This window comes from Microbulbifer mixtoriginis (SeqCode) (assembly GCF_052466865.1).
The window spans coordinates 1,990,682-2,048,100 of the sequence record NZ_CP174293.1; the positions used below are offsets into that span (position 1 = coordinate 1,990,682).

At 49.8% G+C, this 57,419-nt stretch carries 52 protein-coding genes and 1 tRNA gene (2 of these 53 running past the window's edge); 39 read left to right on the plus strand and 14 right to left on the minus strand.

The features are described 5' to 3' along the window. Positions 1-768 carry the 3' portion of a LytR/AlgR family response regulator transcription factor gene (locus tag ACJJJA_RS09260; RefSeq protein WP_444904385.1) on the plus strand. 84 nt of this gene lie to the left of the window's left edge, so the window shows 768 of its 852 coding nt (coding positions 85-852); its start codon lies beyond the left edge, outside the window; the stop codon is at positions 766-768. On the opposite strand, the gene tcdA is transcribed toward ACJJJA_RS09260, so the two are convergent. The 4 genes from tcdA to ACJJJA_RS09280 all read right to left on the minus strand — a co-directional run bounded on the left by tcdA (position 765) and on the right by ACJJJA_RS09280 (position 3,003). Then, the gene (tcdA, locus tag ACJJJA_RS09265; RefSeq protein ID WP_444904386.1) at positions 765-1,571 is read right to left on the minus strand and encodes a tRNA cyclic N6-threonylcarbamoyladenosine(37) synthase TcdA; all 807 of its coding nucleotides are present in this window, start codon (positions 1,569-1,571) and stop codon (positions 765-767) included. The two genes, ACJJJA_RS09260 and tcdA, sit on opposite strands and share 4 nt — an antisense overlap. After that, on the minus strand, positions 1,558-2,013 hold the full coding sequence (locus tag ACJJJA_RS09270) for a thiol-disulfide oxidoreductase DCC family protein (protein ID WP_444904387.1): 456 nt from the start codon (positions 2,011-2,013) through the stop codon (positions 1,558-1,560). Before ACJJJA_RS09270 ends, tcdA begins: the two co-directional genes overlap by 14 nt. A gap of 34 nt (positions 2,014-2,047) precedes the next feature. Next, on the minus strand, positions 2,048-2,512 hold the full coding sequence (locus tag ACJJJA_RS09275; protein WP_252085360.1) for an FKBP-type peptidyl-prolyl cis-trans isomerase: 465 nt from the start codon (positions 2,510-2,512) through the stop codon (positions 2,048-2,050). Positions 2,513-2,643: 131 nt separating this feature from the next. After that, entirely contained in the window at positions 2,644-3,003 is a 360-nt protein-coding gene (locus ACJJJA_RS09280; protein ID WP_252085361.1) for a globin family protein, read from the minus strand. Between the two features lie 334 nt (positions 3,004-3,337). Here ACJJJA_RS09280 and ACJJJA_RS09285 point away from each other — a divergent pair, with 334 nt between their 5' ends. From ACJJJA_RS09285 to ACJJJA_RS09300, 4 genes are all read left to right on the plus strand, one after another. Then, positions 3,338-3,766 carry an HIT family protein gene (locus ACJJJA_RS09285; RefSeq protein WP_444904388.1) on the plus strand — a complete coding sequence of 143 codons (429 nt, stop codon included), beginning with the start codon at positions 3,338-3,340 and terminating at the stop codon, positions 3,764-3,766. A gap of 133 nt (positions 3,767-3,899) precedes the next feature. Next, complete coding sequence (locus ACJJJA_RS09290; RefSeq protein ID WP_252085363.1) at positions 3,900-4,709, plus strand: GIN domain-containing protein; 810 nt, start codon at positions 3,900-3,902, stop codon at positions 4,707-4,709. 104 nt (positions 4,710-4,813) lie between these two features. Further along, a complete protein-coding gene (locus ACJJJA_RS09295) occupies positions 4,814-6,283 on the plus strand; it encodes a YcjX family protein (protein WP_444904389.1) in 1,470 nt (489 codons plus the stop codon). Next, on the plus strand, positions 6,283-7,419 hold the full coding sequence (locus tag ACJJJA_RS09300; RefSeq protein WP_252085365.1) for a TIGR01620 family protein: 1,137 nt from the start codon (positions 6,283-6,285) through the stop codon (positions 7,417-7,419). Before ACJJJA_RS09295 ends, ACJJJA_RS09300 begins: the two co-directional genes overlap by 1 nt. Positions 7,420-7,485: 66 nt before the next feature. Here the strand turns inward: ACJJJA_RS09300 and ACJJJA_RS09305 are convergent, their stop codons facing one another. Then, positions 7,486-7,998, minus strand: coding sequence for a hypothetical protein (locus ACJJJA_RS09305; RefSeq protein ID WP_444904390.1), 513 nt, complete (start codon positions 7,996-7,998; stop codon positions 7,486-7,488). 229 nt (positions 7,999-8,227) lie between these two features. On the opposite strand from ACJJJA_RS09305, the gene gorA reads away from it, so the two are divergent. Continuing rightward, a complete protein-coding gene (gene gorA / locus ACJJJA_RS09310) occupies positions 8,228-9,583 on the plus strand; it encodes a glutathione-disulfide reductase (protein ID WP_444904391.1) in 1,356 nt (451 codons plus the stop codon). Positions 9,584-9,749: 166 nt separating this feature from the next. Here gorA and ACJJJA_RS09315 read toward each other — a convergent pair whose 3' ends face one another. After that, positions 9,750-10,103, minus strand: a complete 354-nt coding sequence (locus ACJJJA_RS09315; RefSeq protein ID WP_252085368.1) for an HPF/RaiA family ribosome-associated protein — start codon at positions 10,101-10,103, stop codon at positions 9,750-9,752. Between the two features lie 541 nt (positions 10,104-10,644). On the opposite strand from ACJJJA_RS09315, the gene ACJJJA_RS09320 reads away from it, so the two are divergent. After that, positions 10,645-11,586 (plus strand): hypothetical protein, encoded by a 942-nt coding sequence (locus ACJJJA_RS09320; protein WP_444925258.1) that lies wholly within the window; start codon positions 10,645-10,647, stop codon positions 11,584-11,586. Positions 11,587-11,651: 65 nt separating this feature from the next. Here the strand turns inward: ACJJJA_RS09320 and thpR are convergent, their stop codons facing one another. Beyond that, entirely contained in the window at positions 11,652-12,242 is a 591-nt protein-coding gene (gene thpR, locus ACJJJA_RS09325; RefSeq protein ID WP_444904393.1) for an RNA 2',3'-cyclic phosphodiesterase, read from the minus strand. A gap of 147 nt (positions 12,243-12,389) precedes the next feature. Here thpR and ACJJJA_RS09330 point away from each other — a divergent pair, with 147 nt between their 5' ends. Both ACJJJA_RS09330 and ACJJJA_RS09335 read left to right on the plus strand, forming a co-directional pair. Beyond that, entirely contained in the window at positions 12,390-12,881 is a 492-nt protein-coding gene (locus ACJJJA_RS09330) for an Hsp20 family protein (RefSeq protein WP_444885425.1), read from the plus strand. Position 12,882: 1 nt separating this feature from the next. Beyond that, entirely contained in the window at positions 12,883-13,536 is a 654-nt protein-coding gene (locus tag ACJJJA_RS09335; RefSeq protein ID WP_444904394.1) for a class I SAM-dependent methyltransferase, read from the plus strand. Here ACJJJA_RS09335 and ACJJJA_RS09340 read toward each other — a convergent pair. Next, positions 13,516-14,502, minus strand: a complete 987-nt coding sequence (locus ACJJJA_RS09340) for a GlxA family transcriptional regulator (protein ID WP_444890731.1) — start codon at positions 14,500-14,502, stop codon at positions 13,516-13,518. The genes ACJJJA_RS09335 and ACJJJA_RS09340 overlap by 21 nt on opposite strands. 137 nt (positions 14,503-14,639) lie before the next feature. Here ACJJJA_RS09340 and ACJJJA_RS09345 point away from each other — a divergent pair, with 137 nt between their 5' ends. The 11 genes from ACJJJA_RS09345 (at position 14,640) to ACJJJA_RS09395 (ending at position 30,085) form a co-directional block, all read left to right on the plus strand. Then, positions 14,640-16,496 carry a beta-ketoacyl synthase gene (locus ACJJJA_RS09345; RefSeq protein WP_444904395.1) on the plus strand — a complete coding sequence of 619 codons (1,857 nt, stop codon included), beginning with the start codon at positions 14,640-14,642 and terminating at the stop codon, positions 16,494-16,496. Positions 16,497-16,589: 93 nt separating this feature from the next. Next, entirely contained in the window at positions 16,590-17,219 is a 630-nt protein-coding gene (locus ACJJJA_RS09350) for a helix-turn-helix domain-containing protein (protein ID WP_444904396.1), read from the plus strand. Positions 17,220-17,498: 279 nt separating this feature from the next. Then, a complete protein-coding gene (gene fadB / locus ACJJJA_RS09355) occupies positions 17,499-19,655 on the plus strand; it encodes a fatty acid oxidation complex subunit alpha FadB (RefSeq protein ID WP_444885420.1) in 2,157 nt (718 codons plus the stop codon). Between the two features lie 11 nt (positions 19,656-19,666). Then, complete coding sequence (fadA, locus tag ACJJJA_RS09360) at positions 19,667-20,842, plus strand: acetyl-CoA C-acyltransferase FadA (RefSeq protein ID WP_444890727.1); 1,176 nt, start codon at positions 19,667-19,669, stop codon at positions 20,840-20,842. A gap of 169 nt (positions 20,843-21,011) precedes the next feature. Further along, positions 21,012-21,096, plus strand: a tRNA-Leu gene (locus tag ACJJJA_RS09365). 183 nt (positions 21,097-21,279) lie between these two features. Further along, positions 21,280-22,593 carry a trigger factor gene (gene tig / locus ACJJJA_RS09370; RefSeq protein WP_444904397.1) on the plus strand — a complete coding sequence of 438 codons (1,314 nt, stop codon included), beginning with the start codon at positions 21,280-21,282 and terminating at the stop codon, positions 22,591-22,593. A 186-nt stretch (positions 22,594-22,779) separates the two neighbouring features. Next, on the plus strand, positions 22,780-23,421 hold the full coding sequence (clpP, locus tag ACJJJA_RS09375) for an ATP-dependent Clp endopeptidase proteolytic subunit ClpP (RefSeq protein WP_252085379.1): 642 nt from the start codon (positions 22,780-22,782) through the stop codon (positions 23,419-23,421). A gap of 164 nt (positions 23,422-23,585) precedes the next feature. Next, the gene (gene clpX / locus ACJJJA_RS09380; protein ID WP_252085380.1) at positions 23,586-24,872 is read left to right on the plus strand and encodes an ATP-dependent Clp protease ATP-binding subunit ClpX; all 1,287 of its coding nucleotides are present in this window, start codon (positions 23,586-23,588) and stop codon (positions 24,870-24,872) included. Between the two features lie 274 nt (positions 24,873-25,146). After that, a complete protein-coding gene (lon, locus tag ACJJJA_RS09385) occupies positions 25,147-27,552 on the plus strand; it encodes an endopeptidase La (RefSeq protein ID WP_444904398.1) in 2,406 nt (801 codons plus the stop codon). 257 nt (positions 27,553-27,809) lie between these two features. Further along, positions 27,810-28,082, plus strand: coding sequence for a non-specific DNA-binding protein Hbs (gene hbs / locus ACJJJA_RS09390; RefSeq protein ID WP_067086576.1), 273 nt, complete (start codon positions 27,810-27,812; stop codon positions 28,080-28,082). Positions 28,083-28,201: 119 nt separating this feature from the next. After that, the gene (locus ACJJJA_RS09395; protein ID WP_444904399.1) at positions 28,202-30,085 is read left to right on the plus strand and encodes a SurA N-terminal domain-containing protein; all 1,884 of its coding nucleotides are present in this window, start codon (positions 28,202-28,204) and stop codon (positions 30,083-30,085) included. A 93-nt stretch (positions 30,086-30,178) separates the two neighbouring features. Here the strand turns inward: ACJJJA_RS09395 and ACJJJA_RS09400 are convergent, their stop codons facing one another. Both ACJJJA_RS09400 and gloB read right to left on the minus strand, forming a co-directional pair. Then, entirely contained in the window at positions 30,179-31,735 is a 1,557-nt protein-coding gene (locus tag ACJJJA_RS09400) for a LysM peptidoglycan-binding domain-containing protein (protein WP_444904400.1), read from the minus strand. Between the two features lie 203 nt (positions 31,736-31,938). Beyond that, positions 31,939-32,721: a hydroxyacylglutathione hydrolase gene (gloB, locus tag ACJJJA_RS09405; RefSeq protein ID WP_444898562.1), complete on the minus strand. Its 783-nt coding sequence runs from the start codon at positions 32,719-32,721 to the stop codon at positions 31,939-31,941. Between the two features lie 223 nt (positions 32,722-32,944). Here gloB and ACJJJA_RS09410 point away from each other — a divergent pair, with 223 nt between their 5' ends. Genes ACJJJA_RS09410 through dnaQ form a run of 3 tightly spaced genes read left to right on the plus strand, consistent with a single transcriptional unit; the run spans position 32,945 to position 34,963 of the window. Beyond that, on the plus strand, positions 32,945-33,733 hold the full coding sequence (locus tag ACJJJA_RS09410; RefSeq protein WP_444885412.1) for a class I SAM-dependent methyltransferase: 789 nt from the start codon (positions 32,945-32,947) through the stop codon (positions 33,731-33,733). A 50-nt stretch (positions 33,734-33,783) separates the two neighbouring features. Further along, the gene (gene rnhA, locus ACJJJA_RS09415) at positions 33,784-34,215 is read left to right on the plus strand and encodes a ribonuclease HI (protein WP_252085386.1); all 432 of its coding nucleotides are present in this window, start codon (positions 33,784-33,786) and stop codon (positions 34,213-34,215) included. A gap of 19 nt (positions 34,216-34,234) precedes the next feature. After that, positions 34,235-34,963 carry a DNA polymerase III subunit epsilon gene (gene dnaQ / locus ACJJJA_RS09420; protein WP_252085387.1) on the plus strand — a complete coding sequence of 243 codons (729 nt, stop codon included), beginning with the start codon at positions 34,235-34,237 and terminating at the stop codon, positions 34,961-34,963. A 113-nt stretch (positions 34,964-35,076) separates the two neighbouring features. On the opposite strand, the gene nhaB is transcribed toward dnaQ, so the two are convergent. Next, complete coding sequence (nhaB, locus tag ACJJJA_RS09425; RefSeq protein ID WP_444888921.1) at positions 35,077-36,612, minus strand: sodium/proton antiporter NhaB; 1,536 nt, start codon at positions 36,610-36,612, stop codon at positions 35,077-35,079. A 372-nt stretch (positions 36,613-36,984) separates the two neighbouring features. Between nhaB and ACJJJA_RS09430 the strand changes: the two genes are divergently transcribed. From ACJJJA_RS09430 to ACJJJA_RS09455, 6 genes are all read left to right on the plus strand, one after another. After that, complete coding sequence (locus tag ACJJJA_RS09430) at positions 36,985-38,694, plus strand: FimL-related protein (RefSeq protein WP_444904401.1); 1,710 nt, start codon at positions 36,985-36,987, stop codon at positions 38,692-38,694. 20 nt (positions 38,695-38,714) lie between these two features. After that, the gene (gene nudC / locus ACJJJA_RS09435) at positions 38,715-39,530 is read left to right on the plus strand and encodes an NAD(+) diphosphatase (RefSeq protein WP_444885409.1); all 816 of its coding nucleotides are present in this window, start codon (positions 38,715-38,717) and stop codon (positions 39,528-39,530) included. Positions 39,531-39,575: 45 nt separating this feature from the next. Next, a complete protein-coding gene (locus tag ACJJJA_RS09440) occupies positions 39,576-40,226 on the plus strand; it encodes a cation/multidrug efflux pump (protein WP_444885408.1) in 651 nt (216 codons plus the stop codon). A gap of 47 nt (positions 40,227-40,273) precedes the next feature. Further along, positions 40,274-41,419 (plus strand): protease SohB, encoded by a 1,146-nt coding sequence (sohB, locus tag ACJJJA_RS09445; protein ID WP_444885407.1) that lies wholly within the window; start codon positions 40,274-40,276, stop codon positions 41,417-41,419. 54 nt (positions 41,420-41,473) lie between these two features. Then, positions 41,474-42,487 carry a YhdH/YhfP family quinone oxidoreductase gene (locus ACJJJA_RS09450; protein WP_444904402.1) on the plus strand — a complete coding sequence of 338 codons (1,014 nt, stop codon included), beginning with the start codon at positions 41,474-41,476 and terminating at the stop codon, positions 42,485-42,487. A 168-nt stretch (positions 42,488-42,655) separates the two neighbouring features. Then, the gene (locus tag ACJJJA_RS09455) at positions 42,656-43,921 is read left to right on the plus strand and encodes a patatin-like phospholipase family protein (RefSeq protein ID WP_444888615.1); all 1,266 of its coding nucleotides are present in this window, start codon (positions 42,656-42,658) and stop codon (positions 43,919-43,921) included. Positions 43,922-44,022: 101 nt separating this feature from the next. On the opposite strand, the gene ACJJJA_RS09460 is transcribed toward ACJJJA_RS09455, so the two are convergent. Continuing rightward, positions 44,023-44,763: a pseudouridine synthase gene (locus ACJJJA_RS09460; RefSeq protein ID WP_444904403.1), complete on the minus strand. Its 741-nt coding sequence runs from the start codon at positions 44,761-44,763 to the stop codon at positions 44,023-44,025. A 455-nt stretch (positions 44,764-45,218) separates the two neighbouring features. Between ACJJJA_RS09460 and ACJJJA_RS09465 the strand changes: the two genes are divergently transcribed. Together ACJJJA_RS09465 and ACJJJA_RS09470 are read left to right on the plus strand one after the other, a co-directional pair. After that, on the plus strand, positions 45,219-46,427 hold the full coding sequence (locus tag ACJJJA_RS09465; protein WP_444904404.1) for an RtcB family protein: 1,209 nt from the start codon (positions 45,219-45,221) through the stop codon (positions 46,425-46,427). Positions 46,428-46,560: 133 nt separating this feature from the next. After that, positions 46,561-46,785 (plus strand): hypothetical protein, encoded by a 225-nt coding sequence (locus tag ACJJJA_RS09470; RefSeq protein ID WP_444904405.1) that lies wholly within the window; start codon positions 46,561-46,563, stop codon positions 46,783-46,785. A gap of 17 nt (positions 46,786-46,802) precedes the next feature. Here the strand turns inward: ACJJJA_RS09470 and ACJJJA_RS09475 are convergent, their stop codons facing one another. Beyond that, a complete protein-coding gene (locus ACJJJA_RS09475; RefSeq protein WP_444904406.1) occupies positions 46,803-47,177 on the minus strand; it encodes a YchJ family protein in 375 nt (124 codons plus the stop codon). A gap of 172 nt (positions 47,178-47,349) precedes the next feature. On the opposite strand from ACJJJA_RS09475, the gene ACJJJA_RS09480 reads away from it, so the two are divergent. The 6 genes from ACJJJA_RS09480 to ACJJJA_RS09505 all read left to right on the plus strand — a co-directional run bounded on the left by ACJJJA_RS09480 (position 47,350) and on the right by ACJJJA_RS09505 (position 56,137). Further along, a complete protein-coding gene (locus ACJJJA_RS09480; protein ID WP_252085399.1) occupies positions 47,350-47,877 on the plus strand; it encodes a TetR/AcrR family transcriptional regulator in 528 nt (175 codons plus the stop codon). Positions 47,878-47,911: 34 nt separating this feature from the next. Then, positions 47,912-48,976: an efflux RND transporter periplasmic adaptor subunit gene (locus ACJJJA_RS09485; RefSeq protein ID WP_444904407.1), complete on the plus strand. Its 1,065-nt coding sequence runs from the start codon at positions 47,912-47,914 to the stop codon at positions 48,974-48,976. A 45-nt stretch (positions 48,977-49,021) separates the two neighbouring features. After that, positions 49,022-52,129, plus strand: coding sequence for an efflux RND transporter permease subunit (locus ACJJJA_RS09490; protein ID WP_444904408.1), 3,108 nt, complete (start codon positions 49,022-49,024; stop codon positions 52,127-52,129). Positions 52,130-52,387: 258 nt separating this feature from the next. After that, the gene (locus ACJJJA_RS09495; protein WP_444885399.1) at positions 52,388-52,939 is read left to right on the plus strand and encodes an HNH endonuclease family protein; all 552 of its coding nucleotides are present in this window, start codon (positions 52,388-52,390) and stop codon (positions 52,937-52,939) included. Positions 52,940-53,030: 91 nt separating this feature from the next. Further along, positions 53,031-55,730, plus strand: coding sequence for a DEAD/DEAH box helicase (locus ACJJJA_RS09500; RefSeq protein WP_444904409.1), 2,700 nt, complete (start codon positions 53,031-53,033; stop codon positions 55,728-55,730). A 104-nt stretch (positions 55,731-55,834) separates the two neighbouring features. Next, positions 55,835-56,137: a hypothetical protein gene (locus tag ACJJJA_RS09505; RefSeq protein ID WP_252085404.1), complete on the plus strand. Its 303-nt coding sequence runs from the start codon at positions 55,835-55,837 to the stop codon at positions 56,135-56,137. Positions 56,138-56,238: 101 nt separating this feature from the next. Here ACJJJA_RS09505 and ACJJJA_RS09510 read toward each other — a convergent pair whose 3' ends face one another. Continuing rightward, complete coding sequence (locus ACJJJA_RS09510; RefSeq protein WP_444904410.1) at positions 56,239-56,544, minus strand: DUF6471 domain-containing protein; 306 nt, start codon at positions 56,542-56,544, stop codon at positions 56,239-56,241. A 148-nt stretch (positions 56,545-56,692) separates the two neighbouring features. Here ACJJJA_RS09510 and ACJJJA_RS09515 point away from each other — a divergent pair, with 148 nt between their 5' ends. Together ACJJJA_RS09515 and ACJJJA_RS09520 are read left to right on the plus strand one after the other, a co-directional pair. Continuing rightward, positions 56,693-57,097, plus strand: coding sequence for a DUF2170 family protein (locus ACJJJA_RS09515; RefSeq protein ID WP_444885397.1), 405 nt, complete (start codon positions 56,693-56,695; stop codon positions 57,095-57,097). Then, positions 57,094-57,419: the 5' portion of a PspA/IM30 family protein gene (locus tag ACJJJA_RS09520; protein WP_252085407.1), read on the plus strand. Its footprint extends 370 nt past the window's final position; only the first 326 of its 696 coding nucleotides appear in the window; it begins with the start codon at positions 57,094-57,096; its stop codon lies beyond the right edge, outside the window. The genes ACJJJA_RS09515 and ACJJJA_RS09520 overlap by 4 nt, the downstream gene beginning before the upstream one ends.

Below are 57,419 nucleotides of genomic sequence, written 5' to 3' on the forward strand. Positions count from 1 at the left end.
CAATTTACAGTAGTGTACCTGGAGCATCTCGGAGCGGATTCCAGGTTTAAGCCTTGGGAATTTTTGGTTTGGGAGGGCACCAGTATTCTGGTTGTGGGGCTATTGTTCCCATTGATTCTGATCTGGGATCGTCGCTTTCCCCTAAGTAAGGAAACACTTGCTCGACATTTATTTATACATCTACTGCTGACCCTGCCTTGGTCGCTTTTACATGTTGTTGCTATGGTGGCACTGCGTACGGCGATCTACTACTTCGAAGGCGGCTCCTACAATTTTGGACACTGGGGAATCGAATTTTTCTATGAGTACCTGAAAGATTTTCGTACTTATGGCTTTCTACTAGGGGCTGTTTATTTATATCGTTTTCTCCTACGCCGCATACAAGGTGAGTCACTAGAACTCCCGGGTGAAGGGCGACCTAAAGACTCTATTGAGCGCCAGGAGCGCCTTTTAATAAAGAAGCTGGGCAAAGAATTTCTGGTGAATGTAAGAGATATCGAGTGGGTGGAAGCCGCAGGGAATTATGTAAACTTACACTTGGGAGACAGAATTTATCCCCTTCGCGATACCATGGCAAAGTTACTGGAACGTTTAGACCCAGATGACTTTGTGCGGGTGCATCGCTCTTATATTGTGCGTTTGGATTCCATTGCCGAGATAGTTCCCCTTGAAAGTGGGGATGCGCGTATTTGCTTAAAAGGCGGCCAACAAATCCCTTTAAGTCGTCGCTACAGGGATCTGCTCAGGACTCAGTTGAGGTCGGCTTAGCTTGTGCTTTTTGCCTGTAGAAGCCTTTCTATAGCTCGGGAAGCTGCCACAAAGCCAAAAGTGCCGGTAACCATGGTGGCTGCACCAAAGCCACCACTGCAATCTAATTTAACCCCATTCTGCATGGCGCTTTTCTGCTGGCAAACGTCACCACCGGGTTTCGGGTAAACCATCGACTCGCGGGAGAAAATGGCGTCCACACCGAACTGCCGTTTGCTGCTCTTTTGGAAATTGTGAAAACGATAGAGATGCTGACGCACCTTGGCCAGCATGGGGTCGTTGATGGTGCGACCGAGATCCGCACACTCAATGGCCTGTGGGGAGCGCTTACCACCGGCGGAGCCAACGGTGATCAGGCGCAATTTTCGCGCTTTGCAGTAGGCAACCAGGGAAGCTTTAACTCGCGCATTATCGATGGCGTCAATAACAATATCCAGACAATCTCTATCGGGGTCGATCAGCTCGGCCAGATTGTCTGTGGCGATAAAGTCATCGATAGCGGTGACCTGAATCTCCGGGTTGATCTGCCTGAGTCGGTCGGCCATGACCTCGATCTTCATGTGTCCAACCGTTGAGGAGAGGGCGTGGCACTGGCGATTGGTGTTGGTGATACATATATCGTCGAGATCAATTAGTGTCAGGGCGCCTACACCACTTCGGGCAAGTGCCTCAGCGATCCAGGTACCCACACCGCCGATGCCGATAACTAATATATGGGCCCGATTCAATATCTCCAGGGCATGGTTACCATACAGGCGGCCGATACCGCCAAAGCGTTGTAGGTATTGTTCAGACAGACTCATTGGGGCTCTTTTCCGATACTTCTTCCAGAAAGCGGTGCTTGTTTACCGCAGAGGGCAGTAAACAACTACTGCGCCGGCCAAACCAGCGGTAGCGATTGCGCGCTACCAAATCGTAGAGCCAATCCCGCACTGAGCGCGGAATGTAGCGCAAAACCACAAGATAACGCCAGTAGCCATCAAGGTTGGCTGAGATACGAAGGGCCGCCTCACTCTTATGGTATTGCTGGAAGCAATCTCCCTGTCGCTCTAATAGAATCACGCTCTCATAGGTTTTCAGGGGTAGCCCAAGCTTCCTCAAGTAGTGCTGGCCAGCCTGGGACTGTACTCGGCAGAGCGTGAAGCGACAATGAGGGTCGTACTTTATGAGCAGATGGCTCCAGCCGTTACAAAGGTTACACTGGCTGTCGAAGAGGACGATTTTTTCAGGAGGAGAGGGGGGCATGGGGAAAATAGCGGCCCGGAGGCCGCCAATATCTTTAGTGAACGTGACCGTGATCGATTTCTTCCGCGGTTGCGTCGCGCACTGAGATAACTTCGATCTCAAAGTGCAGCTCCACTCCGGCCAGAGGGTGGTTGCCGTTAATAGTAACTTCATCGCCATCAATATCGATAATTTCGACTTCAATGGGGTGGCCATCGGTGCTCTGGGCGTGGAAAGCCATGCCGACTTCGAGCTCTTCTACACCGGAAAAGGCGCTGCGGGGCATAGTTTGGATCAGCTCTGGGTTTTGCACGCCGTAACCTTCCTCAGGAGAGATCACCGCAGTGAACTTGTCCCCTGGTGCTTTTTCCAGCATTTCCCGCTCAAGGCCAGGAATAATATTGCCCACGCCCTGTAAGTACTTAAGCGGCTCCCCATTTGCGGAGGAGTCGATGACCGTTCCGTCAGCATCTTTCAGGGTGTAGTTGATTTCCACAACTGTGTGGTTGGCAATCTTCATGGATAGTCTCTGATTGAAGAGTGAGTGAATTAGCGCTTACCGCTGCGCTGGAAAACGGGAGGTAAAGGCTGTGAGGATGCAATTGTATTGAGAGGTTACATACGCCGCAACTTGTGCGGCGCAAGTGGGGGTTAACAAGCGATGGAAAGGTCTTGCTCGCAGCCACCGTAAAGACTACTCGCTGTTTGTATAAGACTTGTACTAAGCTGCCATGGAAACCCCAGCTCTTCCAAGCGCGCTTCCAGATATTCGAGCAGGGCGTCAAACAGAGCTGGATTCAGGCCGCGAGCCAGGAAACTGGCGCGACTACTGCGATCAGGCTCGGGCTGTTCAGAAAAGGCGTGGTTTAGGAATTGTGCTTGGCGGCTTTGTTGTTTGCGATGATCACAGGTTTCGTAACTGGAAAGGTGGCGGCCTATGGTTTCGTAAAATTCATTGACTGTATGACAGACAAATTTAGCACCACCGACCTGTTCTAACAGGCTGTTCATATCTCTCCCCCCGGTGAGCAGTTGGTACTGAAATATAAAATTCCGCAGAGCCCAAAATATTGTGATAGAAAAAATGCACAGGATGCACTGGCTCATTAACGGTACAACATTAATTGCTCAGCAGCGTAAGTCATATTCTCTCGGACTGCCAACGTGCTTTAAGAAAATTGTCATTTTGTTCGACAGGTAGTAGTCCAGTTTGCCTTTATCTACGCCAAATAAAAAATTGCTTTTAAGATAGTGTTTTTTATCCCTTTATTCTGAGTTTTTTAGCGTAGATGTTAGACTGCACGCTTGAACTAAATAAAAAATTTGCAACTGATTGGATTAAATTATGGCAAGCATTTTTACTCAAATTTTGAATGGGGACTTACCGGGCCACTTTATCTGGAAGGATGAAAAAGCGATTGCAATCATGACCATTTCCCCCATCAAGCCGGGGCATTGCCTGGTAATCCCAGTTGAAGAAATTAATCACTGGGATGATGTGCCAGCCGAGCTTGCGGCACACTTAATGTTGGTTGCACAAAAAGTCGCCAAGGGACTAAAGGCAGTGTATTTACCCAAGCGTGTAGGTGTGATGATTGCGGGGCTGGAGGTACCGCACACCCATATACACCTGATTCCTGTCGATGAATTGACAGATTTTGATTTTTCCCTGCAAAAGAGTGCAACATCTGAGCAGTTGGCTATTGAGGCTGAGAAAATTCGTAGCGCACTCGTTCAGCAGGGCTGTTCGGAGGCAGAGTGTGTCAGAGGTTAATTTCTGAACGCAATTTGTAGACTATTTGGTCACTCACTTTGTGCCTTTATAAATTTTCTGGAGGCACTGCATCCAATTCGTATACTCGGGTAGTCAAGTAATACGTAACAGTGATAATTACGAGAATTTTGCAATGGCAACCATGAAAAAAGCTTTTTTAGCCCCGCTGTTTGCTCTTTTGGCCTTTTTTGTCCTCAGCAGCGCCCAGGCTGAGGGAGATAAAAAAGAAACTAAAAGCTTCGATGTCAATGGCTTTACCCGGGTATCTCTACGAGGCAGTTCTCACGTTGAAGTGATTCAGGGGGATCATTTTGCCGTGAATGCTAGTGGTCCGGCTGAAGTTATGCCCCATGTCAAAGCGGAGGTGAAGGGCAACACTCTGGAGCTGTATGTGGATGACAACACTCAACACTGGTTCGGTGTGATTACCATTACCCGTGATAGGGACCAGAAGGTGCACTTCACGGTCACCATGCCAAAGGTTGAGGCATTAGAGGTAGCTGGTTCCGGGCAGGCCGTGGCAGAAACCTTAGAAAGTGAAACCATTGACCTTGGAGTCACGGGTTCTGGTACTGTGCGTGTTGCCAAGGCTGCGGCAGAAAATCTCAGTGCTTACGTGACAGGCTCTGGGGACTTGATTCTGGATAAGGCACTATCAGTCAACAGCGAGATTGCCATCAGCGGTTCGGGCGATATTTTCCTCGGAGGCATCACAGGAGAGAAGCTCTCAGCGGAAATCAGGGGCTCCGGTGATATGCGAGTCGGTGGCCGTGTAGCAGATGTCAATATTCGTATCATGGGGTCTGGTGACTTTGTCGGCCGCAGCCTGCGCGCAGATAATGCCAGTGGCGCGGTCATGGGATCAGGGGATATCGTTCTAAAACGCCCGCAAAGTGATTCTTTTTCCGTTATGGGGTCTGGTGATGTTGCACTGGTAGACTAACTGCTCTATTGATCTGCATAGTAGGCACTGCCACAGCGCAGTGCCCTCCTCATTAGGGCCAAACCTTCTTCGGCCCAGTTTTCTATTTTGGAAGTGAACTCCCCATGGAATCGCAGGCGACAGGGTCCGGGCAAGTGAGCCTGGAGTACCCTTCAGATCAAGTAGACAAACGCAGTAAGCGTCTCAAGGAAAAGTTGCGTCACTGGGGACGGGGTGCGCAGGAAAAATCTCATTGGTTGGCAGAGCGCCTTATGGACCGCCGTGTCTGTGTTGGAGTGACAGGTTTGAGTGGGGCTGGTAAATCGACTCTGCTTACCAGCCTTATCTACCAGTTGAGTCACCCGCAGAAAGCACAACTACCGGGCTTTGCCCCAGCGCTAAATGGAGACCTTTTGGGGGCGGAGTTAAAGCCTGCTCTCGATTCTGGCCTGCCAGTCTTTGACTATGAAGGCTGCTTGAGTGCTTTGATGTCGCATCCACCGAGATGGCCACAAAGTACCCGAGATGTATCGGCAATGGAATTGCACATTCACTTGCGACGGCATCGTCGTTTTGGGGGGGGCGATCATAAAACCTTGATCCTGGAGCTGCGGGACTACCCAGGTGAGTGGTTGATGGACTTGCCGATGCTGAGAATGGATTTTCGCGACTGGTGTCGCCATCAAGCCCATATTATTGCGAGCGATACGCGCGCGGGGTTGGCCCCGGGGCTGCTGACACGCTTGGCAGCGCTCTCCCCCGAGGCTGAGGCAAAGGAACCAGAGCTGCAGGCATTGTGGCGGGAATATCGTCAATTCCTATTGGACTGCCGCGAAAAGCGAAAACTCAGCTATCTGCAGCCGGGACGAGCATTGTTGGATGACGAGGATTATCAGCTATTACCTCTGCTGGATCTCAGAGGCTTTAGTGCCGATCAATTGAAACAGTTGCCTGATGGTAGTAATTATCAGGTTCTGCGTCGCCTTTATGAAGCTTATGTGGAGGGGAAGGTGGCCCCTTTTCTCGAGAGCCATTTTAAACACCTCGATCGGCAGCTGGTCCTGGTGGATATGATCGGCACCTTGTTTGCGGGTGAGCAGGCCTTGGAGGATATGCGTCTGGCTTTTACCCATATTGCCGATACTTTCCGCTATGGAGAGTCTGGGTTCCTGAGTAAGTTATGGCGTCCTAAGGTGAATCGCTTGCTCTTTGCCGCGACTAAGGTTGATCAGGTGCTTGCGGCTGATCACGATGCCTTGCGTCAGCTGTTGGGCCAGCAACTGCAGCAAACTTTTAGCGGAGCGCGCCACCGTGGCTTGCCGATCTTTAGTGAAGCCATTGCTGCTGTGCGTTGTTCCCGCGAGGATCAGCGTAATGGGCGGCGTATGCTGGTTGGATATGACCTGGATGGCCGCTATCTGGGTTTTGAGAATGCCGAGATTTTCTCGCGCCTGCCCAGTGAAGAGAGTGGCTGGGGTCATTATACCGGGGCTGCTCCACCCCAGTTGCGCCCCCCGCAAGGTATGGACTCAGGTTCCATTCCTCATATCCGCGTCGATGCGCTTTTGAATTTGTTGCTTGGAGATAAAGTTTGATGGGTGATGAGAATAAACAGGCTCCTCGCCGGGTAACGCGGATAGAGTCCCTGCAGGAACCAGAAAGTGAAGCCCCTCACCGGGATACTACGCGTGTAGAAACCCTGCAAGAGGAAGGGGAAGACATTCCGAGATCTATTACCACGGGAGAATCACTACCCGATAGGATTGCCTTTTCTGAGTTGCGCCTGCCTGTTTTTCGCCTGAAATGGTTAAAGCCGGCACTGCTTTCAAGCGTAGCATTAATAGTGGCTGTACTCGCTTGGGAATTACGCCAGATGTATACCTGGGCGGCAGATAAGCACTGGAGCCTTGGTATTCTCGCAGGAGTGGTGATAGCGAGCCTTGCAGCGGCAATAGTCAGTTCCCTGTGGGAATTTTTCCGTGCTGGTCGGCCGCTGCGCAAGCTGCAAAAAACACAGGCAATGGCGGCCGACATGCGAGAGTGTCGCAGCCATGAAGAAGCGGAATCTCTCCGTCGACAGTTGCAGCTGCATTTTTCTGGAAAGCCTCAGGGTGTACTGCTCAACCGGGTACTGGATGAGGCGCCGGATTATTATGACAGTAGTGAGTTACTGCAGCACTTGGAAGTGACTTTTCTCGATGCACTTGACCAGGAGGCACAACGCCGCGTAGTTCGTCACGCGACAGCAACTGGGGCATTGGTAGGTCTCAGTCCTTTTGCCAGTATTGACATCCTTGTTGCCCTGCGCCAATCGTTACGAATGATTGATGATGTTGCACAAATTTATGGCATTCAACCTTCGCTTGTAGTGCGCTGGCGCCTTTTCAAGAAAGTACTTGCGCTGGTGGCTTATAGTGGTGCCAGTGAATATGCGATCAGCGAGATATGGCCAGATTTGGTCGGCGACAGTGTTGTTAGTACAGTTTCTACCCGTTTGGGGCAAGGTGTGGGCGCAAGTTTTTTTGTGGCGCGTATCGGACTTTCTGCGATGCAGAGCTGTAGACCCATCCCTTTTACTGAAAAACAGCGCCCGCGCCTGGGCGCATTGGTTAAACGCATTGGAATCGGGTTGAAAGAGCGAATGCCGGATGTTTTTTCTATGGTCGGGCTTGGCAGTCGGGCTGGCAGCTCCCCCGCTAAGCCCGCGACGAAGTTCACTAGAAAAAGCTGATTTCGTCGCTGCGACAAGGCCCGCAAGATACTGCGGGCCGAATGTTTTCAGGATGTAGTGACGGCCCTACTGGAACTGCTTTTTCATAAGCAGGCGTGTGTGGTGGCGATCCACCAATTCAGCTAGGGTGGCAAAGCGTCGTTTGATAAAGGGGGCGGGGTTGTTATTTCCAGTATCGTCCCGATATTCAACGCCTGAGCGGACATGTTGCAGTTCTCGAGTTAACTCGTTTATCGCCGAAAAAATATTTTGAGTATCGTCCTGGCTATGGAAAACGTAAGCGTTATTGGTATCCACCAAGTAGGCGTTACATTCATTTAGCCACTCAAGCCGCTGCTCTAGAAATCGAATTGTATTGCGGATACCGCCTTTATATTCTGGGTTGAAGTGCTCGTTTACATATTTGTCTAGGCTGCGCATGCCTGCCCCGACAAACTGCTCTACCACACTGCTGCAGTATTCTTTTGTGAGATAACTAGGATGGGTATTGGCATTGCTAAGGGAGCTTGAAATCAGCAAAGACAAAAGCCCCAAGGTTCGAAGGATGGCTAAAGAAGGAGAGTTCATTGTCTTGCCCATGGGTTACTCTTTCTAGTGGCTGTTATTCTATCCGCCAAACCTGCTCAGTTGTTCTAACACTTTGTTTAGCGAAGTATTTTTTGTGATAGTTGTCACATGAATATAGAAGCGACAAATAGGTGTCAACGGTTATTAAGTGCGGAGTGACAGCTCTGGCGTGAAAGGTGTGTTGTGGGGAAGTATCCCCTGCGTTGTAAGTTAGGTAATAAATTAAAGACAGAGGTTTGCTTTGGCTGAATATGAATTTGATCTATTTGTGATTGGGGCGGGCTCTGGTGGTGTACGAGCTTCGCGTATGGCTGCCGCCCAGGGAATGAAGGTGGCGGTGGCTGAAGATCGCTACATGGGGGGGACCTGCGTAAACGTCGGGTGCGTTCCCAAAAAATTATTCGTCTATGCCAGTGGATTTAATGAGGACTTCACCGATGCTAGAGCCTATGGTTGGAACAGTTCGCCGGCTGAATTTCACTGGCCAACATTGCGTGAAAATAATGCACGTGAAGTGTCCCGCCTCAACGATATTTATCGAAACCTATTAGCAAACTCAGATGTGACGGTCATTGACGGCCGTGCCAAAGTTACTGGCGCCAATAAGGTGATGGTGAATGGTCGCGAATACACGGCACAGAGAATTCTGGTAGCAACAGGAGGTTGGCCTTTTGTCCCAGATATTCCTGGGAAAGAATTCATCCTGACCTCCAACGAGGTGTTTTCCATGGAAGCCTTCCCCAATAGAGTACTGGTTGTTGGTGGGGGGTATATTGCCGTTGAGTTTGCTGGGATATTTGCTGGTTTAGGTGCTGAGACACACCTCTCTTACCGGCGTGATTTATTCCTACGTGGCTTTGATCGCGATATTCGCCATTTTGTCCGTGATGAGATGGTAAAAAAGAATATTGATTTGAAGTTTAACCATCAAGTGAGTGGCATTGAAAAGTTGCAAGATGGTAGTTTTTTAGTACATGTCGAGGACGGCTCCAGTTTAAATGTGGACATGGTCCTCTATGCAACAGGCAGAGTTGCCAATACTGAAGGACTCGGTTTGCAGGAGCAAGGGGTCGTGTTGCATCGCGATGGCACAATCTCAGTGGATGACAATTTCCGCACGAATGTCCATTCTATCTATGCCCTTGGGGATGTTACCGGTGAGCCACAGTTGACGCCTGTGGCCCTTGCGGAGGCGATGGCTCTAGTAAAGCACTGGCGTACTGGAACAACTGCGGAGATTGATTATAACAACATTCCCACCGCAGTATTTTGTCAGCCCAATATTGGAACTGTAGGGTTGTCAGAAGAAGAGGCCAGGGACTCCGGAGTTAGAGTTACCATTTACAAGTCAGAATTCAGACCAATGCGTCATACAGTAAGTGGGAATACCGAGCGCACCCTAATGAAGTTAGTGGTCGATGCCGATACCAATAAGGTGATTGGTGTTCATATGGTTGGTGATGATGCTGGTGAGATTATCCAGGGCTTGGCTGTTGCTTTGAAAGCGGGGGCGACCAAAAAAGTCTTTGATGAAACCATCGGAATTCACCCAACGGCAGCAGAAGAGTTCGTCACTATGCGTACACCAGTACAGTAAGGTGTTTATCTGGTAGTGGATACAATTTGTGGTGACTATCCTCGAGGCGCCTCTTGAGTATTTAGCTCTAAAATTGAGGGCTGCTAAAGAAAAATCTTAAAATCCCCCCGCTTTTAAAGCGGGGTTTAATGCAAAAACGGCGCTGGTGCGCCGTTTTTGCTCTCTTCTAGGATTCTTCTTCGACTTCATAAAGCGCCTGATGACGCTGCGCTTTTTTGCGCTCGCTACGCTCTTTTAGGCAGCGTTCTGCGGAGGCAAATGTGTCATTCACCGCTCGGTGGATAGACTCATTTTCATTACTGATGGTCACGGGATTGCCACTAATGGCAAGTTCAAGGGAGGCTTTGTATTGCTTGCCTTTGCTTTTGTGTTGGTGGGGAGCTTCCAGAACTACACGACTATGTATGATGTCGCCACAATAACGTTCCAGTTTGTGTAACTTTTTAGATACCGTATTTGACAGGGCAGCAGATTTGTCGATATCGCGGAACACAATGTTATCGTTAGGCGCTGATTTCATGGATAAATACCTCCGGTTATAGGAAACCATGCAGGCCGCTTGTGCGGTTTGCTATTCAAAGAAGGTAGGGCGCCCTAATGGGAGGGGTCGAGTCCGCAGTTGAATCGCCGAGTCGCCGGTAGCGCAACGAATAATTGCTGTCTGAGCAGCTCTGGGTGTTTTACGTCCGGGTCGGGTTTCCGCTGTGTTCAGCGATCGTCTCCCTGTTACCCATAATGCTTCCGCTAAAAAAAAAATCAAGCGCTATCGCTTGAAAATGTCACATAAAATTCGGCGAAGCGTCATTAAGACGACTTTAGCACTTAGGTTTAAGGGGATTATTCATCAAATGGGGGCAAAGGGTGGACGAGAGGTCATTGCTCGCGAGCTCAGGCCTGCGTAAAATTGACAGTGCTGCGACAGAGTACATAAAGTTTTGAACAAAATTTAACCTCTGCGCTTTTATCTTACGAGTGTCGAAAAATCGAGAAACAGGTTCTGGACAATGGCGGTAAAGCGGTATTGCTCGCTCTTCTTGGCGGGCTTAGTAGTTTTTAGCGGAATGGCAGCGCAGGCGCAGTCAAACCTCACTGTGGAAAAAAACCGACTGGCGCGCCTGGAGCAGTCCCTGGAAAACAGGCAGGTTGAGCTGGAAGATATTGAGAATGAACTGCTTTCTTATGAGTATAAGCTCGAGCGTGCGCAGGAATCTCTCAACGAGCTTCGCAAAGAGTATGAGGCGAGCCGTGTCGAGCTCGAGGAGGCGCGTAGGCTCCATGAATCCAATGGCACCTCAGATTCTGAGCGTCGCCTGACCAAAGCCAAGCACGGCTTTGCAATGGCCGAGCGAGGGGTGGATAGCCGCAGCCGACGTTTAGAGTTTATCAAGGTGAACCACCAAGAGCTTTTGGCTAGGCTCGACGAAGAGAAAAAAGGCATTGCCGAGACCAAGGCCAAGGTTTCTGCCCAGCAGGATAAGATTAGCCAAGTGGTGGAATCTATGCTGGCCAAGGCAGAGGCTTCTGAGAGGCGTGCCGCTTTGGCAAGAAGTGCTAAAGCTGAAGCAGCAAAGCCAAAGCCTCCTAAGCTGAAGACAGCGGCAATTGAGAAGCCCCAGAAACGACAGGTGCAACCTGAGCCGGTTCCGACTGTTAAGAGAGATATTGATCCCGAGTTGCTTGCCTATGTCGAGCGGGAACAGAAGCGTCTGAGTGAATTACTATCCGACAAAGATGGGGAAAACAAACAGACTTTCCGAAGTTTGCTTCTGAAGCCGTCAAGTGGAGATCGCCAACCTTTTGAGTTCCTGGGGAAAAACCAATATCGTTTGGTGGCAACAGTTGAGGCGGGTAGGCAGACGTACAAAATCAATACTTGGAAGTTCCGTCGCACTATACCCGCAGAAGATGATGGCGAACGCTATGTTTTTATTTTTGATGCTCGGCGCCTTTCACGTCCCCGTTTGGTGATGTATCCAGAATATGCCTTAGACGCTCTCAAATAGGAAGCTCCAGCCTCTCAGGAGGATGCAAAAAGCCCGCTCAGTGCGGGCTTTTTTTATTCTGTGCTTTAGTCATTTAGTAGGGGTACTTTGAGTAAGGAGTGGTAGTGACTTTTCCCTGTCTGGGGAACGCTCTCATAAAGAATGACATTTTCGACTAACACGGATGAGTTTAGGTTGCGCGGTGCAATGTGCCGAAACCCCTCTTTATTGCGACTGCGCGCTAAGGTGATATGGGGTCGATATTCCTGGCTTTCTGGTTCCATTCCAAGCTCGCCAATAAATTGCCGGCATTCCTCATGGAGTTCAGTTAAATTAGTATTTAGGGCTAATTCTACCGCAAGAATTTTGGAGTGCTGTTTTGGGAAAGGAGTTAAAGAACAAATCCTACTTTGAAAACTTCTTTTGCAGTGTGCAAGCTCAATAAGCCCCTGCTTAAGCTGGGGGATTTTTTCTTTCGGAATGCTTCCAAGAAAAGCCAAAGTCAGGTGCCAGTTATTGGGGGTTGTCCAGCGTATATGGCTAGTAGATGTGCCTTTTAGCTGCTTTTGGCACTGAGTGGTTATCTCGTCTAGGAACGCTTGTGATGCCACATCAGGTTTAATACCAATAAATAACCTGCTAGTGGATTGATCTGACAAATTTTCTTCTCTTTGCATTTTTTCCCTTTGGGACCTTGAAATAAAACTTGTGGCCCATATCTATTGAGTACGGTTGGTAGCTTTGAGTGTGAAAGTGCCCCGTTAGCAATGCTCGTGCTTATTGGCGAGCAAAATTGGATATTGCTCTGAATTGAGGATATAACTATGCGTAATTTTGATTTTTCCCCTTTGTATCGATCTGCAATTGGTTTTGATCGTATGGCCAGTCTGCTGGATGCAATGAGCTCCAGTGAGCAAAAACAACCCTCATACCCTCCCTATGATATAGAACTTACTGGTGAAGATAGCTATAGAATTACTATGGCTGTGGCTGGGTTTGAGCAATCTGAACTTGATATTCAGGTTGAGCAAAATCGCTTAAGTGTGAGCGGTAAAAAACCAGAAGATATTGCACAAAGAAACTTTCTCCATCGAGGAATTGCTGCGAGAAATTTTGAGCGACGCTTCCAGCTAGCAGATCACGTAAAAGTGACTGATGCGAAGCTCGCCAACGGCCTGCTTCATATAGAGCTGGTTAGAGAAATACCTGAAGCGATGAAGCCTCGAAAAATCCAGATCAGTGAAGGCGCTTTACTGAATCATGAGCAGGCTGAAAACGTCACGGCGAAAAAAAAGCCTGACACGGTAGCTGCATAAGTTGACACTTTCTTGCCCCCTGTGCCGCCATCGCGCGGCACAACTCTATTATCGAGATAAATTTCGCAGTTATTACCAATGTAATAACTGCGAATTGGTGTTTGTACCCGCAGAATATCATTTGACTCCAGTTGAAGAGCATGCCTATTACAATCTGCATGAAAATTCTATGGAGGATGAAGGGTATCGCCGTTTCCTAAGCCGTTGCGCCAAGCCCTTATTGAAAGAGCTTTCTGCTGCTAGTGTGGGGCTGGATTTTGGTTGTGGGCCAGCGCCACTGTTGGCGCGAATTTTAGAGGAGCAGGGCCATAAAGTTGAGTTGTTCGACCGTTATTACTTCCCTGAGCGTCGGATGCAGGAAAAAAGCTACGACTTCATAGTGGCGACAGAAGTGGTGGAGCACTTGAGCGCGCCTGGCGATGAGTTGTCGGCTTTGTGGGCACGATTACGTTTTGGCGGTGTGCTGGCAGTGATGACCAAGCTGGTTATTTCTCGAGAACGCTTTGCCAGCTGGCATTATATTCGCGACCCAACACATATTTCCTTCTTTTGTGTTGAAACCTTTCAATGGCTGTCGCGAAAATTAGGCGCGGAACTACACTTTGCAGATAGTGATGTTATCTTCCTGAAGAAATCAGGTATTGACCCGGAATAGCTTGGCTCTGACGGTGGCCCGATATTCGCTTGGTGTAGTGGCAAGGAATTTTTTGAACAGTGCAGTGAAGTGTCCCATATCCTGGTAGCCAACTTTTTCGGCAATTTCATTCACGGATAGATTACTGGATTGCAGCAGTTCCCGAGCCATATCTACGCGAACATTTTGCAAATATTGCAGCGGTGTCTGTCCTGTAGCTAATTTAAAGCGGCGGTTGAAGGAGCGCACACTCATGTCGAACATTTGTGCTACCTCACTGAGGCGTACCTCGGTATTACAGTGCTCTTTTAGCCATGCCTGGGCCTGTACAATATCCTCGTCTGGATGTAGATGCACCGAACCTTCTGAGTAAGCAATTTCCTCAAATGGTCGGCGAATTTCATGGGAGAAGTTACGCTCCACATGACTGGCTACAGCGGCTCCATAGAGCTGGCGAATCATATGAACCGTGACATCTGCCAAGGCATTTACGCTGGCGGCACAAAAAAGTTTGTCAGCCTGAGTGATAAAATACTGGCGCTTCAATTTAACATTTGGGTAGTCCGCGCTGAACTGGTCGAAATAGTGCCAGTGTGTAGTGGCGGGTTTGCCATCAAGGAGGCCTGCCTCGGCTAGAAAGCAAACTCCAGTACCCACGGCGTTGATCGCAGCTCCACCTTCGGCCTGGCTCCGTAGCCATCTTAAAAGCTTTCCACTGCGCTTCAGGGCTGGGCGGGGATTGCGCCAAAGCGCAGGAATGTAGATCAAGTCGCTGTCTGGTGCCTCTTCCAAAGACACGTCAGGTTGAAAGGTAAAGCCGCAGCGGGTTTTTACCGCTTGTCCATCTATGCTGGCTGTTACTAGGCGCAAGGGCTCTGCCAGCCTTTCCACTCGGGCGCGGCTTTCGGCACCGCGCAGCATTTCTAAGGGCAGAACTGTGCCGGTGGCCAGCATTTGATCAATCAGAAGAAAGGTAACCGTTCGCATTACATACTCAGGCGGGGTTGCGCCATTGGCCAAAACACTCAATTTTGCTGGCCAGTATGCCCATAACTGGACGGAATCGCCAGCCCCTACACTCCCAAATATCAAATTTGTAGTGTTTAGCTTGGCTGGAGGTCAGGATGCAGCGCCTTCCCGTAATTACCGCGTTCGGTGGTTTTAACCCTGCAGGACGCAGCTCCTTTCACCGGGGCTATGCCCGCATGGTGCTCGACAAACTCGGACAGAGGGAGCGGACTGATACGCTTTCTGATCTCGCCGCATTGATGGGGTTGCGTACAGGCGTCGAGGCCAAAGGCCCCCTCGAGTCAGCGCTGGAGGAAAAGGTTCTCAAGGGCACCTTGGTGCGAGAATTGGAAGCGCGAATCTACGATTACCACAGGTGTCATTTTCACCAGGCGGCGAATCTTTCAAATCCCGCTGGTATTTCTTTTGAGATTTCTACGCGCCAATTACCCCATCCACTGCCAGAGGGATGGCAAGTGGAAACTATTGGTAGTGGTAGGGTTCGTGTGGCTACATCAAGTTTGTCAGTCATGCTGGATAGCTTTCGCGAGATCCCAGTGGGGGCGGCAGGACAGCTGCCCACAGGCTTTGAGCCTGGTGAGCTTTACAATTCCCGATTCCACCCGAGGGGATTGCAGTTGGCAGTGTTGGGTGCATCTGATGCTGTTCTCTCTATGGGGGTGGATTGGCAGGATGTTGTTGCTGCAGCTGGTCCCGGTAATATTTCTGTTTACGCCTCCTCAGCGATGAGTCAACTCGACCCCTATGGAAACGGAGGCTTGATGCAGTCCCGCTTGCGCGGTTCCAGGGTTAGCTCCAAGCAGTTGGCGCTTGGGCTGAATAGTATGCCGGCAGACTTTGTGAACGCCTATGTGCTGGGTAATGTTGGATCTACTGGGGCGGTTACCGGAGCTTGTGCGAGCTATTTGTACAATTTGCGCGCAGGGGTAGAGGATATTCGCAGTGGTCGGGCCAGAGTGGCCGTTGTTGGCGCTACTGAAGCGCCATTGGTTCCCGAGATTGTTGATGGTTACTCTACCATGGGAGCGCTCGCTACCACTGAAAATCTGCGAAAGATTTCTTCGGGAGAAGTGGACTTCCGCCGCACTAGTCGCCCGTTTGGGGAGAATTGCGGTTTTACTTTGGGGGAGGGTACCCAGTGGGCCATCTTAATGGATGACGCTTTGGCTGTTGAACTGGGGGCGAGTGTCCACGGTGCAGTTACAGGGGTGTATATCAATGCTGATGGCTTCAAAAAGTCGATTTCCGCACCGGGGCCAGGTAATTATCTAACGATGGCCAGGGCGATGGCGGAGTCGAAAGCTATTGTCGGGGATGAAAGTCTGAAGAAGCGCAGTTTTGTTCAGGCCCATGGATCTAGCACACCGCAAAATCGCGTAACAGAGTCTGCGATCCTCGATCGTTTGGCTTCCGTTTTTGGTGTGCAGGAATGGCCGGTTTGTGCTGTTAAAGCTTATCTTGGGCACACGATAGCGGTGGCGAGTGGTGACCAGTTAATTTCGACCCTGGGAGTTTTTGATAGGGGAATTTTACCGGGTATCGTCACGATTGACAGAGTGGCAGATGATGTTCACCAGAATAACCTGCAGATCTCTTGTGAGCATGTGGAGAGAGATCCCGCTTCACTGGATCTCGCTTTCCTGAATTCTAAAGGTTTTGGGGGGAATAATGCGACTGCGGCTGTACTCTCTCCTCACTTGACCCGCTCAATGCTGGAAAAACGCTACGGGTCAAAAAAGATGCTTGCTCATCATAGAAAAAATGAGTCTGTCGTGGAGCATGCTGTAGCGTACGATGAAAAAGCAAGCAGAGGAGATTTACAAACTATCTACCGTTTTGGAGAGGGGCTGGTAGATGATGCTCAAATAGGTCTTTCTGTCGATAAGGTCTCATTTCCAGGGTTCCCTCCTGTAGAGCTCGATGTTGATAACCCCTTTACCGATATGGTTTAAAAGACCCGTGCATCGGTAATGTATGATGCTTAAAATTTTTCCTGCCAATTAAGGGGGAAACCTCCTTTGGCAATTGGCGGAGTGAGAGATTCAATGTCAGACATGGATGTTTGTAGTGAAGTTAGTGATGCCGGGGATCTTGGTGCCCGGCTGAAGCTGGTGCGAAAAATTTATGGGATTTCCCAGCGACAACTTGCGCGGCAAGCGGGCGTTACCAATGCCACTGTGTCTTTTATTGAGCAGGGTCGGGTCAGCCCATCTGTGGGATCGCTTGAGAAGATATTGAATAGTGTGCCCATGTCTCTGGCTGAGTTTTTCTCCCTGGAACTTGCCGAGCCAGAACAAATTTTTTTTCGCGCCAATGAAATGCCCGATATTGGTAATGGTCGGGTTTTCTGTCATTTGCTCGGCGGCTCCCGCCAGGTTCGCGCCATGACAATCCTCCGTAAAGTGTTTCCCGCTGGGCAGGATACCGGTTCAGGCCAATTGCTACTCAATGGGGAGGTGGGGGGGATTGTTATTGCTGGAGAGCTGGAGGTTACAGCAGGATCAGAGTTTGCCCTGCTGGAGGAGGGGGATGGTTATTACTTAAATGCACGGCGCCCACATCGCTTCCGCAACCCCGGAAGTATTGACTGTGTGGTTTTCAGTGCCGTGGCTGCCACTCCCTCATCGAATATTCCCTGCGCTTCCCGTCTAAACGAGTCTTTCTATAAAGGGTGATTTACGCCACCGTGCTGAAAAGGTGGATTGATCCGCGATAGACTGGCTCCGCCTGTGTGACCAGCCTGTGAGATATGGCTGGTTGTTTTCTGTACTTTGGCGCTCTTGGTGCCAGTTCTTTTGTAAGAAATAGTATTCAAACAATCGTTTGAATCTGGCTATACTACGGCTGACCATATTGGGCCAAAGTGTCACCGCACACTGCGGGGCGGCCCTTGGTTGCAAAAAAATTCCGACCCCGGGTCCAGGATTGCGGCCCAGAATAAAAGAGGTCAATCAATGTTATTTAGTGGCAAAGCGCTCACGGTTCAGATGCTGGATAACGGCATCGCCGAGCTTAAATTCGACCTGCAAGGCGAATCCGTCAACAAGTTCAACCGCCAAACGGTTTCCGAATTCTCTCAGGCTCTGGATGCAATTGAAGCAGCAGATGGCATCAAAGGTGTGCTGCTGACCAGTGGCAAGAGCGTCTTTATTGTCGGTGCTGATATCACTGAGTTTGGCGGTGCTTTTTCTGCAGGCGCAGAGGGCGTTGCTGATCTGATGAATCAGAACAACGAAAATATCAACCGTCTGGAAGATCTGCCGGTACCGACTGCGGTGGCAATTAATGGCTACGCGCTCGGTGGTGGTTTTGAAGTGTGTCTTGGCTGTGACTTCCGCCTGATGGGCGAAGAGGCCAAAGTTGGCCTTCCGGAAGTTAAACTGGGCTTGATCCCGGGCTGGGGCGGCACCGTTCGCCTGCCGCGTGTAGTGGGTGTTGATGTCGCTGCTGAGTGGATTGCAGCAGGTAAAGAACAGAAGCCGGCTGCCGCTCTGGAGGCTCACGCTGTTGATGCGGTGATCCCCACTGACAAACTCAAAGATGCAGCGGTCAAGCTGCTTGAGCGCGCTATCAATGGCGAGCTGGACTACAAAGCCATTCGCGAACTCAAGAAATCTCCGATTCCCTTGAATGACACCGAAGCGCTGATGGCCTTCTTTACCACCAAGGCATTTGTGGGTCAGCAGGCGGGCAAAAACTACCCTTCTCCTGTAGCTGCGGTTGAGTCAATCGAGCAGGGCTACAAGCTGACTCGCGATGAAGCGCTGAAAATCGAGCAAGAGAAGTTTATTTTCTGCGCGCAGACTGGCACTGCGAAATCTTTGGTAGGGCTGTTCCTGGCTGACCAGGCAATCAGCAAGGTTGCCAAAGGTTGGGAGAAGAAAGCCGATAAGCCGATTGAGCGTGCGGCAGTATTGGGTGCTGGCATTATGGGTGGCGGTATCGCTTACCAGTCTGCCTACAAGGGCACTCCGATCAAGATGAAGGATATCGACCAGAAGGGTATCGATCTTGGTCTGAATGAGGCGAACAAGCTGCTGTCCAAGCTGGTTGATCGCAAGCGCCTGACCCCCGTTAAAATGGGTGAAGTGCTCAACCGTATCGAGCCTACCTTGAGCTACGACGGCTTCAACGATATCGATGTTGTTGTGGAAGCCGTGGTTGAAAATCCCAAGGTGAAGCACGCAGTATTGAAAGAAGTGGAAACCAAAGTAAGCGAAGACACTGTAATCGCTTCTAACACCTCCACTATTTCTATTAACCAGCTGGCTGAGCCGCTCTCCCGCCCGGAAAACTTCCTCGGCATGCACTTTTTCAACCCAGTGCACAAAATGCCGCTGGTTGAGGTGATTCGCGGAGAGAAAACTTCCGACACAGCTGTAGCTCGCGTTGTTGCCTACGCAAACAAGATGGGCAAGAAAGCTATTGTTGTACGCGACTGTCCGGGATTCCTGGTTAACCGCGTTCTCTTCCCTTACTTTGCCGGTTTCTCCATGCTGGTGCGCGATGGCGCTGACTTCCAGGCCGTTGACAAGGTGATGGAGCGCTGGGGTTGGCCGATGGGGCCCGCTTACCTGATGGACGTTGTCGGAATCGATACCGGTGTTCATGCGGAAAGCGTAATGGCTGAAGGCTTCCCCGATCGCATGGGTAAAACCTTTACTGCTGCTTCCGACGTTATGTATGAAGCCGGTCGTTACGGCCAGAAGAACAACAAAGGCTTCTACAACTACGAGCAGGACAAAAAAGGTCGCCCGAAGAAAGTGGCTACCGAAGAGTCCTACGCGCTGCTTAAGCCGCACGTGGCTGAGCGTCGCGAGTTTGAAAAAGACGAAATTATCGAGCGCATGATGGTGCCTATGGCCACCGAGCTGGCTCGCTGCCTGGAAGAGGGTATCGTTGATTCCCCGGCTGAAGCCGATATGGCGCTGATCTACGGCATTGGCTTCCCTCCATTCCGCGGTGGAATCTTCGCGTGGCTGGACAGTATTGGTCTGGATGAGTTCGTGAAGATTGCCGATAAGTACGCCGATCTGGGTGAGCTGTACAAGCCGACCGATCGCATGCGTGAAATGGCCGCAAGTGGCAAAACCTACTACGGCGACAAGTAAGGAGAATAGCGATGAGTTTAAATCCTAGAGATGCCGTAATCGTCGACTACGCGCGTACGGCCATGGGTCGCTCGAAGAATGGTGTATATCGCCATGTTCGCGCCGATGATATGTCCGCTGAACTGCTGAAAAAGTTCATGCAGCGCAATGACAAGCTCGATCCTGCCGAGATCGATGACCTGATCTGGGGCTGTGTTATGCAGCGCGATGAGCAGGGCTTTAACGTAGCTCGCTTTATCCTGCTGCGCGCAGGTCTGCCACACACTATCCCGGCGCAAACCGTCAACCGCCTGTGCGGCTCCTCTATGTCCTCCCTGCATACTGCAGCTGCCAACATCCAGGCTGGGGTTGGCGATGTGTACGTTGTGGGTGGTGTTGAGCACATGGGTCACCTGAACATGATGGAGCATGTTAGCCCCAACCCAATGCTGGGTCGCTATATGGCTAAAGCTGCCGGCTCCATGGGTATGACCGCTGAATACCTGGCGATGATGCACGGTATCCAGCGTCAGCAGATGGATGAGTTCGGAGCGCGCTCTCACCATCGCGCCGCTGAGGCTACCAAGGCTGGCAAATTCAATCGCGAAATTATCGCTATTGAAGGCCATGACGATGACGGCGTACCTTTCCTGGTTGAGACGGACCAAACCATCCGTCCTGACACCACCGTGGAAGGTCTGGCTCAACTGAAGCCGGCATTCGACCCGAAGCACGGCCAGGTAACAGCTGGCACCTCCTCTCAGATCACCGACGGTGCTTCTGTGATGCTGGTAATGTCCGCTGAGCGTGCTCAGGCTTTGGGTATGACCCCTATTGCTCGCGTGAAGGAAATGGCGCTGGCCGGTGTTGATCCGTCCATTATGGGTTATGGTCCGGTGCCTTCCACCAAGAAGGCGCTCAAGAGAGCGGGTCTAACTGTCGGCGATATCGACAAGTTTGAGCTGAATGAGGCATTTGCAGCGCAGGCGCTGCCGGTGCTGAAGGACCTGGATCTGCTCGAGCAGATGGATGAGAAGGTCAACCTGTACGGTGGCGCTATCGCTCTTGGCCACCCCTTCGGTTGCTCAGGCGTTCGCATTACCGGTACCTTGTTGAGTGTTATGCAAAACGAGGGTGGAAACCTTGGTGTATCCACCATGTGTATCGGCTTGGGGCAGGGAATCACCACGATTGTTGAGCGAGTTTAATCTCCCGCACCCCACAAAAGGCGCCTTTCTGGCGCCTTTTTTATTTTTTTTCAGTAAAGTGTTGATGCCTTTAAAATGCTGTGGCACAATCTGCACCCCTTGTCGCGATGAGGTCTTAAAAAAGATCGAAACCCTATATATATCAATGGGTTAGCGGTAAGAGAGTTTCGGGGACGTGGTGAAATTGGTAGACACGCCAGATTTAGGTTCTGGTGCCGAAAGGTGTGGGAGTTCGAGTCTCCCCGTCCCCACCAAATCAAAAACCTTGAAGTCCGTGTGACTTACCCTGGAGGGGTGGGTGCGGGCTTCTTGTGTATTTGGCGGAAGCTCAAAATATTGTTTTGATGTTTCCCCATGAGGTTGCTGACTAAGTCTCGGTGACCCGGTATTCGTTGGCGCTGCGGCGCGATTAAAGAGATAGTCTCACGAGGATAAACATGCAGGTTTCCATCGAAACTACTTCCGGTCTGGAGCGTCGCTTAACGGTCAACTTGCCGGCGGAAGTCGTCGATAAAGAAGTGGACAAGCGCCTTCAGCAGGCGGCTAAGACTGTTCGTATAAACGGTTTCCGCAAAGGCAAGGTGCCGATGAAAGTTGTGCGTCAGCGCTTTGGTGCCGGCGTTCGCCAGGAAGTGCTCGGCGAGGTTATGAGCCGTTCCTTCTACGATGCGGTTCAGCAGGAAGAAGTTAAGCCTGCCGGTCAGCCAAGCATTGAGGCAAAGCAAACTGCAGCTGGCGAGAATCTGGAATACGTCGCCACTTTTGAAGTTTATCCAGAAGTAGAATTGGCCGACCTGGCTGAGGTTAGCGTTGAGCGTCCAGTTGCAGAAGTAACTGATACGGATGTTAACAATATGGTTGATGTGCTGCGCAAACAGCAGTCTTCCTGGAAGGATACCAAGCGCAAGGCACAAAAAGGTGATCGTGTTGTGATCAACTTCTTGGGCCGTAAAGATGGCGAAGAGTTTGAAGGCGGTAAGGCCGAAGGTCACCAGTTGGTACTGGGCTCCGGCCAGATGATCCCCGGTTTTGAGGAAGGTATCCTCGGCATGAAGCCCGGTGAAGAGAAAGATCTGGACCTGACCTTCCCTGAAGACTACCAAGCTGAAGAGCTACGTGGTGCTGCGGTAACCTTCAATATTAAAGTTACCTCTTCTGAAAAGCCTGAGCTGCCCGAGCTGAATGAAGAATTCTTCGCGGCATATGGTGTTCAGGAGGGTGGAGAAGAGAAGTTCCGCGAAGAAGTTCGCGGTAACATGGAGCGTGAGCTGAAAAACGCAGCGCTGAACAAGGTTAAAACCCAGGTGATGGACCAGTTGTTTGAACAGCACCCGGTCGAATTGCCTTCTGCACTGGTCGCAGGTGAGGTTAGCACTCTGCGTGGACAAATGGTTCAGCAGTTTGGTGGCCAGATCAAAGCTGAAGATGCTGAGCGTATGTTGCCGGACACTATGTTCGAAGAACAGGCCAAGCGTCGTGTAGTTCTAGGTCTTGTTGTTGGTGAGATCGTTAAGAAAAACGAACTGTCTGTAGATGCTGACCTGGTGAAAGCTAAGGTTGAGGAGCTGGCTTCTACCTACCAGCAACCGGAAGAAGTGGTTGAATACTACTACAATAACCGCGAGCTGCTCTCTGGAGTTGAATCGGTAGTTCTGGAAGATCAGGTTGTAGATTTTGTACTGAAGTCTGCAAAAGTCGAAGAAGTTAAAAGTACTTATGACGACGTGATCAAGCCGCAGAAGCAGGGTTAATTATCCCTTTATCTCCGAATGCATTGGCGCCCGCTTCAGTCGGGCGTCGTTGCATCTCCTTCCTTTTTACCGGCTGGCTTTATCCTGCCTGACCGGTTAAGCTCTGAAAACCTAATTTTCAGCACGGGCGCCTAGCGCTTGCATGCTGGCCTGCCGAACACGCCACAAAAGGAAGCAATGGTACCTATGGCACGAATCGATTATCCCCAAGCCTCAATTGACCCCTTAGCAACTGGTTTGGTGCCCATGGTGGTAGAACAAACTGCCAGGGGTGAGCGTTCCTTTGATATCTACTCACGTCTATTGAAGGAAAGGGTTATTTTCTTGGTTGGCCCTGTGGAAGACCACATGGCTAATCTGGTAGTTGCCCAGTTACTGTTTCTCGAAGCAGAAAATCCTGATAAAGACATTCATCTGTATATCAACTCCCCCGGTGGATCTGTAACTGCAGGTATGTCCATTTATGACACCATGCAGTTTATCAAGCCGGATGTGAGCACCATGTGTATTGGTCAGGCTTGCAGCATGGGAGCCTTCCTGTTGACGGCGGGAGCGCCAGGTAAGCGGTTTGCCACCCCTAACTCCCGGGTGATGATCCATCAGCCCAGTGGTGGCGCTCAAGGACAGGCTAGCGATATTCATATTCATGCTCAGGAAATCCTCAAAATTCGTCATCGCTTAAATGAGTTGATGGCCCACCATTCTGGCCGTCCGGTCAGTGATATTGAGAGAGATACTGAGCGTGACCACTTCCTGAGTGCCGATGAGGCGAAGGAGTATGGTCTAGTGGATGATGTACTTTCCCGCCGTCAGGCTCTTGAAAAGTAACACTATCAACAAAAATATTTTGCTAAAGGCGTGAAGAGAGAACCTGAGTTCTTTCAAAGTCATTTCTCAGGCAGAGGGGGCTTGAAAAAAACGCCAAGAGACAGCATCTTGCTGTAATAGCTGAATTAAAGGCCCTGGTAGGCCAGTGACCACGGAGTATTTTGATGACCGACAAAAGCAGCGGAGAAGATAGCGGCAAATTGCTGTACTGCTCCTTCTGTGGCAAAAGCCAGCAGGAGGTGCGGAAGCTGATTGCTGGGCCGTCAGTCTTTATCTGCGATGAGTGTGTCGAGCTCTGCACCGATATCATTCGCGAAGAGGTCCAGGAGACTGCGGAGGGCCCGGAGGGGCGCCTACCCACGCCGCGTGAAATCACCGAGATTTTGGATCAGTACGTGATTGGCCAGGAGAGGGCCAAGCGTGTCCTGGCGGTTGCGGTTTACAACCACTATAAGCGCCTACGTAGTAAAACTGGCGTTAAAGGCAAAGATGATGTTGAGCTGAGCAAGTCCAACATTCTTCTGGTGGGTCCAACTGGTAGCGGTAAAACCCTGCTGGCTGAAACCCTTGCGCGGCTGCTGAACGTGCCGTTTACCATCGCCGATGCCACCACTCTTACTGAGGCTGGCTATGTCGGTGAGGATGTAGAAAATATCATCCAAAAGCTGCTGCAAAAGTGTGATTACGATGTTGAGAAGGCCCAGCAGGGAATTGTCTACATCGATGAAATTGACAAAATTTCACGTAAATCCGATAACCCATCCATCACCCGGGACGTTTCTGGTGAAGGTGTGCAGCAGGCACTGCTAAAACTGATTGAAGGTACTGTGGCTTCTGTTCCCCCTCAGGGCGGTCGTAAGCACCCGCAGCAGGAATTCCTGCAAGTGGATACCTCTAACATCCTGTTCATCTGTGGCGGTGCCTTTGCGGGCCTTGACAAGGTGATTCGCGATCGCTCAGAGAAGGGGGGGATTGGGTTTAGCGCTGAAGTGAAGTCTAAGGATGGAACCAGTAACTTTGGTGAAATTCTGCGTGACCTCGAACCAGAAGACCTGGTTCGCTATGGTCTTATACCAGAGTTTGTTGGGCGCCTGCCGGTTACCGCGACCCTGGAGGAGCTCGATCGCGAGGCTTTGGTGCAAATTCTCACTGAGCCGCGCAATGCTCTGACCAAGCAGTATGCAAAACTCTTCGAAATGGAAGATGTAGAGCTGGACTTCCGTCCAGACGCCTTGGATGCTGTGGCTACTAAGGCTATGGAGCGCAAAACTGGTGCCCGGGGACTTCGCTCTATCATGGAGTCGGTGTTACTGGAAACTATGTATGATATTCCATCTTCTGATGATGTCGCTAAGGTCGTTATCGATGAGGCGGTGATAAAGGGGGAGTCGGCACCGCTGTTGGTTTACGAAAGTGAAAGCCAGCCGCAAAAGGCGGCGCCAGAGGAGTAACTCCCCATATTAAAAAGCCCCACTTGTGGGGCTTTTTTTATAGCCAATTGTTATTCAAATCTATCTTTTCTACCTGTTTGACATGCTTAACTACCAGCGGCCAGCCAGTATTCAGTTGAATTCGGCACAAATTGGTCGCGAGATTAGACTTGTATTCCGGGCTCTCCCCCCCCATCTCTAGCAACTGACGGGCGGTGGCCCAAATTAAGCTGTCAATTTCAACAGCAGCATGATGCCGCGCCAAATACCCAGTGATAGGGCCGAGAGGAGTTCTATGGATCAGTCATCCGACACCAAGCTTGAATATCCGTTATTGCCATTGCGCGATGTTGTTGTTTACCCCCACATGGTGATTCCGCTGTTCGTCGGCAGGGAAAAATCCATTGAGGCTCTGGAAGAGGCCATGCGCAGGGATAAGCAAGTGCTACTCGTGGCCCAGAGGAGAGCATCGGAAGATGACCCTGGCGCCGAGGACATCTATCGCGTTGGTACTATTGCCAGTGTTCTGCAGCTTCTCAAGCTTCCAGATGGCACTGTGAAAGTGCTTGTGGAAGGGGGGGAGAGGGTCAATATCCTCGATGTTGCCGAGCACGATAATCACTTTGAGGCTACTGTCGAGCCTATAGAAACTACTGAGCTGTCCGAGGGAGAGGCTGAAGCCTTGGTGCGCTCGGTTATGTCTCAGTTCGAGCAGTATGTCTCCATCAGTAAGAAGGTCCCCAATGAGGTTATTACCTCGCTGTCTGGCATTGATGAGCCGGGGCGCTTGGCGGATACCATCTCCGCGCACATGTCCCTCGAGCTGGCTCAGAAACAAGAGCTGCTGGAAACCTCCAATGTCAAAGAGCGGCTGGAGCATTTGCTCGGTTTGATGGATTCCGAGATCGACCTGATACAGGTGGAGAAGCGTATTCGCGGCCGTGTTAAGAAGCAGATGGAAAAGAGCCAGCGTGAGTACTACCTCAATGAGCAGATGAAGGCGATTCAAAAAGAATTGGGCGAAATTACCGAAGAGCCCAATGAAATTGAGGAGCTGGAAAACAAGATTGCAGATTCAGGAATGTCTGCAGAGGCGGAAAAGAAAACCCGTGCCGAGCTGGCCAAGCTGAAAATGATGTCGCCCATGTCGGCAGAAGCATCGGTATTGCGTAGCTACATTGATTGGATGTTGAGCCTTCCTTGGAAAAAAGCTAGCCGCGTACGGCATGACCTGAAGAAAGCCGAAGAGATTCTCGAGAAGGAGCACTATGGCCTAGAAGAGGTGAAAGAGCGTATCCTCGAATATCTTGCTGTGCAAAAACGTGTCAAGAAAGTGAAGGGGCCGATCCTTTGTCTGGTTGGGCCTCCCGGGGTTGGTAAGACCTCACTCGGGCAGTCTATCGCTCGTGCGACTAACCGCCAGTATGTGCGTATGGCCCTTGGTGGCGTTCGTGATGAAGCAGAAATCCGCGGACATAGACGCACTTACATAGGTTCTCTACCAGGTAAGCTGGTACAGAAAATATCCAAAGTCGGCGTTAAGAATCCGCTTTTCCTGCTCGATGAGGTCGACAAAATGGGTATGGATCAGCGTGGTGACCCCGCGTCGGCCCTGCTCGAAGTACTTGATCCAGAGCAAAACAAGACATTTAACGACCACTACCTGGAAGTGGATTACGACCTTTCCGATGTGATGTTTGTGTGCACCTCAAACTCCATGAACATCCCCGGTCCCTTGCTGGATCGCATGGAGGTTATTCGTATCCCCGGTTATACCGAGGATGAGAAGCTCAACATTGCCCAGCGCTACCTGGTACCCAAGCAGCGTAAAGCCAATGGGTTGAAAGAGGATGAGTTGGAGCTTTCTGACCAGTCAATCCGGGATATCGTTCGTTACTACACTCGTGAAGCGGGTGTGCGGGGGCTCGACCGGGAAATTGCCAAAGTTTGCCGCAAGATTGTAACGGAGCATGTCCGTAATCCTTCGGACAAAAAAGCGATAGTGCAGTCTGAGGAACTGGAAGAGTTGTTGGGTGTGCGCAAGTTTGACTTTGGTCGCGCCGAGGAAGAGAACAAGATCGGGATTGTTACCGGCCTAGCCTGGACAGAGGTGGGCGGTGAGCTTCTCAATATTGAGGCCTCTGCTGTTCCTGGTAAAGGGCGCATGATCAAGACCGGTTCTCTCGGCGATGTGATGCAGGAGTCTATTCAGGCTGCATTGACAGTGGTGCGCTCGCGCTCCCAGGCGCTCGGTATTGGTCCTGATTTCCATGAAACCCGGGATATCCATATTCATGTTCCGGAAGGTGCAACGCCAAAAGATGGGCCCTCTGCGGGTATCGCCATGTGCACGGCACTGGTTTCCGTACTGACCAATATTCCAGTTCGTTCAGATGTGGCCATGACCGGAGAAATCACCCTGAGGGGAGAAGTTTTACGAATTGGAGGTCTGAAGGAAAAGTTATTGGCAGCGCATCGGGGCGGTATAAAAACTGTGCTGATTCCTGCGGATAACGAGCGAGACTTGAAGGATATTCCCGACAATATTCTTCAGGATCTGGTGGTAAAACCGGTTAAATGGATTGATCAGGTTCTTGAGTTGGCGCTTGAGCACAAACCCGAGTCTCTTACTGATGAGGAATATTCTGCTTTGCAAAAGCAGGCTGAAGAGCGCTCACAGAGATCCGTTCAAACCCATTAATCGCATTCGGGGTGACAACTGTCACCCCGTAACAATTTACAAGACCAAAATCTAACCACAAAATTGATTTTTGTTGCCTGAGGTTTGTCTTACCGGCCGGAAACCCGCATGGTTCCTTGACCCGCTACCGGGCAGTTGGTATAAAACGGGCCTTATTTGGCCGGCGCTAAAATTGCCGGTGGTTAGAAAGTTACGAGTAGGGATGCCTTGCCTGAGGGCATGCCCTAAACATATTTAAAAGAACAGAGGGATTAAGCGTGAATAAGTCCGAACTGATTGAAGCTATTGCTGAGTCTGCAGATATTCCTAAAGCTGCAGCTGGCCGTGCTTTGGACGCAATGGTTGACAGCATTACTGATGCGCTTAAAAAAGGCGATCAGGTTGCCTTGGTGGGCTTTGGTACTTTTGCAGTAAAAGAGCGTGCAGCCCGCACTGGCCGCAACCCACGCACTGGCGACCCGATTGAAATTGCAGCGGCAAAAATTCCTAACTTCAAGGCCGGTAAAGCCCTGAAAGACGCCGTAAACTAAGTTTCGGTGAACTTCGAAACCTTGTAAAAGTCGAAGTGCAAAGAGGCGTGTCAATTTCGATACGCCTTTTTTGTATCTGCTAACAGTTGAACAATTAGAGTGAAAATTCGGAGCTGAGCATGCTTCAGTCCATGCGCGATAACCTGAAGGGAACGGCAGCCATTATTGTTGCGGCATTCTTTGGGTTCATTATGGTCATTGGGGGAATCGATTTTTTTACCGGTGCCAGTGGTGGTGCCACCGACGCGGTCGCCGAGGTCAATGGTGAAAAAATCACTAATATGGATTTGCAGCGGGCCATACAAAACCGCCGCAGTATGATCATGAGCCAATACGGAGAGGATGTTCCGGCGGACTTGATCAGTGATGAGCAGCTGCGTGAACCGGTTTTACGCCAATTGATTTCCACTTCAGTCATGCGCCAGGCTGCTCAAGAGAGTGGTATGGTGATGAGTACCGCTGCGGTTAATAAGGCGATTACCGATATTCCGGCCTTCCAGGTCAACGGTACCTTTAACACCCAGCTATATCGTGATGCCTTACGCCGTATGGGGTATAGCACAGCTAGTTTCCCGCAAATTGTTGAGGGCGATCTGTCTTTGCAACAATATGCGGATAGCGTTACTGCCAGTGCCTTTACCACCAAGGAAGACGCTGAGCAGATAGTTGCAGCCTCTATGGAAGAGCGCGACTTTTCCTACGTTGTGTTGCCTGTGCAGGAGTTATTGGCCTCTACAGACGTTAGTGATGCTGAAGTTGAGCAGTATTACCAAGCCAACCAGAGTCAATACCAGCGGCCTGAGCAGGTAGCGGTTGAGTATATTGAGCTGACTCCGGAGGTTTTTGCCTCCAACATTGATATCTCTGAAGAGGATGTTCGCGCTCAATATGACCTGGAGCTTGCTAATTTTGGTTCTGATCTTCGCCGTCGTGCAGCGCATATTCTTCTGGAAGATGCAGATCAGGAAAAATTGAATGAAATTCAGGTGAAACTCGACGCCGGTGAAGATTTTGCTGAACTGGCCAAAAGTTACTCGGAGGATATTGGTTCCCGTGATGAAGGGGGAGACCTCGGCTTCACTACTGGCGATGTATTCCCGCAAGCTTTTGAAGAGGCCCTTGCTTCTCTGGAAGTTGGGCAGGTATCTGCTCCAGTTACCACTGATAGTGGCACTCATTTTATTAAGCTCTTAGAAGTGGAAGAGAGTGAGCCGCCGGTTTTTGAAGAGCGTAAGAGCGCTATTGAAAATCAGTTGCGTACTGCGGCAGCGGAAAGAGAGTTTCTGGATGCTCTGAGTCGCTTGGCAGATCTGGCCTACAATGCTGAAAGCTTGGCAGGTCCGGCTGAGGAATTAGGGGTATCCTTACAAACCAGCGGTCTTTTCTCTCGCTCAAATGGTAGTGGGGTACTGGCTAATGGCCAGGTAGTAGAGGCTGCTTTTTCTCCAGAGGTGATGGAGGACGGCAATACCTCTGATGTGCTGAATCTCAATAATGAGCATTCTGTCGTTTTGCGAGTGACTGACTCCAAGCCTGCAGGTATTTACCCGCTGGAAGAGGTGCGCGAGCAGATTGTTGACGTTCTGAAGCGTGACAAGGCGAGTACTCAGCTTGCCCAAAAGGCGGAAAGCTTGAAAGAAAGTTTGGCAGCTGGCGGTGATTTTGCTGAGCTGGCCCAGGAGCAGGGCTTGACCCTGGAGGCTAGTGATAAGACTCGTCGAGGTGGTTTCGGTGAGCGCGCTGAGATTAATAGCAAGGCTTTCTCTATGCCTGTGCCTACGGCAGGTTCTGAGGAGTTGGCTGTTTTTGCTGTGAGCAACGGCAACCAGATTGTTTTGGCATTGCGTGATGTGCGTCCAGGAGACCTCTCCCAGCAGAGTAAGGAGCAGCGCCGAGCGTTGATGCAGCAGTTAGCATCAGTGAATGGTGGTGCAGAATTGGCTGCAATTCGCCGTTACCTGTCTGATCAGGCCAAAGTGGAGCTTAGTTCTACAGGCGAATAGCAGGTAAGCATGTATACGTCGGTCAATTTGGCCAATAAAAAACCCGGCTTTTGCCGGGTTTTTTATTGGGGTTAATACCGCTTGGAAAAAAGATTAGCTGTTATGTGCACTATCGACGAAGAGAGTTAAACGCTGGCCGGGTTGTAGATATTTTGACTTGGGAATTTTGTTCCAGCGTAAAATATCGTCGATTTTGATACTGAACTTATTGGCAATTCGGTAGAGGGAGTCTCCGCTTCTTACCTTGTATGAGAGTTTGCGAGTGGTACGGTTGCTGCTACCTGAATCCCCATTGTAGGCAACCAGTGTCCGGCCTGGGCGAAGGGTGTCCCCTGGAGCCATGCTATTCCAGTGAGCGAGCTCCTTGACGCTCACTTTCAGTTTGCGCGAGATGGCCCAAAGGCTGTCACCGGGTTGTACTGTGTAGCTCGACCTCTGCCCTTGGCCAGTAGCTTGGCGCTGTTTCACTCTCTGGTCTACGGTGTACGCATACTGGCCTTCTGGACCAGAGGCGCTAGGGATAAGTAGGGTTTTACCCGCGCGAATATTGTTGTTTCGCAGCTTGTTGGCTTCACGAATGGCTGAGATGGTTGTCTGATAGCGTCGTGCGATGGTAGAAAGCGTATCTCCGCGGGCGATAGTATAGCGCTCCCAGGTTACGCGTTGCTCTACGGGCAGTTCTTCCAAGGCCGACTCAAAGTGCTCTAGGCTTTCTACTGGGATAAGCAGGTGGTGATTGCCATTGGGGTCAGTGGCCCATCGGTTAAACCCGGGGTTGAGTAGATAAAGCTCATCCAACTCGATTTGAGCAAGCTCTGCGGCTTGGGAAAGATCTATCTGGCTGCCAACGTTGACGCGGGCATAGTAGGGTTCGTTAGCGACTTCGTGTAGAGGTACCTTGTAATGCTCTGGGCGGGATACTACCTCAGCAAGTGCTAGAAGCTGTGGTACATAGCGTTTTGTTTCGCGTGGTAACTTGATTTCCCAGAACGAAGTTCCTCGTCCTCTGCGGCGGTTGCGCTCTATTGCGCGACGCACAGTTCCTTCCCCAGCATTGTAAGCTGCTAGAGTAAGCTCCCAGTCGCCATCAAAACGCTCGAATAAGTATTTGAAGTATTTTACGGCTGCGCGGGTCGATTCATGTACATCTCGGCGTCCGTCATACCACCAATTTTGCTGGAGGCCGAAAGAGCGACCGGTGGCGGGGATAAATTGCCACATTCCGGAGGCTTGTGCATGAGAGTAAGCAAAGGGATCGTAGGCGCTCTCCACTATAGGTAATAAGGCGAGCTCAAGAGGCATATTTGCCTGCTCTAACTCCTCTGCAACATGAAAGATATAGCGGCGAGACCTCTCTGTAACCCGAGACATATAGCCTTCATTACGAGAGAAATAAGCGATGTAATCCTGCACCTTCGGATCTTCGGTGCGGTGATTGAGGCGAAATCCCCGGCGCAGGCGCTCCCAGATATCTGTAGGGGGCGGGGCTGCTTCCGTGGAAATAGGGGAAGATATCTCAAGGTTTCTTGCAGGGCTGGTTTCTTGCGTCTGTTGACTTTCGCTATCGGGAGATGAGCCAGTCTCAGGTATTTGCGAGCAAGCTCCAACCGTAGCGGCCAGCAATGCTGCGGCAAAATTCTTGTGAACCATGTTTGATATCCGCGAGTAATTCTTTTAATTCCCACTCAGCTCGCGCGAAGGCGCTTATTTTTTGCTAACACTGAGCATTGGATCATAGCCTTCTGATTCTAATTAGTGGGAATAGTTTCGGTCAATGTAGATGGATAAAAAACAGACAGTATTTGAGGGCACTAAGCTGCTGGTCGTGACTTATGGGGTTATGGCCACCTCTATTAGAAATGGTCTTTCCAGTCGCGAAGGCTGGAAAATATTTCAACTTCACTGAGCTCTTCGGGCGTTTCCCGCCCCAGATGATGGGCACCACTTTGAGCAACCTCTGGAAATTGGCAGCGTAAGAAAGGGTTTGTTGCCAGTTCCTCGGAAATGCTGCTAGGCAGGGTTGGCTCGCCGGATTGCCGCAAGGTTTGGGTGTGGGCTAGTCGTTCACTAACAGCAGTATTTCCAGGCTCTACAGTATGGGCAAACCGGAGGTTGCCGAGCGTGTATTCATGGGCACAGTAAACAAGGGTATGTTTTGGTAGTTTGGTTAGCATTTGTAGGGAATTGAGCATCTGCTCTGGGGTTCCCTCAAATATGCGGCCACAGCCGGCGGCAAAAAGTGTATCGCCACAAAATAGATGAGGCTGCTGACTGCCGCTAGCAGATTCCTCTTTCAGAATTATCGCTAAGTGGTCCAGGGTGTGGCCGGGAATACCTCGGACTTCAGTTGGTAGTCCTAACAGTAAAAATGTATCCCCGTCGGCAATTGGATTGGTTACTCCCTTGATGGATTTGGGGCCGAACACTGGGCACCCGTAATGCCTATGCAGTGTTTTGATGCCGCCTGTATGATCATAATGATGATGAGTAATTAATATGCCGCTTAGGGGGGCTTCCCCTAAGGTCTTGATTACCGGCTCGGCTTCACCGGGATCGACGACCCAGTGCTCACCATCCTTCTCAAGATGCCAGATATAGTTGTCATTCAATGCGGAAATAGGGGTTACGGAGAGCATATTTGTTCTGCCTGCCAACTCAATGCCGGAACGATATCATGGATATTAACCGAAAGGTGTAGAGGAGGGTGCTTACCTAGCAGCAAGCTTTCTATAGTGTCTCGTAAATGAATGATCGACATGATGTTAAACTGCATAGCATTTAGAGCTAACCACCATAAAGGATGGCTACGGGAGTGCAGGATAATCAATTTGATTTCTGCCTGGTTCTTAAGGAGAGTGAATGACTGATAAGTCCAGATCTCGTGAGTCGATAGAGTCATCGCTATTGCGCAAAGCCAGTCCGGCCCTTTCTCACTGGTTTTCAAGCAGTCTAGGGCAGGAGATTCTTTCTCAGCAATTGGCGCTGACCCAGCCTTTGGTTGAAGGATTCTTTGGTTACCATCTATTGCAGGCGGGGGTTACTGATGCCGTAGATTTTGCCGCTTCTAGCCGTATTAATCATTGCTTTCGCTTGGCGGTTTGCCCGGAGCAGCAAGGGGCGGCTATTGTAGAGATGGAACACCTGCCACTCCCCTCTGAGTCAATTGATGTGGTCCTTTTACATCATTTGCTGGACTTTTCCACGCATCCCCATCAAATTTTGCGTGAAGCGGCGCGAGTACTGATACCTGGCGGTCACATGCTGCTAATGGGATTCAACCCCTTTTCTTTGTTGGGTCTATCACGCCTGTTATTTTCACGTGGAGCCTATCAAAAAGGCAATCAATTGAGGGCAGCCAGGATTGCTGACTGGATGAACCTGCTGGATCTCCAGGCTGAACAGATGCATCGAGGCTTCTTCCGCCTGCCTTTACAGCAACGTGAGCTACTCGCTAAGTCGGCCTGGATGGAGAGGCTCGCTAACCGCCTGCGCTTGCCTTGGGGTGGCTTTTACATCATAGTCGCGCGCAAAGAAGTGGCGCGGGTGCGGACAATCAAGATAGATTGGCGTGCTGAACGTAAGCCTGCCCTGGTAGCAACACCTACAAGTCCCCGTGTCGCTGCACGGGGAAAACATCAGAAGCGATAGCTCTGGGGGAGTCTCCAGAAGCTGATTTACTCCTATTTCTGGCACTGATTTTGAAGCAAATTACTATCTACACAGATGGCGCCTGTCGTGGCAACCCGGGTCCAGGTGGCTGGGGAGCTCTACTGGTTTACGGAGAGCATGAAAAAGAGTTATGTGGAGGGGAGTCCCATACCACCAATAACCGTATGGAGCTGATGGCTGCGATCAAGGCATTGGAAGCCCTGAAGCAGCCCTGTGAGGTTGAATTACATACCGATTCCCAATATCTAAGGCAGGGGATCACTGGTTGGATCAATAACTGGAAAAAGAATGGTTGGAAGACGGCGAGTAAAAAGCCAGTAAAAAATGCCGATCTCTGGCGTCAGTTGGATGAAGGCGTTGCCAGGCATCAGGTCGAGTGGCACTGGGTGAAGGGCCATGCTGGCCACCCTGGAAATGAGCGGGCTGACCAGTTAGCCAATCGTGGTATAGATGAGCTGTAATTCTGACGGGGAGTGAGTTATGCGCCAGGTTGTACTGGACACCGAAACTACCGGCCTAGATCCCAAGAATGGCCACCGAATTATTGAAATAGGCTGTGTGGAACTTGAAAACCGTAAGCTTACGGGGCGTCATTATCATCAATATATCAACCCCCAGCGGCAGGTTGATGATGGGGCGATTGAAGTTCACGGTATCACCAACGAGTTTCTTGCGGATAAGCCCGTTTTTGCGCAGATCGCCGACGAATTTATGGCTTTCTGCGAGGGCGCTGAGCTCGTTATTCACAACGCCCCGTTTGATGTTGGCTTTATTAATGCCGAGCTAAAGTTGTTGGGCAGTCCACGCTGGCAGCATGTGAATGCTCATTGCAGTGTGTTGGATACTCTGGCCCTTGCGCGAGAAAAGCATCCTGGTCAAAAGAACAACCTGGATGCGTTGTGTAAACGTTATTTCGTCGACAATTCACAGCGAGATCTGCATGGCGCTCTGCTAGATGCGGAGATACTTGCCGACGTCTACCTGATGATGACTGGAGGCCAAACCGATTTGGGGTTGGCTCAGGGGGGCGATGGGCAAAGCTCTGAGGAGAGTGAGCAGGCAAAGGGGGAGAGTGTATCATCGGTAATTCGCAGGCTTCCGCAGAATCGGCCCTCTCTCAGGGTAATCCAGGCTTCGGGACATGAGCAGGAAGCGCACCTGTCTATGCTTGAGCTGTTGCAGAAATCTGCTGGGAAGCACTTCTGGTAAGCAATAAAAAAGCCCGCTAAGCGGGCTTTTTTATTGCTGGTTACTCTTCTTATCATTGGGCCATAGCTTTGGGGCTGCCGGCTAATACTGTGTATTTGCCGGCGAATTATTCTCTAGAGAGTGTAAACCACACAAAACAGAGCTACAGCACTGAGTACTAATGTATAGGGTAGGGCCATAATCACCATGCGGCCGTAGGATAGGCGGATGAGTGGCGCAAGGGCCGACGTCAGAAGAAATAGGAATGCCGCCTGGCCATTAGGTGTGGCAACACTCGGTAAGTTGGTGCCAGTATTGATGGCAATAGCTAGTTTGTCGAAGTGCTCCCGAGTTATATCGCCAGCAACGAGAGCCGATTTAACTTCATTGATATATACGGTGGCGACAAACACGTTATCACTGATCATGGATAGAATACCGTTGGCAACAAACAGTAAAGCCGGTTGTTGTTCAGGCTTTTGCGATAGTACGAAGTGAGTCACGGGTTCAAATAGATGTTGTTGATGTATGACTGCAACAATCGCGAAGAACACAACTAAAAGTGCAGTAAAAGGCAGCGCTTCTTCAAAGGCATGGCCGATACGAGCTTCTTGAACCACTCCATTAAAGGCCGTTAGCAATACAATAATCATCAGGCCAATCATGCCAACTTCTGCAACGTGGAAGGCCAGGGCGAATACTAGAACTAGTGCAACAATACCCTGTATCCAGAGCTCAGCAACCTGGGCGCTGGTACGTTTGCTTTCTTCTTCCTTGGAGAAGTTTACTAAAACTTCCCTAACCGCTAGGGGAAGCTGTACGCCGTAACCGAATACCTTGGTTTTTTCCAAGACTACGCAAGTTATTAGTCCGGCAAACAGGGTGGGGATGGTCACTGGAGCCATTTGTAGGAAAAACTGCACAAATTCCCATCCGGCTTTCTCGGCAATGAGGAGATTTTGCGGCTCGCCCACTAAGGTACACACTCCGCCGAGTGCGGTACCGACAGCGCCGTGCATGATCAGGCTGCGCAAGTAGGCCCGGAACTGATCTAAATCCTCACGGTGATACTCGACCACATGCTCATCGTTGGAGTGATCGTGACTGTGGTGGTGATGGGGTTGTTGTGATGCAACCCGGTGGTATACCGAATAAAAGCCAACAGCAACGGCAATTAAAACAGCTGTTACGGTAAGTGCATCCAAAAAGGCAGAAAGCACAGCTGCCACTGCACAGAATAATAGTGACAATAAGCTTTTAGAATTTACATGAATAAGGATCTTGGTGAAGACAAATAGTAACAGGCTCTTCATAAAGTAGATGCCTGCCACCATAAACATTAGCAACAAGATAACTTCTATATTCTCTACTACCTCGTGGTAAACCGCATCAGTACTGGTCATGCCCATCAACACGGCTTCGATTGCAAGCAGTCCGCCTGGTTGCAATGGGTAGCATTTTAAAGCCATGGCCAGGGTAAAAATAAATTCCCCGATTAGCACCCAGCCGGTGATGAAGGGGCCGCTGACATAGAGTAGGAGAGGGTTTAAAAGTAGGAAGGCGGCGATGGTTAATTTGTACCAGTCCGGAGCCTCACCGAGAAAATTATCTGCAAAAGCCCGGCCAAAACCGCTTCCAGACGCGGTAATTGCATTGTTGTAGGTGTTCATCATTTACTTCCATGGTTTACCCAGTTAAGGGCCAAATTGGAGTGTTGGAATTGATTGGCGAATAGCAGTGATATGCCTACTCCCCTTTCTCTTCCCCTTGCGGCAAAGCTGTTAATTTTTGTACTGGTTGTTTTTTGTGCGCAAGAACAAAATGCGTACAGACGCAAATATCAAAATAGCAAACGCTACTGGGTTTTCCGGAAAATTCAAGTAATTTAGGACTGTCTGCCTTATTGCCGGGGGTTTTGTCGAATATTCGGTGGAATTTGTCTGCGGAAAGGTGGACTCTTTTCGCTATTGGTATAAATTGCCGTTTATTAGGCCTACTCCACAGGAGTTGGTTGTTTTTTGTTCGGTTACAGGAAGAATGTAGTGGTGCAGGCAAAAAGTGAATTGCGCAAGATCAACATCACTTCTGTCAATGTAGTCAAGGACGAGCTGGTTGTTGCAATAGACAATGCCGCCGCTCACCTGGATAAATTTGCAGCAGATACCACCCAGAAACAGTCTTTGGAGCAGTGTGTCGCTGTTCTTAGGCAAGTGAGTGGAGTGCTGCAAATGGTGCAACTCCATGCGGGTGAATTGCTAGCGCAGGAAAAGATCGCCGCTTTGACCGAGGTGATGGAGGGGCGCCAACAGCCTACAGAAGAGCTGATGGAAGCCTTGGGTATGGGTTTTTATGTGCTGGGTCGTTATCTTGACTTTGTGCAAAACCGAGCGATTGCGCGCCCAGAGCTGTTAATACCTTTTATTAACAATTTACGTGCGGCGCGTTCCGAGCCTCCTGTGCCAGAGAGTCACTTTTTTAGCTGTAATCTAAGTGCTTCGATACCTGGCCTGGGGGCTTCGGCGGTAATGTCCGAAGACCTTCGCAGTTTTGTGCGCAGATTTCGTCATATGTACCAAGTTGGTTTATTGGCACTGTTGCGTGGAAAGCCTCGGGGCCCCGCTTTCACAATGATGGCGCGAGCATTAGAGCGTATTGCCAGTATTACCACAGGCCGCCCCAATGGGCGCCTATGGCTGGTAGCTGGAGCGGCACTTGGCGGCATGGCTGCGGCTGAAATGCGGATCAGCCGTTCGCGGGTGATGGTTTTCAGTATGTTTGACCGCTGGCTGCGTGCTTTACAGAAAGAGTGTGATACGGCCCTGGATCAACCGGCTCCGCCAATTCTTTTAAAAGAATGTATCTATTGGCTGGCTCTTTCACGCCCTGATAAAAGTGGAGAGAAACTGCTTGAAGCTTTTTCTGCGGAGGAACTCGAATACACTGAGGATGAACTGGAAAGAGAGCGCGCAAGCCTTGGTGGCCCTGGCGCAACGGCTATTGCTGCAGTTGCGGGTGCCCTTGATGAGGAATTGTCTAGTGTGCGGAGAATGCTCGATGACATCGAGATGATCGGTGTATCGGGTATTGATGAAGATGATGGCCTGACCACTACCCTGCAAAAGGTTGCCGGCACCTTACAAATGCTTAATTTCAGGCGGATTGGAGAGAGCCTGCGTAATGCCATAGCTGAATATCAGAGCGCAGCAGGTGCTGGTGGCTCCGTTGCGGATGCAGCGTTGCAAAAGCTCACAGGCCAAGTGCTAATGGTAGATAGTACTGTGCGGGCGCTAAAGCAAAGCACCAGTATTGATCTTGATGAGTACGGTCATGCGGATATTGCATTTGAGTGCAGCCAGTTGGCCGAGGCCGAGGTGGCAGTACTTAAAGAGGCGGAAGCGGGCCTTGCCCTCATCAAGCGAGCGTTGGCGGCCTATGCAGACTCTGGTTTTGATCACGGGCATATCCGCAATGTCTCCACCACTTTAAATTCCGTTCGAGGGGGGCTGATTGTGCTCAACCTCCGCCGTGCCGCAGCCGTGGTTGAAGGTTTGCTGAACTTTGTTGAAAGCTCAGTGGATAGGCATGATGCGGCCCCTGAAGTGGAGCAGCAGCTGGATATTTTTGCCGATGCGATTATTAGCCTGGAATACTATCTAGGCGAAGTAAAGCTACATCGCCAGGCAGATGTTCAATCTCTGAATCTTGCAGTGGAGAGCTTGGCAGCGCTAGGTTGTCCTGTTGAAACGGCCTAACTTGAGAAAGGAGTCACTTTTTGGTTGATCGCTTTGAGCCTGCCGCAAATGTTTGGGAGGCTCCCGAGTTCTCCCAGCAAATTATTGTAGCGGAGGGCCTGGTTCTCTGTAGTGGAGACCGGTTCATTCACGAGGTGGATCAATTGCCACCTACTACTGCTATCTCAAGCCACTATCTCGGTGAGCTGGGAGGTCGCAGTTGTGGTGTTAGAGTACTTTCAGCTCAGTTTGAGATTCATGGGCATGACTGGCGTAACCTGCGTAGTCTGCTTACTTCGACAGAGGAGTATCTATTTGCTTTAGCTGGCCGAGCTCTGCAGGTGGCTTATTGGGATCGAGATCACCGCTTTTGCGGCCGCTGCGGTACAGAAACCCATTACCATTCTCTAGACCGGGCCAGGACCTGCCCAAATTGTCAGTTGACGGTTTACCCAAGAATTTCTCCTTGCGTAATCATGTTGGTTACCCGTGGGGAGGAGTGCCTACTCGCTCGCCATGCCAATCGAAGAAATATCACCTATACCGCGCTGGCTGGATTTATTGAACCAGGTGAAAGTGCAGAGCAGGCTTTAAGGCGAGAAGTCCGAGAGGAAGTTGGACTTGAGGTGGGAAAACTCAGGTACGTCGGTAGCCAACCCTGGCCTTTTCCGGGGCAGTTGATGTTGGGATATCTGGCAGAGTGGCAGGGGGGGGAGCTATGCCCCGATCCAAATGAGATTGAGGAGGCTCAGTGGTTCCACTATCGTTCGCTGCCAGCTATTCCGCCAGTGCAAACTTTATCTGGACAGTTGATTCATACGTTTTCCAATTTATTGGCAGGCGGATTGAAGCTGTAGATCTTCCGTTTTTAAGGAATTGGCAGAGAGGAGTTAAGTATCATCATGTATATCGTGATCACCTTCCTAATAGCGGTAGTGGCTCTGTTCCTCGTCTTTTGGGGAGCGAGGGTACTATTGAGTGGCTCTTGGGTGACGGGTTTTTTGCGCGGCTCTGTAGGGCTGGTTTTCTTTGGTTTGGCCCTTTGGATCGTTTTGGTTGCTGCGGATGTATACAGTTATCGAAATCTAGGTAATGAGCATAGCGTTGGCGTTGTGTCATTTAAAAAGATCGCGGAGCAGCAGTTTGAAGTGAAGTTTTCTGATGCCGATGGTATTTCGCAAAAATTTGAGCTGTATGGAGATCAGTGGCAATTGGATGCCCGTATGCTGAAGTGGCAAGGCCCATTGATACGCTGGGGTATCGAGCCAGCTTATCGCCTGGATCGCCTGAGCGGTCGTTATCTTACCTTGCAAGACGAAAGAGTACGCGAACGCTCTGTGCATCAAATTGATGGCACAAATTATGGGGTTGATATTTGGCAGTTTGTACGAGGGTTTGATAAAAATCTTCCTTTCGTTGATGCCGTCTACGGGAGCGCAACCTTTTTGCCCATGGAGGATGGTGCAGTTTATGAGGTGCGTATCAGTCACAGCGGCTTGTTGGCGCGACCATTAAATCAGCAGGCGACCACTGCCTTGGATGGTTGGCAGTAGGGCGGCTAAATAATTTTTAATTTGCATGGCAGCAATCTGGAGTATAAGTGGAATTTTTAATTGAATACGGCCTGTTCCTGGCAAAAATAGTAACTGTTATCGTTGCTCTGATGGTGTTGATAGGTTTTATTTTTGCTAATCGAGAGCAGCTTAAAGAGAGGGTGCAGGGACACATCAGTGTTACTCGATTGAATGACCGCTACGAGCAGTTTAAAGAAACTCTGCTCGAAGCCGTTATGGAAAAACACGAGTTTAATCAGCGTAAAAAGCAGCTGGCAAAGGATAAGAAAGCTGAGGAAAAAGCCCTGGCTAAAAAGCATAAAGCGGCGGCCAAAGAGAAAACCTCCAAAGAAGGCAATCTAGGCGGTGAGACGAAAGAGCCACAAGCTGATGCCCGTGAGGCAGAGAAAATCTCGGATTCGACAGATGAGCGCAAGCGTATTTTTGTCACCCACTTTAATGGCGACATCAAAGCCAGTGAGCTTTCGCGTTTGCGGGAGGAAATTACTGCAATTCTTCAAGTTGCAGAGGCTGGTGATGAGGTGCTGCTCTGTTTGGAAAGCCCCGGAGGAATGGTGGCCAACTATGGTCTGGCCGCAAGCCAGTTGGCACGTGTACGCAGTGCGGGCATTCAGCTCACTATTGCAGTGGATAAAGTAGCGGCAAGTGGCGGTTATATGATGGCCTGCGTGGCAGACAGAATTCTTGCCGCACCTTTTGCAATGTTGGGCTCTATCGGTGTTTTGGCACAGCTGCCTAACTTTAATCGCTTGCTAAAGCGTCACGATGTGGATTATGAGCTTTTCACTGCGGGTGAGTTCAAGCGCACAGTAACCATGTTCGGAGAAAATACTGAAGAGGGACGTGAGAAGTTCCAGAGTGATCTGGAGGAAATACATGTACTTTTCCAGCACTTTATCAGTGAGTACCGCCCCAACTTGGATGTTGCCAAGGTTGCGACAGGAGAAGTTTGGTTTGGGCAAAAGGCTCTGACAATGGGCCTTGTGGATGAGCTGAAAACATCTGATGAGTACCTGACAGATTGTGCTAAACATGCTGACCTGTTTCAGGTGGAATACAAAGAGAAGAAAAATATCGCCAAGAAAATGGGGTTGGCTGCTGAGGCCGGGGTAGAGTCGGCCCTGACACGTCTATTCTCAAGATTGAGCGCATGGCGTCATCACGCCCAGTAAGAGATGTCGACAAGGGCAATTTATAGGGAAGTTTGTCATTAGGATAAAGCAGGTATGAATAGTTCTCAGGAAAGGGAGTTTCGGGCCATTAGGGTGGAAGAGGTGGCCGCTGGAAAATTTGATCAACTACTGGTGAGGCGACATCTCCGAGATTTGCCCAGTAACCCCTTGTTGCTTAGAGTTTCCTATTCCTCTCTGAACTACAAGGATGCTATGTCTGCATTTGGAAACCGCAGTATTACCAGAGAGTACCCGCACACTCCAGGGATTGATGCCGTAGGCTCAGTGCTCGAAGACCAAAGTGGTAAATTCAGGCCAGGAACTGAACTCTTAGTCACAGGTTATGATTTAGGCATGAATACCCCAGGCGGCTTGGCGGAGGTTACTGCTGTTCCCTCTGAGTGGGCTCTACCGCTTCCAGAGGGGCTCAGCGCCAGGGAATCTATGGCGCTTGGTACTGCTGGGTTAACCGCTGCCCTCTGTGTGGACCGGCTATTGGAGGCTGGAGCCATGCCAGAAGATGGTGAAGTATTGGTCAGCGGTGCTACTGGCGGAGTCGGGTCAATTGCGGTGGCGCTGCTGGCAAAGTTGGGCTTTCGAGTAGCTGCGGTGACCGGGAAACTTGAAGCGGCCGACTTTCTCGCTGAATTGGGTGCTTGGAAGGTACTTGACCGAGATACTTTAGCGCCATTTGCCAACAAGGCCATGGCTAAACCCTTATGGGCTTGGGCTGTAGATACAGTAGGCGGGGAAACCCTTTTTAATGTGGTTAAATCCCTAGCATACGGTGGTGGTGTAGCGGCATGTGGTATGGCTTCGGGCGCACAGTTTCATGCAAATGTATTCCCTTTTATTTTGCGAGGTATCAGTCTGCTGGGTGTTGATAGTGTAGAGCTGCCAGTAGAAAAGAAAGCCGCGGTTTGGCAAAAGCTAGCTGGCCCATGGTATATCGGCGATAAGCTAAAACTTATTGCGGAAGATATATCACTTGAACAGGCACCGGAATTTCTGGCACGGTTACACCGAGGCCATGGCATCGGCCGCTATGTCGTTAATATGGCACTTTAGATCTCTTGAGTATTTCAGAGTTTATTTGGAGAAAAAATTACAGCTGAACAGGCGAATGACAGTCATCTGCCTCTTTATATAAGTAATGGTGTTTGTCTGTGCCTGTGCTTTTCAATAGCCTTATAGCCAGTAGCGTGATTTATAGCCTGTTTCTGTTGGAAGATGACAGTGTCTCAAGGTAACGAAAAGTCCCTGATTCCGGTGCAGAACAGCGCGTTAGTGCTCTCGGGTGGTGGCGCCCGTGCTGCTTATCAGGCCGGGGTTCTCAAAGCCCTAGCAGAAGTTGTGCCCGAAGATAACCCGCGCCCTTTTAAAATTATTTGCGGCACATCTGCTGGCGCTATGAATGCCATGATGCTGGCCGCTCACCCAGGTACATTTAAAGAAGCGATCGAGAGTATGTGCTCGGTGTGGATGAACCTGAGTGTGGAGCGGGTGTACCGCACTAGCTGGTTTAGCTTAATTAGTAATTTATTGTCTATTAGCCGTTCGCTGTTTAATCAGGGTGTTGGGAGAGAAAAACCTCTTGCACTTCTCGATAATTCCCCCTTGCGTCAGCTTTTACTGGATGTAATTAATTTCGATAATATCCAAAAAAATATCGACGCAGGCCATCTACACGCAACTTGCATTAATGCGCTTTCATATAGTGAGGGCGAGTCGGTGAGCTTTTATCAAGCTGCGGATGGTGTGAGAGGTTGGCAGCGCTTTCGCCGGTTTGGAGTTTCCACCCGCTTGACGGTGGATCACCTGCTCGCCTCATCTGCAATCCCCGCAATTTTTCCTGCAGTAAAAATCGACGATATTTACTACTGCGATGGTGCAATTCGTCAAATGGCTCCCATCAGCCCGGCCTTACACCTTGGAGCTAAGCGTGTCTTTATCGTAGGTGTTTCCGATAACCGCTCTCCGGTTCACTGGGGTAGTCGGCGTAGCAATAATCAGGTTCATTCTCCCTCAATGGCCCAGATTACTGCTCAGTGGTTCAATGCTGCTTTTATTGATAGCTTGGAAGGGGATTTGGAACATTTGGATAGGGTTAATACCTTACTGGATTCTGTGGAAGAAGATAAATTTGCCGATCTCTCTCCTCTTCGGCCAGTAGAATCCGTGGTTATTGAACCATCGCAGAGTCTCGCCAGATTGGGAGGGAGAAAATTAAAGTATCTACCGCCGGCGTTGCGTTGGTTATTTCGCTCCACAGGTGCGACGCGGTCTGGAGGCGGAGTCTCCGCGGCAAGTTACTTGCTTTTTGAGCGGCCCTATATTGAGGAGTTGATTGAGCTTGGCTACCAGGATGCAATGTGGGAGAAAGATAAATTGCGCTATTTCTTGAGGCCTCAGCCCAAACTTGAGGTGGAGCGAAGAGGCCTCTTTGGTTCACGTAAAAAGAGTATCGAGGATCAGCTTGGGCAGGGAGATGTTTCGTCGTAATTTGGACTGCCTGCTAACGATTTAAATTAAGTGTGATTTCTATTTAGGATATCTCGCTCGAACACAGTGTTTCTTGGTTTTCTAATTTTATTCCCTTTGCTTCAGTGGTTGAGTGCATCAGACCAGCCAAATGTCTGCAGAAGCTTCATGAACTTTCCTCGTGGTTCGGCCTGTAATACTAATAATTTTTGACTAGCTGGGTGCTGTAATTCTAATTTTACGGCATGTAGTAGCAGTCTCCCACAATTAAACTGCTGAGAAAAAAAATGGTTGTGGGAAGATTTTCCATATTTGGGGCAACCAATTAAGGGGTGGTGAATATGCTTGAAGTGTCTGCGGATTTGATGTCGGCGACCAGTTTTCAGCTGAATTTCTACCAGTGAATATCGGCTGGTGGAATAGCGATCCACCTCATAAGGTAGTTCTATGGTGGCGAGCCGCTGAAAGAGGGTGATGGCCTCCTGGCGGGGAAGCTCTGACTTGGGGCGTTTCCTCTGGTGTTTAAAGTCTGCTACCGGTGGGAGTGGGTAATCAATGGTCTCCTGTTCGGGGCAGTATCCGCGGCAAACAGCAAGATATTTCTTTAGGGAGCCCTTACCTTCCAGTTGATGTTGGAGCTGAGCGGCGACCGCACTGCTTTTGCCAAAAATAATAACTCCAGATGTAGGCTTATCTAGTCTGTGAACTGGGTATAAATGATAACCACTTAGATTGCGGAGGTGCTGCAGGAGGATACGTGTCTCGTGACGGTCTATCTCGGAACGGTGAACGAGCCAGCCTTCAGGCTTATAAGCGGCAAGCAGGTGTTCGTCCTCATAGATAATCTCTGGTTCACAACTCATGGTTTGATCTGATACAGGCTCATATGTCGGCTGCTTAGTGTATTGCTGAAACGTAGTGATTGCATATAAAAAATGCCTCAGTTAATTGGTTATTAATACCTGATAGTAACTTGTTGAGAAAAAATACTAAAAAGTAGTTTAAATTTAGGTTGACTTATTACGGCTAGGCAATAAAATTTGTCACATAGTTTGTTGTCGGCATGAGTTGCTTAAAGCTGGCATTTTTTATTAGTTATTTCTTGATTGACGTGGAACGCAGCCACGAAGGAGCCATGAAATGCGAAATGTGGATATTAACAACCTGTTTTTTTGATCGCTTTTCATGTGCATCTGCTTGAAAAGTGATTGAGCTTTTCAAGCCAGAATTCTCTAGAGCCCTGGCATTTGCCGGGGCTTTTTTGTTTGGGGCTTTGGAGAGCTTTTAATGATTTATTGGATCAATCCAAGGACTCTATATGCCTGTAAAAATTGTGCTAAATAAAAATGCACAGCAAGGTAGTGTTCCGGTAAAAATATATACCGATGAAATCGAGCCGCAGGCCTTGCAGCAGCTAAAAAATATTGCTCAGTTACCAATCGTACACTCCCATGTTGCGGCAATGCCGGATGTACATTTAGGAAAAGGGGCAACCGTTGGTTCTGTGATCCCAACAGTAGATGCGGTAATCCCATCAGCGGTAGGGGTGGATATTGGCTGCGGAATGAATGCAGTGCGAACTTCGTTACATGCCCATCAGTTGCCTGACAACCTGAAAGCATTGCGGGAGGCCATTGAGGTGAAAGTACCCATTGGACAGGGTCGTCACAAGATGATCAGTGCCAGGGAATCTGCCTGCAAACTTTTAGCTCCCGGTGTGGATAGGTTGTTTGAAAAACATCCTGGGCTACTAAAAAGGCTGCATCAGCCACAGAAAACTTGGGTTACCCAGATGGGGACCCTGGGTGGCGGCAATCATTTTATTGAAATTTGTCTGGATGAAAATAATGCGGTTTGGGTGATGCTGCACTCAGGCAGTCGAGGTGTTGGCAATGCTATTGGACAGCACTTTATCCAGTTGGCTCGAAAGGATATGGCAGGACATATACGTAATCTGCCAGATAAAGATTTGGCTTACTTTTCCGAAGGTAACCACCATCTTGATGATTACATCGAGGCGGTAAGCTGGGCCCAGGAGTACGCTAGAGTTAATCGGGAAGAAATGATGAAGTTGGTTTTGAATTGTTTCAAAAATCATCTGCCAAAATTTACGCTCACCAGTGAGGCAATCAATTGTCATCACAATTATGTAGTGCGCGAACGCCATTTTGAGCAGGATGTTTTTATTACCCGTAAAGGGGCGATCAGTGCGAAAAAAGATCAGCTGGGAATTATTCCAGGCTCAATGGGAGCCAAGTCCTATATTGTGCGTGGACGTGGTATTGCCGAATCATTCCACTCATGCGCTCATGGAGCTGGCCGCAAAATGAGTCGTAGCGCAGCGCGCCAGAGGTTTACCAGGCAGGATCTTGAAGAGCAGACTAGGGGTGTTCAATGCCGTAAAGATAAGGGAGTGATTGATGAAATTCCGGCGGCCTATAAAGATATAGATCAAGTTATGGATAATCAGTCAGACCTTGTCGAAGTGGAGCATACCCTGCGTCAGGTAATATGTATTAAGGGGTAGACTTCTAGTTTGTAGCAGTTTTGAAAAGGAGTTATTTGATGTGGCATAAGCCCGTTACTTGGCTGAGACTAGCAGGAAAACACCTTGGCTGTTGGCACTTGGCTGCCAAAATTTTCGATAAAGGAGAATGTATATGAAAAAAAATCCACCTAAGGGGAGTGGGAGAGTTCGCAATTATATCGCGCGTAATCCACTTATGGGGAAGGGTGGTGCGCACGTTAAAGCAAAGTCAGGAAAACGTTTTTTAAATAAACAAAAAATAAGGAAGGAGGTGCGGGAGTGGAGGGGCTCCCGCGATACTTACTCTCTTGTAGTTGCAGTTCGTTTTATTTTGCCACTGACTCTTGCCGGTTTTTAGGTTCTGCCTTCTTCAGGCTATCCGGGGAGCGCTTCCAGGTACACCCACTTTTTTTTGTAGAGTTTGAACAGGGATACTTCATGAATTACATGTTCCTGCTCATTTTCTGAATACCACGCCTTAAACTCTACCACCGATCTCTTCAGGCCAGCTTTGCTTTTAATAACCTCCAGTCTCGTCCACTGGGTCTCCAGGTCCTCCTGGCGAAGATCTGGACAGGTGTCTGGATGCCAAGTTTTGCGCAGATAGGCCAGGTTTCCCATCGCATAAGCGCAATAACGGCTGCGCATCAGGTTCTCTGCAGTATTGGGATAGGCTTGCCCAGAGAGGAAGAGGTTGCAACAGCTCTGAAATTTCTTACCTGAGCCGCAGGGGCAGGCGTGATCCGTCATAAGTAACTCCGTAATCGGGGGCGCTCACTTTCACTGGTTCGGTCAGCGCGTTTCGTAAACACTTTTTAACCTTGCTTGACGGTGACAGAGGGTAGCATAGCTTGATCTTTTGCTGAGGAGCGTTAAGATACCGACCAGCCGGTTGGTTTGTTAGGTAATCCCGGGAGGTCATGTGTCCAGAGTCGATAAATCTGCCATTGTCCGTGCTGCCGAAGAGGTGGTGCGAGAGAAGGGGGCACGCAAGCTCACTCTCGATGCAGTGGCTACCCAGTGCGGGTTAAGTAAGGGTGGTTTAATTCATCACTTCAGAACCAAACAGTCTCTTCTCAAAGCGATGTTGGAGGCAGCGATTGCCAGGGAAGATGCCAGTGCTGAAGCTTGCACCAAAGCTGGCGGTGACTTGTTGACCTCTCGGCTTAGTTCCATTTTTGAACTAATGGAAGATGATGAAGGCTTGCCCCGTTCATTGATTGCAGCAGTAGCCGAAGATCCGGCACTCCTGGAACCAGTTAAGGTTAAGGAGGCTGAATTGCGCAGTGAAATCTCCCAAACCTACAAAGACCCCGAGTTTGCACAGCTGTTGATTCTCGCAGCCCAAGGTATGTTCTTTGGGCGTGTGTTGGGTGTGGTGGAGCCAGAAGATCCGATGCTCACCCGTTTACGCGAACGTTTGTTGATGCTTTCTGCAGATCTCACCTGATTTTTTTCTTAAACACGCTTTTTGGATGACGAATATGAAATTGTCGGTAAGTTCTCGTGCCTCACTAGCCCTGCTTATGGCAGCGGTGGTCATTCTTGCGGGTTGCTCCGGCTCGGAGAAAGAAGAGCAACGTGCTGAGCGGTTGTGGCCGGTGAAAGTGGCCACCGTTCAGAGCACCAATAAAGTAGCAGATCGACAATTTGCAGGCAGAGTAAAAGCTGTGCAGAGCGTGGACCTTTCTTTTCAGGTTGGCGGTAAGCTCGATAAGCTAAATCTTCGAGAGGGCGAAATCATTCCTAAAGGCACTTTGATTGCCGAGCTTGACGATCGCGATTACCGACGCCGGGTAAAAGAAGCCCGGGTAAATGTAGAGCTTCTGGAGAAAACATTGAATCGACAGCGCTCACTGGCAAGTTCCAAAGTGATTTCCCAGCAGCAGCTCGATGAAACCGAGAGTAACTTTGACCTTGCCAAAGTAACCCTGGAAAGAGCGGAACAGGATTTAGCTTATACCAAGCTGACGGTTCCCTTTGATGCGTTGGCAACACGGCAGCTTGTCGAGAATTACACTAACGTTCAGCCAGGCCAGCCCATTGTGCGCTTACAGAATATTTCTGAGGTGCGTATACAAATTTCTGTGCCGGAAAAAATGTTGGCTACTGTCAACGAAGAGCAAATAAGCTCAGTGTTAGCGGAGTTTGAGTTTCTTCCGGGTGAGCAGTTTGCTTTGCAATACCGTGAACACCAAGCGGAAGCCGACAGTGTAACCCAGACCTACGCGGTAGAACTGGGGATGCCGCGACCGCAGAATGTTCAGATTCTTCCTGGTATGACTGCCCGAGTGACGGTCAAAATGAAAGAGGGCAGCGGAGATTTTTGGATTCCTCTGGCGGCAGTGCAGAGCAATAGTGATGGGAAACCCTATGTCTGGCAAATTAATAAAGATCAATCGGTTTCCAAAGTTCAGGTGGCTCTTGGTCGTACCAATGGTGAAGCCGTACAGATCACTAAGGGCTTGTCAGCAGCGATGAAGTTGGTAGCTGCGGGCGGTCAGCATCTCTATGACGGTGCAAAAGTTCGCAATTATGTACAGCACTAATTTTTTGCTTGAGAGCTCTGGCCCTGTGAACAGGGGGGAAATGTTGTGAAGATTTCTGATACATTTATCGAAAAGCCGGTTTATAGCTGGCTACTAATGTTGATTTGCCTGATCGGCGGACTCTGGGGGCTTTCGGATATTGGCCGCCTTGAAGACCCTGCCTTTACCATTAAAGAAGCGCGAGTGTATACCTTCTATCCCGGCGCCAGTGCACAAAGGGTGGAAGAGGAGGTTACTGAAAAGCTTGAGGTCGCTATCCAGCAAATGGGACAGCTGGATAAGGTTTCCTCTACCTCTAGTCCGGGAATGTCAGAAATCCGTGTAGAAATTAAGGATCAATACGCCTCCGCAGAACTGGCTCAGGTATGGGATGAGCTGCGTCGCAAAGTTAATGATGCCCAAAGTGACCTTCCCAGTGGGGCATATCCCTCGGTGGTCAATGATGACTTCGGTGAAGTCTACGGTATTTATTATGCGATTACCGGTGAGGGTTTTTCCCTGACCGAAATGCGTGAAATCACCAAAGCGATTCGTCGTGAATTGCTCGGTGTTGAGGGGGTGGCGAAAGTTTCCCGTTCTGGAATCATTGATGAAGTCGCCTATTTGGATATTGATGAGTCCCGACTCGCTCAGTTTGGTTTCTCTCTCGATGATCTAGCCCAGGTTCTGCAATCGGAAAGCTCCACACAGAAAGTTGGAGAAATCGGTGGTCAGGATTTGCGCACCCGCATCGTAGTGGATAATCCTGCAAGTGACTTGGAAGCAATCCGTAATATTCTTGTGGGTGTACCTGGTTCAACGGCAATGTTGGCCATCAGAGATATCGCAGATATCTCCCTGGGTTATGATGAAAGCCCTGGCTTTATTGCCCGCTATGATGGAAATCAGGCGGTATTGCTTGGTATAGCGGGAGCTGAAAATACCAATATTGTTAATGTTGGTAAGGCTGTAGAGGCCAAGCTTGAGGAGATAAAACAGGCTCTGCCGCTGGGGGTGGAAATTCACCCGGTTTATGCCCAGCACCAAGTGGTAGAAGAGAGTGTCGATGGCTTTCTGTTTAATCTCGTCTCTTCAGTTGTGATCGTTACCCTCGTACTCTGTGTATTTATGGGCTGGCGCTCTGGCGTGGTGGTGGGTACCGTGCTTGGTCTTACGGTTCTGGGTACCGTATTAATCATGAATTTGTTTGGTTTGAACCTGCAGAGGATTTCTCTTGGTGCCCTCATTATTGCCATGGGTATGTTGGTTGATAATGCTATCGTAGTTGCAGAAGGCATGTTGATGGGGGTTCAACGAAATGAGGAGCCCAAGAGTGCTGCCAGCCGGGTAGTGCGCCAAACATTCTGGCCGCTTTTGGGGGCCACTGTAATTGGTATTATGGCTTTCTCTGGTATTGGACTGTCTGATGATGCCACCGGTGAATTCCTTTTCTCTCTGTTTGCTGTGATTGGGATTTCATTGCTGCTCAGCTGGATTCTCGCTGTAACTGTAACGCCCTATTTGGGGTATCACCTGTTCAAACCCGGTAAGAATTCAGATTCTGAAGACCCCTATAATGGTCGTTTTTACAACATGTATTCCGGAGCCTTAGCAGGAGCATTAAGGCATCGTGGCCTCACCATCGGCTTACTCGTTGCCGTTACATTAGTAAGCTATTTTGCTTTTGGGTTTGTAAAGCAGGGATTCTTCCCCAACTCCAATGCACCGCTGTTTTATGTGAATTACTTCTTGCCACAGGGCAGTGACATCAACCGTACTGATAAGGCTCTTCAACAGGCAACAAAGTATTTTAAAGAGCAGGATGAGGTGGTTTCGGTAACGGCTGTAGCTGGTCGGGGAGCCGATCGCTTTATGCTCACTTATGCTCCTGAACCGCCCAATGCTTCCTATGGTCAGCTAATTGTTCGCACTGAGAATCGCGAGCAGATCGCTCAACTGATAGAGAGGGCAAAGGCGCAGTTACGTGAAGAGCAGCCTGAAGCATTGATTACCTTTAAGCGCCTGGTGTTTGGCCCTGGTGGTGGTGCCGATGTGGAAGTGCGAATTTCTGGTCAGGATTTTCAGACCTTGCGTGCGCTTGCCGTAGATGTTGAGCAACAGTTTCGCGAGAAGGGCCTGGAAGATATTCGCCATGATTGGCGCAGTAGAGAGCCGACTATCCATGCCCACCTTGATGATGAGCGTGCTCGCGTAGCTGGTGTCACGAATACCGATATTAGCCGGATGATTCAATTTGCCTCTGCCGGTTATACCGTGGGTGATTTTGAGAGCGGCGATCGTATTATCCCTATTATTGCGCGAATGCCGGAAGGGGATAGGAATCAAGTGGGTTCCCTGGAGGATCGTTTGGTCTGGAGCCCTAACGAGCAAGGGTATATTCCGGCGGGACAGTTGATCACGGATTTTGAGGTTACTGCAGACGAGGGCCTGATCCAAAGACGCGATAGGGTTCCGACCATCACTGTCAGTGCCGATGCTCCGGAAGGCGTTACTGCTATGGCCGCGTTTGGGAGAATTCGCCCCTGGGTAGAAAGTATGCAGTTACCACCAGGCTTTAAAGTGGAATTTGGTGGTGAGTATGAAAGCTCTACCGATGCACAGAAGTCTCTGGGTAAAGGCTTGCCACTTGGCTTCCTAATCATGATCTTGGTATCGATCTTGTTGTTCGGTACTGTACGTGAGCCCGTAATTATCTGGCTGGTAGTTCCCATGTGTTTGGTGGGCGTAGTTGTAGGCTTGTTGGCGACGGGGCTGCCTTTCGGATTTATGTCACTTCTTGGTGTATTGAGTTTATCTGGAATGCTGATTAAAAACGCTGTGGTTTTGGTCGATGAGATCGAAGTACAAACACATGCGGGCTTGCCCAGACTCACTGCTATTCAGCGTGCTAGCGTAAGTCGCTTGCGTCCGGTCTTCCTTGCAGCTGTGACCACTATTTTAGGAATGTCGCCACTGCTATTTGATGCTTTCTTTGCGGATATGGCCGTAACCATTATGGGGGGGCTAGGTTTTGCCACTGTGCTTACGCTGATTGCTATCCCTGTTTTCTACGCGGTCTTCCACAAGGTTAAACCTAATGAGGTGGAAGGTAATCTAGATGAGATGAATTTAAAGTCGCAGCCAGCCCCTGCTAAAGAGGTTGTCTCTGTATAGTGCGATGAGCCTGCGTTGATCGTGGGTAATTCGAGATCCTGCGCAATGCCTTTTTGAGTATTGCGTGGGATCATCCTTCCTTTCCCAGATACTAGTGGTTTCTAACTGCCTCCGTTGCGCCGGTTCATACACTTATCTTTTCCTTTCGCTGTTTGTTGGTAATTAATGGTTTCGTTTTTACCTCAGTTTGAACCGGTACATACAATCCCAATCAGTTTTCTAGTAATCTAAAGATCTGATTTGATTGGTAGTTGATGTATGAGTGTTCGGTCAATTTCAAGATTTTGTGTGTGCTTCTTTTTATTTTCTTTCAGCTTTTCTGCTCTGGCGATTAGTTATGAGAGATCAGAGTGGTTACCCAAGTGGTCTGATACAGATAGGGATTGCCAAGATACCCGACATGAGCTGTTGATACGGTACTCCCTTTCGCCAGTTACTTATACTCGCGCCAACGGCTGTAAGGTGGATACTGGGTTGTGGCTAGATCCTTATACCGGCAATTTTTACAGCAAAGCTTCTGATCTGGATGTGGAGCATATTGTGCCCCTTAAGTGGGCCCATGATCACGGAGGAGCTGGGTGGAGCCGTGCAAAGAAAAGGCGCTTTGCTGAGGATATCGATAATCTCTGGTTGGTGGATGATGGCCGCAATCAAAGTAAAGGGCACAAAGGGCCTGATGAGTGGATGCCACCCTATGCGCCCGTCGGTAAAATATATGTTCAGCGATTTATTTCTATCGTAGAGAAATATGGACTGAGCCTGAGTCGAGATGAATCTCGCAAACTACGCACAATAGCGAGTGAGGGCTAGCCAGTCTAAATGCCAACTGGCACATTGAGTGGGGAGTGTCGTCCCGGTGGTACAATTTCGGGCAGGACTTTGCCTCTAATTGGAAGCATGGATGGTTATGCGGGACTCCTCCAAATTGTTGGTCGAATATTTCAGACGTTGCTATCAGGCGGATAGTCATGATTTATCACTGAGTAATATTGCCCGGCTTGCGGGTAATCGCCGGGTATTTTTCAGAGAGCGGGACTTTTTAGCCAGTGGAGAGTTGCCCAGAGTACCATTGGTGGGGACCTCGGTTACTAAGCTCGTAGAGCTAACGGATGCTTACCGAAAAGAGCGCAGTTTAATCTATTCGGTGTTCTTGATCTCTGGTGAACTCCCGAGTCAGCTGGGGCTTAGTTCCAAGCGTCAATTGTGTGCCCCGCTACTGTATTTTCCTGCCCGTCTTTGTTCTGACGAAGAGTATTTTGTGGAGGTCAACTCGGCTGATCTCCATATCAACCTTCCACTGCTGCGCTTGATCCTTAAGCCGGATATAGACTCAAGAGTAACAGATAGCTTCCCTATACCGAGCTTTCCGCTGGATAGTCCCCAGGTGGCAGCCATGGGTCGCTGGCTGGAACAAAATAGTCGGTTAACCGGTATTGAAGAGATTAGTCGCTGGCCGAATCTACAGACGGTTGATTGTGATGAGTTGGGTAGGGCTCCAGCTCTGGCAATAAGCAGTGCCTGCGCCCTCATTCTGGCTGATAGGTCGCGGGGATCGCGCGGTGTTCTTCATGAGCTGAAACTTCTAGGCCGAGAACGAAACTTTTCTGCTCCATTAAATTTGGCCCTCGGGGAGGAGGTTGTTGATTTCCGGCAGAGTGACAGTGAGCCGGAGATGTTGCCGGGACTTTTGAGTGAGGCTCAGGAAAGGGCTTTGCGAAATGCTGCGAAGATGCCCTTGAGTCTGGTTTCCGGCCCGCCAGGCACCGGTAAGAGTTTTACCATTGCCGCAATGGCGATTGACCAAATGCTGCATGGCAATACTGTTTTGGTAGTTTCTAAAACCCCCCAGGCCATAGATGTTGTACGACAGAAGTTGCGTGAGGCCTATGACTTGCAGGAAGGGTATGTACATGCGGGTGAAAAGGGTTTTATACCCAGCCTGAAATTTCATTTGGATTCTTTGCTCAAAGAAGGGGTTGAAGCTCCCGAGGTGAGCGTTGCCAACCTAAAGCGTAGTCTTAAAGTAACACTCAAATCAATGCGTAAAGCTGAGCGCCGCTTTAATGGAGCGTTAAGAGCTGCTCAGAAACTCGGTTCCGATGGTTTTGGTACTTGGTTGGTGGCATTGAGATTGCGTATTTTAGGTCGGCAACTGGATACGGAATCACTGTGGGAATTCCAGGAGGTAATCGGGACCTTGCGTAAGAATTTTGAGCGGCATGCGTCTCGATTTATTAATGCTTATCGAAAAGAGGCCCTTCTAAATCTTTTAAAGCATGAAAGAAGGCATTTATCGGCTTTCAATCAGGCTCTCAGGGCTAGAACCTCCAAAACGCAAGCAGAGCGTTTTGCTCAAACGAATATGCAGGTTGTTTTACAGGCGTACCCAATTTGGCTTGTGAGCCTGGATGAGCTAAATGAAGTATTGCCTCTCTCTCGTGAGCTCTTTGATCTCGTTATCTTTGATGAGTCCACCCAGTGTGATATCGCCAGCGTCCTACCAGCATTACACCGAGCAAAACGTGCGGTTGTCGTCGGGGATGGCAAGCAGCTGCGTCACGTCTCCTTTTTATCTGTGGCGCAACAACAACAGTTGTGGGAAGACCTAGGAAGCCCTGAAGAATTACCTATGAAGTTGAGTTACCGGGACCAGTCCTTGTTGGATATTGTCTCTGACTCCCTGGGTAGTCAGCAGGCCGTTACCTTACTGGATGAACACTATCGCAGTCAGCCGGAGTTAATTGCTTTTAGCAATAACGCTTTTTATACAGATCGACTCAAGGTGATGCAGGCTAGACCGGTAGCTTCTAGTGAGAGGACTTTAACTCTGCATTACTTGGAGGGAAAGCGAGCAAAAAATGGCAGAAATCGGCTGGAAAAGGATTGGATACTTGAGCAGCTGCGTGAACATACTCATCGCTATGCCGACTCCCCACTCAAGCCAACGGTTGGAATTCTTTCTCCTTTCAGGGAGCAGGCGGATTATCTGGCATCCGAAGTGGATAAGGCCTTCCCGACAGATGTGCTGAGCAGTTTCTCCGTCTTGGTTGCAACCCCTTACGGATTTCAGGGAGAGGAGCGGGACCTGATGCTCCTGTCTTTTTCTGTAGACAATCAGTCCCTGCGTGCAGCGACTTATCTTAATCGTGCCGACATGTTTAATGTTGCTGTGACCCGGGCTAAAGAGAGGCAGTTGGTGGCTTATTCCATCAGCCCGGAATCCCTGTCACCTGAGCACTTGCTGCGCCGCTATGTTGATTTTGATCATGAGGCGGGCCTAAGTGTTCCACAAAAAGTTTTTCCCTGTGAGTTTGCCGAAGAGGTGAGCGCGAGCCTGCGGATGGCGGAGGTCAGACATTGGGTTGCATTCCCTATCGCTGGCCAGCGTATTGATGTGGTCTGCGAATACCACGGCCGAGTCCTGGGGGTGGATTTGATCGGTTTTCCTGGGGAGTATCGGTATCACTTTACTACCCAGACTTATAAAGTGTTGCACAGAGCGGGGGTTACTGTTTTGCCATTACCCTATGCCAGCTGGAAGCGTGACCCAGAGAACTGCCTTAGACGTATTCTTGCAGTTTTGAAGAGGGGTCACCTTTAGGGTAGTGGGGGGCTCACTCTTAGAAGTGGATACACAAAATGAAAGTTGCGCCGGGGCTGCTAGGCTTTATAGGAGTTCAGCTTGCAGTTTAGCCGAGTACGCCTATGAAATTGTGGTTATTAATACCCTGCTTTTGGGTGACTGCCGTAGCAGCTGTGGATGTGATATTTGTGGATGCCCAGCAGCAACAGGGGGTGCGAAGCCCGACCTTAAGCTTTTGTCAGGCGCGATTCTATGAGGAGGATGACGGCCGCCTTTACTGTAACTGGGCAGTCAATTTTCGCTATGCCTGTTTTGTATGGTGGCCAACCAATAAAATAATACCGGCAGGAGCCAAACTCTCTGAACCAGAGGTTGTCGGTAAGTGTGGTAACGGTGAGCCGGTTTATAAGCTCCATCACTACTAGCTATTCAGCGGGCCTGGTTGCTAGATTTTATAGCATGCTCTGTCTTCGAGTTTAGCGATTTACTTCCTATTGGTACTGCATGATAGAGCATGTTAGCTTCTCTAATGTTCGGTATTGAGTCCTTGATCTTGTAGTTCTCGCGCTTGCTTAAGGATTTCAGGCATGGCGCTGTCTTCCACCGATAAGGCATCAATGATGGCTGCCAGTAGATCTGCAGAAAACATGCATTTACTCACCTTGCTACGCAGGTTTTCCGTGGTCATTGAAATCCCTCTTTCGGCCAGGGCCTGGGCGAGATCCCCGTAACGCATACCCCGCAAAGCCATAGATGCGCGCACATAGCGGGCGATAGCCTGTTTGTACGGAGCCAGTGCTTGCTGGTTACTGAGGCTTTGCTTGTGGTCCATGGGCTCGACTCCGTTACAGTTGATGTCACTTATGTGGTAAATATTATCTTTGTGTGTATTATTTGCAACATAAGTTTGAAATAAGTTATTGACCGCCTTTTTTTTGATGCTATATTTGTGACTAATATTCCACAGCGAGGGAGTCGAGATGACCTGGAACCATGAGAATCTACGCCATTTGGCGGAAAGCCACACCGGATGGGTGGTGGAATCTGAGGGAGAGTGCCTCAGTATTTCCAATGACGAAGGAGTCGATGCATTCGTTTATGTCGGTGAGAAGCAGATCGTTGTCGAGAGCATCTTGTTCCCGGTCAGCCAGGTAGCCGACGTGGTCGCCCTTAATGAGTTGATTCTCCAGACTCATCAACTGGTTCCCCTGACGTCGATCGCCATCACCATGATTGGCGGTGAGCGTTACTATGTCGCTTTTGGCGCTTTGTCTGTGTCCAGTAAGGACGAAGTGGTAATTGAAGAAGTTGAAACCCTGTTCTCCAATGTGGGTGACTTCCTGGATTTATATGCTGATCATTTTGAAATGGAGGGTGTAGCATGAGCCTGAGAAAAATTTGGACTGCCTTGAAAGGCGCGGTCAATGAAGGAACTGAAGCCGTTGCGGACAGCCAGTCTATCCGTATCCTCGATCAAGAACTGCGGGAGGCAAAGGCCGAATTGAAAGCTTGTGATGAGAACCTGACTAAAATCATGGCCAAGCGCAAGCTGGCAGAAAGTAAGGTAGAGTCTCTAAAAGCCGATATTGAGACTTACAGCAACCACGCAATCAGTGCCAGCGAGAAAGGTGATGATAGCCTGGCTTTGGAGTGTGCCGAGCGTGTTACTGAGCTGGAAGCTCAACTCGAAACGGAACAGAGCCTCTT

What these genes read in the sequence shown, in the direction of transcription:
- tcdA (WP_444904386.1), bottom strand. Translation starts at nt 1,571, where the DNA reads ATGAGTCTGTCTGAACAATACCTACAACGCTTTGGCGGTATCGGCCGC.
- ACJJJA_RS09270 (WP_444904387.1), bottom strand. Translation starts at nt 2,013, where the DNA reads ATGCCCCCCTCTCCTCCTGAAAAAATCGTCCTCTTCGACAGCCAGTGT.
- ACJJJA_RS09275 (WP_252085360.1), bottom strand. Translation starts at nt 2,512, where the DNA reads ATGAAGATTGCCAACCACACAGTTGTGGAAATCAACTACACCCTGAAA.
- ACJJJA_RS09280 (WP_252085361.1), bottom strand. Translation starts at nt 3,003, where the DNA reads ATGAACAGCCTGTTAGAACAGGTCGGTGGTGCTAAATTTGTCTGTCAT.
- ACJJJA_RS09285 (WP_444904388.1), top strand. Translation starts at nt 3,338, where the DNA reads ATGGCAAGCATTTTTACTCAAATTTTGAATGGGGACTTACCGGGCCAC.
- ACJJJA_RS09290 (WP_252085363.1), top strand. Translation starts at nt 3,900, where the DNA reads ATGGCAACCATGAAAAAAGCTTTTTTAGCCCCGCTGTTTGCTCTTTTG.
- ACJJJA_RS09295 (WP_444904389.1), top strand. Translation starts at nt 4,814, where the DNA reads ATGGAATCGCAGGCGACAGGGTCCGGGCAAGTGAGCCTGGAGTACCCT.
- ACJJJA_RS09300 (WP_252085365.1), top strand. Translation starts at nt 6,283, where the DNA reads ATGGGTGATGAGAATAAACAGGCTCCTCGCCGGGTAACGCGGATAGAG.
- ACJJJA_RS09305 (WP_444904390.1), bottom strand. Translation starts at nt 7,998, where the DNA reads ATGGGCAAGACAATGAACTCTCCTTCTTTAGCCATCCTTCGAACCTTG.
- ACJJJA_RS09315 (WP_252085368.1), bottom strand. Translation starts at nt 10,103, where the DNA reads ATGAAATCAGCGCCTAACGATAACATTGTGTTCCGCGATATCGACAAA.
- ACJJJA_RS09320 (WP_444925258.1), top strand. Translation starts at nt 10,645, where the DNA reads ATGGCAGCGCAGGCGCAGTCAAACCTCACTGTGGAAAAAAACCGACTG.
- thpR (WP_444904393.1), bottom strand. Translation starts at nt 12,242, where the DNA reads ATGCAAAGAGAAGAAAATTTGTCAGATCAATCCACTAGCAGGTTATTT.
- ACJJJA_RS09330 (WP_444885425.1), top strand. Translation starts at nt 12,390, where the DNA reads ATGCGTAATTTTGATTTTTCCCCTTTGTATCGATCTGCAATTGGTTTT.
- ACJJJA_RS09340 (WP_444890731.1), bottom strand. Translation starts at nt 14,502, where the DNA reads ATGCGAACGGTTACCTTTCTTCTGATTGATCAAATGCTGGCCACCGGC.
- ACJJJA_RS09345 (WP_444904395.1), top strand. Translation starts at nt 14,640, where the DNA reads ATGCAGCGCCTTCCCGTAATTACCGCGTTCGGTGGTTTTAACCCTGCA.
- ACJJJA_RS09350 (WP_444904396.1), top strand. Translation starts at nt 16,590, where the DNA reads ATGTCAGACATGGATGTTTGTAGTGAAGTTAGTGATGCCGGGGATCTT.
- fadB (WP_444885420.1), top strand. Translation starts at nt 17,499, where the DNA reads ATGTTATTTAGTGGCAAAGCGCTCACGGTTCAGATGCTGGATAACGGC.
- fadA (WP_444890727.1), top strand. Translation starts at nt 19,667, where the DNA reads ATGAGTTTAAATCCTAGAGATGCCGTAATCGTCGACTACGCGCGTACG.
- tig (WP_444904397.1), top strand. Translation starts at nt 21,280, where the DNA reads ATGCAGGTTTCCATCGAAACTACTTCCGGTCTGGAGCGTCGCTTAACG.
- clpP (WP_252085379.1), top strand. Translation starts at nt 22,780, where the DNA reads ATGGCACGAATCGATTATCCCCAAGCCTCAATTGACCCCTTAGCAACT.
- clpX (WP_252085380.1), top strand. Translation starts at nt 23,586, where the DNA reads ATGACCGACAAAAGCAGCGGAGAAGATAGCGGCAAATTGCTGTACTGC.
- lon (WP_444904398.1), top strand. Translation starts at nt 25,147, where the DNA reads ATGGATCAGTCATCCGACACCAAGCTTGAATATCCGTTATTGCCATTG.
- ACJJJA_RS09395 (WP_444904399.1), top strand. Translation starts at nt 28,202, where the DNA reads ATGCTTCAGTCCATGCGCGATAACCTGAAGGGAACGGCAGCCATTATT.
- ACJJJA_RS09400 (WP_444904400.1), bottom strand. Translation starts at nt 31,735, where the DNA reads ATGGTTCACAAGAATTTTGCCGCAGCATTGCTGGCCGCTACGGTTGGA.
- gloB (WP_444898562.1), bottom strand. Translation starts at nt 32,721, where the DNA reads ATGCTCTCCGTAACCCCTATTTCCGCATTGAATGACAACTATATCTGG.
- ACJJJA_RS09410 (WP_444885412.1), top strand. Translation starts at nt 32,945, where the DNA reads ATGACTGATAAGTCCAGATCTCGTGAGTCGATAGAGTCATCGCTATTG.
- dnaQ (WP_252085387.1), top strand. Translation starts at nt 34,235, where the DNA reads ATGCGCCAGGTTGTACTGGACACCGAAACTACCGGCCTAGATCCCAAG.
- nhaB (WP_444888921.1), bottom strand. Translation starts at nt 36,612, where the DNA reads ATGAACACCTACAACAATGCAATTACCGCGTCTGGAAGCGGTTTTGGC.
- ACJJJA_RS09440 (WP_444885408.1), top strand. Translation starts at nt 39,576, where the DNA reads ATGTATATCGTGATCACCTTCCTAATAGCGGTAGTGGCTCTGTTCCTC.
- ACJJJA_RS09450 (WP_444904402.1), top strand. Translation starts at nt 41,474, where the DNA reads ATGAATAGTTCTCAGGAAAGGGAGTTTCGGGCCATTAGGGTGGAAGAG.
- ACJJJA_RS09460 (WP_444904403.1), bottom strand. Translation starts at nt 44,763, where the DNA reads ATGAGTTGTGAACCAGAGATTATCTATGAGGACGAACACCTGCTTGCC.
- ACJJJA_RS09465 (WP_444904404.1), top strand. Translation starts at nt 45,219, where the DNA reads ATGCCTGTAAAAATTGTGCTAAATAAAAATGCACAGCAAGGTAGTGTT.
- ACJJJA_RS09470 (WP_444904405.1), top strand. Translation starts at nt 46,561, where the DNA reads ATGAAAAAAAATCCACCTAAGGGGAGTGGGAGAGTTCGCAATTATATC.
- ACJJJA_RS09475 (WP_444904406.1), bottom strand. Translation starts at nt 47,177, where the DNA reads ATGACGGATCACGCCTGCCCCTGCGGCTCAGGTAAGAAATTTCAGAGC.
- ACJJJA_RS09485 (WP_444904407.1), top strand. Translation starts at nt 47,912, where the DNA reads ATGAAATTGTCGGTAAGTTCTCGTGCCTCACTAGCCCTGCTTATGGCA.
- ACJJJA_RS09495 (WP_444885399.1), top strand. Translation starts at nt 52,388, where the DNA reads ATGAGTGTTCGGTCAATTTCAAGATTTTGTGTGTGCTTCTTTTTATTT.
- ACJJJA_RS09500 (WP_444904409.1), top strand. Translation starts at nt 53,031, where the DNA reads ATGGTTATGCGGGACTCCTCCAAATTGTTGGTCGAATATTTCAGACGT.
- ACJJJA_RS09505 (WP_252085404.1), top strand. Translation starts at nt 55,835, where the DNA reads ATGAAATTGTGGTTATTAATACCCTGCTTTTGGGTGACTGCCGTAGCA.
- ACJJJA_RS09510 (WP_444904410.1), bottom strand. Translation starts at nt 56,544, where the DNA reads ATGGACCACAAGCAAAGCCTCAGTAACCAGCAAGCACTGGCTCCGTAC.
- ACJJJA_RS09515 (WP_444885397.1), top strand. Translation starts at nt 56,693, where the DNA reads ATGACCTGGAACCATGAGAATCTACGCCATTTGGCGGAAAGCCACACC.